We start from the raw sequence: 54,813 nt of genomic DNA on the forward strand, positions 1-54,813 counted from the left end.
ACACCAGCAGGACCAGGATCAGCCCCAGGAAGGGCGTCTTGCGCAAAAGGTAGCCGAACAGGGGCGCAAGCAGCATCAGGACCAGCAAATCGCGCAGGAAGTTCAAAGGGTAATTGATTGGCGGGCCTGCGAGACCGAAGGCGACGTTCAGCCACCCTGCCAGACCTGTGTGGGATACAGCCGGCGTCGTCACGCCGAGCATTTCCCTGACCAGCAGGAAGCCCGCCAGTACGCCGAGATTGAACACCAGGTAAGGCAGCAGCAGCGACCGGGATTTTTTGCGTAACAGTTCGACAGGACGGAGGTCGAGCCCGGCGCGAAACAGCAGGTATGCGGAAATGAAAGTGAGAACCGGGACGCTGGTGCGGAAGATCGCATGCTGGCACAAGGCCACCACGAAATCGAATGGACCCGTGCCGACATCCTCGAGCCGGACGTAAGGTGGCGTATGCAACAACACCACCCCGAAAATCATGAGAAAACGAAGCAGCGAAATGCGTTGTTGTAAGAGCGGCGACAAATGCATATTGGACATGATGCTGACAATTTTGCAATCTTACATTGCTAATTAATCAATTGTCTATCTACAATTTGTTGTGCATACGAAAACTTTATCGGCGCGCCGACTCAGGCCTGCATGGGTTCATCGTCACTGTCCGCAGGCGCGGAAGTCGCGTGCCCCGCGGCGAGTACGGCCGATCTGGCGCGTCGCAGGTAGGCCAAGGCCTCCTTGAGGGCGGCATCGAACCTGTCGCCCAGATGCAGGAATTCCATTCCGATCGGGAACAGGACGAATTCGATCCACACCAGCGGCCCCAGGGCAAACCAGTAGTAGCTCACGCCCACCAGCGCCAGGATGACCACCGCATAGATCGTCGCCAGAAGCAGGTGCGGCGCCAGGCGTTCGATGCCAAGCTTGAAGGCGAGCGCCAGTTGCCCCATTCCGGCCTGCCACGCGTTGTCGTAGCGGGAGCATCCCGGTTGCCAACCGGCCAGGCGTCTTGCGACCCGCTTGCGGACTCGCTCCGGCAGGTCGAACGCCAGCTTGGCGGCGATCACCGCCGAAATCACCAGTACCGCCAGCACGGTGAACAGGCTTGCAAGCCCCCACCATGGCTGGCCGAAATCACCGCCGGTCTTCGGCGCGCCGTCGAAGGACAGCAGGTTGTCCAGCGCCATGGCATGCAGGAAGGGGCCGGGGATCCTGCCGTGGTAGGGAGAGAGGATCACGTCGGCATTGCTTTGCAAATGGGTGCCGTAGATCACGTACTTGCCACGGATGGCATCAGCCAGCCCATCCTCGTCGAGCCCGTGCACGCGCTTGAGCGTGCGCACCGGCAGCTGCTGCTGGTAGGGGCAGAGTGGATCGCTCGGTTTGCCGATCGGCGACAGGCGCGTCCAGTGCCATGAGGCGGAGCATGGGGCGCCGGGACCGCCCGGCCGCACGTCGCTGTTGAGCCATTCGAGGTTGCGCGGATCGCTGGCGGTTCCCCACACCAGCGCCATCGGCTCGGCCGCTACTGCCGGCGCCAGCACGTGGTCCAACTGGTAAAGGCGCGCGGCCGGCGACGGGAATGGGCGCGCGCCGGCGCCGCCCGTGGCAGGAACGTCGAGATCGTACTCCCACACCGACTGGTCGTAGCCGTCGATCCGCAGGTTCAGGTAGGCCGCCTCGATGCAGGGGAGCTGGCGGCCCGCCACCTCGACCCGGCGATCCAGCATCGCCCGCTCGGTTCGGGATGCCGTCAATCCGGCGCTGCCGAAGGAGCCGATGAAGACTGGGACACCGGCCACGCGCGCTGCGCAGGCCGCGTCGATGAATCCGGCCAGGTCGGGATCCTTGCGGTCGTCGAGGAAGATGATGTCGAAGAAGACCGCCCGCGGCTGGTAGTTGAGCAGCTCGCGCAGGCGCCTCTCGTGGAAGCCGAGCGGCACCGGCCAGACCTCACCGTAGGCAGCGAGGTCCTGGTCATCGATCACCATCACCGTGATCCGGTCGCGCCCGGTGGTGGGGTAGCTGTCCGTCAGGATCGGTCCCCAGATCCGGGTCATCACCCGCTTGGCGCCTTCCGCCGCCGGCATCCATTGCGACAGGTAGGCGCAGGCCAGGCCAAGGACCACGTAGATCGCCAGCAGGCGCCAGAAACCGCTGCGGTCTTCCTCCGTCGATGCGGTCTTCACCAGCGACAGTCCGCTCATTTGACGACGCTCGCCTTATTGCATTCGTCACGCATATCGATATAGGTGGTATGGCAGTACGTCACCAGTTCGCTTGCCCGCTTGGACTCGTTGGCCCGGGCGTACAGGCCGATGGTTTTCGGCAGGGTGCTGCGCGCCAGTTCAAATTTCTTGTCGGTCGTTGCCAGCAGCTGCAGGGCGCGGTCGCGCTTGCCGGTTTCGAGGGCGAGCTTGATGCTGTCCTCGTAAGGCTTGAAGCTCATGGCTGCCTCGCTCGCGATCAGGGCCTGTTCGAGCTCGTCGGCGCGCAGCGCGAGTTGCGCCGACGGGTCGCTCGGTACCGGAGGAGCGGCCTTGGCCTTCCTGCCCTTTCTGGCGGGCGCGGGAGGCAGCATGGCGCTCGCGACCTCGGGAGCGAGTGCGCTGGAATAGCGCACCGCCCGGGCATACCCGTAAAACAGGAGCCAGTTGTTGCGGTTCACGTGCGCGAGGCCGATCTTGCGCGTGATTTTGTCGCCGAGCGTGATGGCCGCCCTCATGTCGTCCGGCTTCATGCTGGAGTACAGGTTCTCCAGCTGGAAGGCGTTGTTGTACATCTCGAAGAGCTCGACATTGCGCTTGTCGAGCGCCACCTTGCGGTAGTCGGTCGACACCGGCGCCTGGGCGTCCTCGTACCAGTCGGCGGGATAGTGCTTGGCCACGTAGCTCGACACCTTGGCGAGGCGCGCCGCCGGGTCGGGATGGGTCGCGGTCAGCATGCCCTGCAACTGTTCGCCGAGCTGGCCGGCGATGCCGTTGATGGCGGCGTCGATCTTGCCTTCCTTGAGCGAGGACTCGACGTCGTCGCGCATGGTCTTGAGGCGGGCGTCGTCGCGTTCTTTCTGCACCAGTTCGGCGCTGCTGTTCAGTTCGAGGAAGCGCTTGACGCCTTCCTGATAGGAATAGCCGGCCGCCCGTGTCAGGTCCACGGCGAAGGCGTCGGCCTCTTCTTCCTGGCCGCGCTTCCAGGCGGGATGCAGCATGCCGTCCATGATCTCGACCATGTACTGCATCTTCCTGAGGTTGTTGGTCGCGCGCTCGGGCAGGGCAATCGTGCCCTGGAGCTTCTGGTCGAGCGCGGTCTTGATCGCCATCCCCTGGGCATAGTAGCGCTGCAGCCACTTGCCGGCGTTCGCCAGGAAATCGCTGTTGTGGTGACCGAGGGCGATGTGAGCCAGTTCATGCGCCAGCAGGGCCGCCAGGGTGTCTTCCTGTCCGTACTTGAAGCTCGCCGCATTCAGGTTCTCGAACCAGCGATAGCCGATGTAGATGTTGCCGTCGGCCGTCGTGACGGCAGCCAGGTCGTCGGTGGCCGACAGGTAGACCTTGCCGGGCAGTCCAGGGATGCCCGCCTGCGCCTTGAGTTTCTCCAGCACGCCGTTGGCGTAGGCCTCGAGACTGTCCGAAGCGATCAGGCCATAGCCGCTGGCGCGCTGGTTGAGCAGGTCGCGGTCGGCGCCGATGGCCTGGCTCGACGGCTTGAAGGGCTGCCCAGTCAACTTGGCGAGCACCGGTTTGTCGTTCGATGCGAACAGGCGGGTGAAGAAGTTGCCGGCAGCGGGTTCCGCGTTTTCCTGCGCATGGGCGGTAGCCGCAAGCATCGTCGCGGTTACCAGCAGCACTGCCCGCAGGCCCGGCCGCATCATTTGCCGCAACCGCGGTTGCCTCCGCGGATGCCCCCGCCGAGCACCGGCGCTGCCGTCTGCGCCAGGCAGCCGGCACTGATGGCGCGCAGGACGCTGACTTGCGACTTCTTGACCCAGACGCTGTCGCCATCGATTTTCACTTTCAGGAAGCGATCCTCGTCGGCCGTATCGAAGACGTCGAGCGGCAGTTTCACGCCTTCCTTGTCGAGATCCTTCAGCTTGCTGTCGTTGCTGGCGCGCTCATACAGGGCGAGGCGCGGACTGGTGACACCCGTGACGCGGACGATGGCGCCGACATCATCGGCTGCGGCGGATGCCGCCGGCCAAGCCAATGCCGCCCAGGCCAAGGAAAGGATTGCACCGGCTTTGCATGCTGTTGCCACGAGCGATCTCCCAACTATTTACGCTATAAGAAATGGAACAGCATTATTTATTGGAAATTATTTTAATAGCAAGGAGAATGGTATGTATGTGGCAGGAAATACGCGAACTCATTCATGTTGGGTAGCACGGGCAAGGCGCTCACTGTGAACGGCGCCTGGGAAACGCTACTGTGTAAGCCCCGTGTAAGTAATCCGTAAGGAAACAAGCCCATCCTGCGTGACGGCGTGTCAATACTCGTAAAAAGGAGATCCCTCAAAGTCCGCAGTTGTACGTGTTCCGGTTCATCCTCGTAAAAAACCACAATGGAGACAGACGATGAAGCAGCGTAACGACGATTCAAAGAAGCCAGCATCCAACCGCCGTAAATTCCTCGGCACCGCAGCCGCCGGCACCGCCGGGGCCACCCTCGCGGTCCCGATGATCGCCACCGCGCAGACACCGAAGCAGATGCGCTTCCAGAGCACCTGGCCCAGCAAGGACATCTTCCACGAATACGCCCTCGACTTCGCCAAGAAGGTCAACGACATGACCGGCGGCGAACTGAAGATCGAGGTGCTGCCCGCCGGCGCCGTCGTTCCCGCCTTCGGCCTGCTCGACGCGGTCTCCAAGGGCACGCTCGACGGCGGCCACGGCGTCATGGGCTACAACTACGGCAAGCAGAGCGCGATCGCGCTGTGGACCTCGGGTCCGGCCTACGGCATGGACGCCAACATGGTGCTGGCCTGGCACAAGTACGGCGGCGGCAAGCAGCTGCTGGCCGAGCTGTACAAGTCCATCGGCGCCAACGTCGTGTCCTTCCTCACCGGCCCGATGCCGACCCAGCCGCTGGGCTGGTTCAAGAAGCCGATCAGCAAGGTCGACGACCTGAAGGGCCTGAAGTTCCGCACCAATGGCCTCGCGATCGACATGTTCACGGCGATGGGTGCGGCGGTGAATGCGCTGCCGGCCGGCGAGATCGTCCCGGCCATGGACCGCGGCCTGCTGGACGGCGCCGAATTCAACAACGCCAGCTCCGACCGCGTGCTGGGCTTCCCGGACGTCTCCAAGATCTGCATGCTGCAAAGCTTCCACCAAAGCTCCGAGCAGTTCGAGATCACCTTCAACAAGACCAAGTACGACGCGCTGCCGGCCAAGATGAAGGCGATCATCGAGAATGCCGTCGAGGCGGCGTCCGCCGACATGTCGTGGAAGGCGGTCGACCGCTATTCCAAGGACTACGCCGGCATGCAGGTCCAGAACGGCGTCAAGTTCTACAAGACGCCGGACTCGGTGCTGCAGGCGCAGCTCGCGGTGTGGGACCAGGTGGTGGCCAAGAAGGGCGCCGACAATCCGCTATTCAAGAAAGTCGAGGCCTCGATGCGTGCCTTTGCCGAGCGCGCGATGAAGTGGGACATGGACACCAACAATCCGCGCCGGATGGCCTACAACCACTACTTCGGTCGCAAGGGGGCTCCGCCGAAAAAGGCGTAAGTGCTTTTGTAGGGTGGGCGGCTTGCCGCCCACGCGGTGATACGCAAGGCTCCGCTCTCGTGCGCGACGATCTTGCCGCCACCAATGACCGCGTGGGCGGGAGACCCGCCCACCCTACGTCGTCGTAGCAACTTTCGTCGTCGTGACCGGAGCAGCTCCATGCAAAACGTTCTGTTTTTTGTCGACCGGGTCAGCAGCTGGGTCGGCCAGGCCTTCTCCTGGCTGATCGTCGCGCTCACCTTCCTCATCAGCTGGGAAGTCTTTGCGCGCTACGCCCTGAACACGCCCAATCCCTGGGCCTTCGACCTGATGATCATGATGTACGGCGCCGCCTTCATGATGGCGGGGGCCTACACGCTGGCCAAGAACGGCCACGTGCGCGGCGACGTGCTGTACAGCTTCTTCCCGCCACGCCTGCAGGCCGGCCTGGACCTGATCCTGTACTTCGTCTTCTTCATTCCTGGCGTGGTGGCGCTGGTCTGGGCTGGCTATACCTATGCCGCCGAGTCCTTCGCCATCCGCGAGCATTCGACGCTCACCGCCAACGGCCCGCCGCTGTATCCCTTCAAGATGGTGATTCCCTTCGCCGGCGTGCTGCTCCTGCTGCAGGGCTTCGTCGAGATCGTGCGCTGCGTGGTCTGCCTGAAGAATGGCGCATGGCCGGCGCGCGAGCCGGACGTCGAGGAAGTCGACGTCGACCAGCTCAAGGCGCAGGTCAAGGGTGCAACCGGGGAGGGCAGGGCATGAGGAAGGAAATCTGGTTCGGCCTGTCGATACTGGTGGCGATCGTGGTCGCCCTGTTCGCCCTGATGCCGGCCCCCGCCGACATGAGCAACGGCCACTTGGGGCTCTTGATGCTGGCGTTGGTGGTGGTCGCCATCATGCTCGGCTTCCCCACCGCCTTTACACTGATGGGCATGGGGGTGCTGTTTGCCTGGTTCGCCTTCCACAGCCAGGACCCCGGCCAGGCGGTGCAGCTCACGCTCGATCTGATGGTGCAGCGGGCGTATTCCGTGATGGCCAACGACGTCCTGATCTCGATCCCGCTGTTCATCTTCATGGGCTACCTGGTGGAGCGGGCCAACCTGATCGAGCGCCTGTTCAAAAGCCTGCACCTGGCGATGGCGCGCGTGCCCGGCTCGCTGGCGGTGGCCACCATCGTCACCTGCGCCATCTTCGCCACCGCCACCGGCATCGTCGGCGCGGTCGTGACCCTGATGGGACTACTGGCGCTGCCGGCCATGCTCAAGGCTGGCTACAGCACGCAGCTGTCGGCCGGCTGCATCACGGCCGGCGGCTGCCTGGGGATCCTGATTCCACCCTCGGTGCTGCTGATCGTGTACGGGGCGACGGCCGGGGTTTCGGTGGTCAAGCTGTATGCGGGCGCCTTCTTCCCCGGGATCATGCTGGCGGCGCTGTACGTCGGCTACGTGCTGCTGATCGCCAAGCTGAAGCCCAGCATGGCGCCGCCGCTGCCGGCGCACGAGCGCGTGGTGGCGCTGCCGGCCTACCTTGATGCGATCCCCGGCGCCTACCACCGGATGGCGGTGCCCGGCCTGCTGCGCTCCTTCAAGGGCGCGAACGGGACCCAGCGCACGCTCGCCACCAACCTGTTCGTCGCGCTGCTGCCGGCGCTGGCTTTCGTTGCCATCATGGGCATCAGCTACCGGATCGCGACGGCGCCGGAAGCGCCCGCCACGCAGCTGGTCGAGATGGGCGCCCAGCAGGACTTCGATTCCGCATCAGGCGTTGATGCCGGTGGGCTGGAAGAGCCGCCGGTCGAAGGCGGACTGGCCGAACCGCCGACCGACGCCCCCGCCGCAGCCGCCGCGGCGCCGGCGCCGCAAGCTACGGCCGCGATCCCGACGCCCGCATCCGCCGACCCGGTCGCCAAGCCGGCGTCCACTGGCTTCTGGATCACGCTGGCGGTGCTGGCGGCCGCGATGGCGGTGTTCTACCTGCTGTTCACCTTTGCCCGGCTCGAGATCTTCAAGATGCTGCTCGGCTCCCTGTTTCCGCTCGCGATCCTGATCCTGGCGGTCCTGGGCAGCATTGTGTTCGGGCTGGCTACGCCGACCGAGGCGGCGGCGATGGGCGCCTTCGGCGGCCTGATCCTGGCGATCGCCTACCGCAGGTTCAACTTCAGGCTGCTGCGCGAGTCGGCCCACCTGGCCACCAAGACCACGGCCATGGTGTGCTGGCTGTTCGTCGGTTCCAGCATTTTCTCGGCCGCGTTCGCGCTGCTCGGGGGGCAGGAGATCATCAATAACTGGGTGCTGGGCATGAACCTGACCCCGATCCAGTTCATGATCCTGGCCCAGGTCGTGATCTTCCTGCTCGGCTGGCCCCTCGAGTGGACCGAGATCATCGTGATCTTCATGCCGATCTTCGTGCCGCTGCTGGCGCATTTCAACATCGACCCGCTGTTCTTCGGCCTGCTGGTGGCGATGAACCTGCAGACGGCTTTCCTGTCGCCCCCGGTGGCCATGTCGGCCTTCTACCTGAAGGGCGTGTCGCCGCCGCACGTCACGCTGAACCAGATTTTCCTGGGCATGCTGCCTTTCATGGGCCTGCAGGTGCTCGGCGTGATCCTGTTGTACACCTTCCCGGCCATCGGCATGTGGCTGCCTGGCGTGCTCTATAAATAAGCAGCAAAGGGAAGCGGCCTGGTGCGGCCGCTTCCCATTCTCTCCGCGACGCCCCTCTCCAGCCTGATATTCGCAGCGCGAATGACCGACATGTGAATTTACGCACTTACATTGCGTTGCAACATGCGACATAATAAGGGGCTATACACAGCAGTAACGTCCACTTTCCCCGATCTTGCGATCGTTCCAGCCCTGAGAACTGTGAGGAAAATGAAGCTTCGACCCCTGTCCGGCCCGAATACTTCCCAGCGCCCGAGCGCCCTGGGTTCTGTCGCCGTTCGTGCAGCGGTGGTGCGATGATGCAGGGCGCCCTGCAGTCGCAACCGGTACAGGCGAGCCGTCCGACAGTGGTCAAGCCGCATACCTTGTTCGATGACGTCTACGGCATCACCGTGGGCGTGCTGTTCGTCGCCATGGGCGTGCTGCTGCTGCAGGCCGCGGGCCTGATCACGGGCGGCGTGGCGGGCATCTCGCTGCTGGTGTCCTACCTGTCCGGCCATTCGGTCGGCCTGCTCTTCATGCTCATCAACCTGCCGTTCTTCCTGTTCGGCTACCTGTTCATGGGCGCGCGCTTCACCATCAAATCCCTGGTCGGCAGTGTCCTGATCATGGCCATGCTCAAGCTGATGCCCAGCGGCCTGGTGATCGGCCACATCCACCCGATGGTGGCGGCGCTCGGCGGCGGCACCTTCTGCGGCATGGGCATCCTGGCGCTGGCGCGCCATGGCGCCGGCGTGGGCGGTACCGGTATCGTCACCCTGTGGCTGCAGAAGAAGTACGCGATCAATGCCGGCCGCACGCAGGTGCTGATCGACGGCGTGATCCTGCTGGCCGCACTGGCGATCGTCTCCCCGCAACTGGTCGGCTGGTCGTCCCTGAGCGCGATCGCCATGAGCAGCATGGTCATGGCCTGGCATCGCCCGGGACGCTACTTCGGCAACTGATGCTGCCAGGCTTCCCTGGCCCGCCTGAAGGCCGGGGAAGCCTGCGAACACCGACGTCACCCAATCCACGAACACCCGCACCCGGGGCGAGAGCTGGCGGCTTTGCGGATACAGCACCGAGACCGGCAGCGCTGGCGGCGCCAGGGCCGGCAGCAGCGCTTCCAGCTGGCCGCTGCGCAGTTCGTGCTCGATGCGGTAGCGCGGCACCTGCACGATGCCCAGGCCCGCGATTGCGGTCGCGGTGTACATGTCGGCGCCGCTGACGCTCACGGCTGCCGGCGGCAGGACCTGGCGTACTTCGCCGCCCACCGTGAATTCGAGCGGGTAGGGCCGGCCGGTGGCCGACGAAATGTAGTGCACCGCCAGGTGGCGCTCCAGGTCATCGAGCTGCGCGGGACGCCCGTGGCGCGCGAGGTAGGCCGGGCTGGCGCAGGTCAGCTGCGTCAGTTGCGCCACCTGCCGGGCCACCATCGACGAATCCTGCAGGTTCCCCACGCGCAGCACGCAATCGATCCCTTCGCGCACCAGGTCGACCAGGCGGTCGCCTTCGCCGATCTGCAGCACGATGCCCGGGTAGCGCGCCAGGAAGGCGGGCAGGGCGGGCGCCAGCACCAGCCGCGCCAGGGTGGCCTGCAAGTTCACGCGCAGCAGTCCGGCGGGTTCGGCGTGACTGAATACGCTCTCCATCTCCGCCAGGTCGGCCAGCAGGCGCACGCAGCGCTCGTAGTAGGCCTGGCCGTCCAGGGTCGGCGCCACCACGCGGGTGGTGCGCTCCAGCAGGCGCGTGGCCAGGCGCGCTTCCAGCCGCTTGATGGCATTGGTCACCGTCGCGCGCGGCAACTGCAGGTCTTCGGCCGCCAGCGTGAAACTGCGGCGCTCGACGATGCGCGCGAAGATCCGCATTTCCTGGAAGCGGTCCATCTGCGTGCTCATGTGATTATTTTCCTCAATGGAATAATGCGGCCTAGTGTAGCCCAGCTATTCACTTTGACAGCCGATGCTGTGTAATATCTTTATGTAATTTGTTGCGCCGCGACAAAAATAGCAAACTCAGCAACAAATGATGCACTAAGGTATTTCTTCTCTGACAGGAAAGTGGCACAATGCTTGGTTTCCCCACGGCATCGCCATCATTCCTCATGAGCGGCTTCTTCGGTAAATTGCGTTTATCCAGCCTGATGACCCTGGCCGTCTGCGCCACGGTCGCGCTGACGGTCGCGCTGCAATTGGCGCTGGTGAACCATTTCGCCGTGCGCCAGGCCGGCGACGAAGCCCAGTTGCGGCTGCAGCAGCTCTCCTGGCAGATGCGCGACTCGCTCAACCGTGTGATCGAGCAGGCCACCGGCGACACCCGCCTGCTGGCCGAGCTGCCGCAGCTGCGCTACGCCCGCAACCCCGACGAGACGCGCGCGGTGCTGGAAAGCCTGCAGCGCACCTTCCCCGATTACGCCTGGATCGGCATCGCGGACCTGGACGGCAAGGTGACCGCCTCCACCGGCCGCATGCTGGAAGGGGCCAACGTCAGCAAGCGGCCCTGGTTCGCCACCGGCATGCGCGGCGTGCACGCCAGCGACTACCATCCGGCCGTGCTGCTCGAGAAGATGCTGCCGCGCCGGCAGGATCCGTGGCGCTTCGTCGACGCCTCCGGCCCGATCCTCGATGCCGGCGGCAAGCCGGTCGCGGTGCTCGGCCTGCACATGAGCTGGGAGTGGGCGCGCGTCCATGCGCGCAAGCTGCTCACGCCGGCGCTGCGCGAATACGGCGCCGAGATCCTCGTGGTGCGCGACGACGGCACCGTCATCCTCGGTCCCGAGGGCCTGGTCGAGACCAAGGTCGACACCACCAGCCTGCGCCTGGCGCAGAAGGGCCAGACCGGATCCTTGCGCGAAGTGTGGCCGGACGGCCGCGCCTACCTGACCGGCTACAGCCAGACCGGCGACATGCTCGATCCGGCCTCGCTGCGCTGGAGCGTGCTGGTGCGCCAGACCGAGGACCGCGCGATGGAAGGCACCGTCGACCTGAAACAGCGCATGCTGGGCTGGAGCTTCCTGCTGGCGCTGCTGCTGGCCGTGGCCGCCGCCCTCATGGCGCGCCGCCTCACGCGCCCGATGGCGCAGCTGCGCAGGGCGATCCAACTTGTCACCGAAGCCACCGAAGCCGGCCGCGAGCCGCCGCCGATCCCGCAGGTGGACGGTTTCCTGGAAACGCAGATCCTGTCGAGCACCATGCGCGACCTGGTGAAAAGCGAGACGGCGCACCGCCACGCGCTGCTGGCCCTGAACGAGCGGCTGGAGGCGGCGGTGGCCGAGCGCACCGCCGAACTGCAGGCGCTGCTGCTGCGCGATGCGCTGACCGGCTTGCCGAACCGGCGCGCGCTGCTGGAAGCCCTGCCGGAGGCGATGGGCCGGGCGCGCCGCGTGGGACGCCCGTGCGCGCTGCTGTTCCTCGACATGGATGGCTTCAAGGCCGTCAACGACAGCTATGGCCACGAAGAGGGAGACGAGCTGCTGCGCCAGTTCGGCGAGCGCCTGCTGCAGGGCGTGCGCAAGACCGACATCGTGGCGCGCCTGGCAGGCGACGAATTCGTGGTGGTGCTGGAGATGCTGACCGACGCCGCCCACGCCGAAGACACCGCGCGCAAGCTGCTCGAGCGCCTGAAGGCGCCCTTCCTGCTGCGCGGCGCCACCGTCACCGTGGGCGCCAGCATCGGCATCGCGCTGCACCGCCCGGAGGAGCCGGCCGACGTGGACGCCTGGCTGGCGCGCGCCGACCACGCGATGTATGCGGTCAAGCGCACCGGCAAGAACGGCGTGGCGCTGGCGGCCACTGTCTGAATCCTTACTCATTGCACAGCGCATGTCCGAGATCACCCAACTCATCGCCACGCTCAAGCGCGAACTGAAACAGCAGGGCAAGACCTACCGCGACGTCGCCGAGGCGCTCGACTTGTCCGAACCGAGCGTCAAGCGCCTGTTCGCCAGCGAGCAGTTCACCCTCGAGCGCCTGGTCGAGATCTGCTCCCTGGTCGGCCTGACCCTGGCCGAGCTGGCGCAGGAAGCCGGGCAGGGCCACCAGCGCCTGCGCACCCTGAGCCCGGCGCAGGAACGCGAACTGGTGTCGGACACGCGCCTGCTGCTGGTGGCGGTGTGCGCGCTGAACCACTGGACCATGGCGCAGATGCTGCAGGTGTACCGCCTGAGCGAAGCGGAATGCGTGCAGCTGCTGCTGCGCCTGGATCGCCTGGCCTTGATCACGCTCCTGCCGGGCAACCGCATCCGCCTGAACGTGGCGCGCGATTTCGACTGGCTGCCGGGCGGACCGATCCGCCAGTATTTCCGCGAGCAGGGCATGCCGGACTTTATCGACAGCGCCTTTGGGCAGCCAGGGGACACGCTGGATTTCGTGCACGGCATGCTCACGGAAAGCGCGCGCGCCAAGCTGCAGGGAGAACTGCGGCAGCTGCGGGCACGCTTCGCGCAGTTGCACGAGGAAAGCCTGGCGGCGCCGCTACCGCAGCGCTGCGGGACCGGCTTGCTGCTGGCGTTGCGGGAGTGGGAGCCGCTCGCGTTTGCGGAGTTGCGACGCTAGGTCGAGCCAACGCTGCGCAAGGGAATGGGGGATCAGTGCCGGCTGGCACTGATCCCCTGTTTCGTTAACGCAGGACGCCTTTTCTTCACCCCGCCCCTTGCCCATGGGTCCCCCTCGGAAGGCGCTTGGGCAACAAACGACACTGACTCTCCTCTGGTTTTGTGAAAGCCTCTTGTGCCCACTCATTGCACGGTGTAGAACCTTAACTAGGCCGAAAAGTTCGGCCTCGAGGCATGCAGTGCGGACGTTCCACAATTTGTATGCACGGCTGCTGTTTTATGTGCGCTACTAGACAGATGAGCTTGGCAAAGAAGGGAATGATGGCTTCAAAGAGGGAATGACGCCATGAAGATGTCAATCGTCGCATGTGCCGTGCTCGGAGCGAGCGCGGCTTGCGCCTCGGCCGAGAATGCGGCTGCGCCCGATGGGAGCACCGTTGCCGGGGTTGCTAAGGAAACTGTCTGCGCCAAGGGATGCGCGGCACCGTCCGGTGGAGCCGGCGGCAGCGCTGCGTCTGCCCGCACCGGCGATGCACCAGCCATTTTCACGGTGGAAACCGTGCATGAGAAGGAGCAGCGCCGCACTGCCGAGACCCAGGTGCTCACCGAGGGACGCCAGTATGATCTCGAATTCCTGGCCTTGTCCGATGTGGGGGATCCCTTCCACGGCGGCCTGGCCGCCAGCGGCAGCGGCGCCCTGGAGCCGCGCCGCACCACCGACAGCGTCACCTACCAGAGCGAATTCAACGGCTTTACCGCCGGCTCGTCCTGGGGCAAGGGCGACATCGACGGTTCGCCTTCGGGCCGCGCCTGGGGCATGTCGGCCGGCTACAACCTCGGTCCCCTGACCATCCGCGCCGCCTACCAGAACCGCAACGTGGCCAAGGTCACCCGCATCAATCCAGTCGACATCACCATGGCCGCCAGGAATGCCATCGTCGCCGCCAACATGCGCTTCAGCTGGGGCACGGCTTACGCCGCCTACAGCGCCAGCCGCGGCTGGGTCAACTCGCCGCTGTTCAATCCGGACAATCCCTACGGCGCCGGGATCACCTCGGTGCCTTCCACCGACAGCCGTGACGTGCTGGCCGGGGTGGCGGTGCCGGTCAGCCGCGGCACCACGCTGCTGGCTTCCTACATCCGCAAGAACGACCGCGACCCGGCCGACCGCGACGCGCGCCAGGTCGCGATCGGCGCCACCTATGCTGTGTCGCGCAGGCTCGATTTCTACGCCGCCTATTCGCACATCCGGCACCAGAGCGGCATCCCGAATGCCAATACCAGGAACGGCGGCGGCGGAGCGATCAACCTCGGGATGCGCCGCGCTTTCTGAGCATGCGCGCGTCCCTGCACGGCGACGCGATGTTGCAAAAAACGGTAGCCTGTCTCCAAGACTTGATACGTTCAACTACCGTTTTGGAGGCAACATGACAGGCGCAAGCACACTTGATCCGGATAACTTCCCTGAACGTCCAGACCGTAGTCTCGGCAAGGGACACGGCATCGATTCCCTCGGTCCGAGCGACATTTCCGATACCGGCAGCGACGTGGTCGGCGGCCCCGGCTTTGCCGAGGCGCTGGATGCGGACCAGACGCTCGACTTCGACCACGGCACCACCTCCGACATGGAAGAAAGCCATGCGGGCGGCACCGCCGGACCGGACGTCGGCGACGCCGACTTCTCGGGCGACAGCGACATGGGCGGCACCGGCGAGCGTGCCGCCGCGGGGCGCGACAACGTCGCGAAGGACGGCGCCGACATCGACACCGACCAGGTGGTGTCCATCCCCGATCTGCCGCTGACCGAGGAGGACACCGACTTCCTATCGACTAAACCGCCGCGTAACGCTGAAGGCGGCTAACAGTGCGCCGCCGGCCACCAGCGCGGTGGTCAGCGGCGAGGCGCGCAGGCTGGTCTTGGTGTACAGGCTGCGCTCGTGGACGTTCTGCGGCATGCCCTGGCGCTGGCGCAGTTCGGTCGATGGATCGGGCTTGTAGAGTGCATCGCGGCGGTTCGGCGCGGTGGGGCGGTCCGATTTCTGCTGCTTGAACATGCTGGCGTTCATGTACTTGTCGAACAGCGCCGGCATCAGCTTGGAGCCGGCCGCAATCATCTTCGAGGCTCCGCCGGCATAGGCGTCCCGCTTCGGATTTTCCGCGCAGTACAGGATGGCGTCGGCCACCACTTCCGGTGCGTAGATCGGCGGCGGCAGCGCCGGTTCCTTGTCCATGTAATTGCGGGCGTGCACCGCGAACATGGTGTCGATCGCAGCCGGCCGCACCAGGGTGACGGCCAGCGGCGCGCCTTCCTTTTCTAGTTCCATGCGCAGCGCGTCGGTGAAGCCTTTCACCGCGTGCTTCGAGGACGCATACATGCCCTGCATCGGGATCGAACGTTCCGACACCTCGCTGCCGACGTTGATGATGGCGCCGCCGCCACGGTGCTTCATGCGGCGCACCGCTTCCAGCGAACCGTTGACGGTGCCCCAGAAGTTGGTCTGGAACAGGCGGTGGTGGTCTTCCGGCTTGACTTCTTCCAGGCGGCCGAACACGGAGATGCCGGCATTGTTGACCCAGGTGTCGATGCGACCGAAGCGCGAGATCGCCTTGTCGCCGATCTTCTCGACATCGGCGATGTCGCCGACGTCCGCCGCCACGGTTTCGACCATGACGCCGCGGCTGCGCAGCTCGTCGGCCAGTTCGTCGAGCGCATCCTTGCTGCGTGCGGCCAGCACGAGGCGCGCGCCGCGTGCGGCGGCCATGCGGGCGGTGGTCAGGCCGATGCCGCTGGTGGCGCCGGTGATGACCATGACCTGGTCGTGGAGTTTCCGGAGTCTGATTGCCATGACGTGATCCTTTTCAAGGTGGGGTGAAGAGGACTGCCTGCGGCGTCCGGCCGCGAGGACAGGCCAGGTTAATGAACGGCCACTATCCTAGCCCGGCTGGCAAAATCGGCGTTTTCGGTTGCTTGTTGGAAGCAGTTGCTGGAAAGATTTGCTAGCAGATTTCTGACCGCTAACGCATGAGCCGTCATCCCGGCGAAGGCCGGGATCCAGTTTCTTAGGCAGTACCGCAAAGGCTAGAGGGTACGGAACAAACTTGGGTCCCGGCCTGCGCCGGGACGACGGATCAACGGGAGGAGGGGAGAGCGGGCCGTGTCATGTGCGACAATCGGCCCGCGAATTGCGATTATTTGCCCGGCTGGTAGATCTGGTCGAACAAGCCGCCATCCGCAAAGTGCGCCTTCTGCGCCTGCGTCCAGCCACCCAGTTCGCTGATCGGGAACAGCTTCACGTTCGGGAACTGCGAGGCGTACTTCTTCGAGAACTTGTCGACGGCCGGACGGTAGTAGTTCTTGGCGACGATGTCCTGGCCTTCGTCGGTGTACAGGAACTCGAGATAGGCCTGGGCCACCTTGCGGGTGCCCTTCTTGTCGACGTTCTTGTCGACCACGGCGACCGGCGGTTCGGCCAGGATGCTGATCGACGGGGCGACGATCTCGAACTTGTCCGGACCCAGCTCGCGCAGGGCCAGCAGGGCTTCGTTTTCCCAGGCCAGCAGCACGTCGCCGATGCCGCGTTCGACGAAGGTGGTGGTGGCGCCGCGGGCGCCCGAGTCGAGCACCGGCACGTTCTTGTAGAGCTTGGACAGGTAGTCCTTGGCCGTGGCCGGCGAACCGCCTGGCTGGCGCAGCGCGTAGCCATAGGCGGCCAGGTGGTTCCAGCGGGCGCCGCCCGAGGTCTTCGGGTTCGGGGTGATGACGGCCACGCCCGGCTTGACCAGGTCGCCCCAGTCGCGGATCTTCTTCGGATTGCCCTTGCGGACCAGGAACACGATGGTCGAGGTATAGGGCGCGCTGCGGTAGGCCAGGCGCTTCTCCCAGCCGGGCGCAATCAAACCTTTTTCGCTGATAGCATCGATGTCGTAGGCCAGGGCCAGTGTGACCACGTCGGCCTGCAGGCCGTCGATGACGGCGCGCGCCTGCTTGCCCGAACCGCCGTGCGACTGCTTGACGGTCACGGTGTCGCCGGTCTTCGCCTTGTACTGGCGGGCGAACGCGGCGTCGATGTCCTGGTACAGCTCACGGGTCGGGTCGTAGGACACGTTGAGCAGGGTGATGTCCGCGGCGGCGGCAGTCTGGCTGAACAGCGGCGCCAGCAGGGTCAGTGCAGCCAGCGAGCGGAGAAAGGTTTTGCGAAGCATGTCGTTCTTTCAGGGGGCATTTTGGAGCCTCTAGACTACGGCTCAGTTGCCCCTGAAGGAACGAATATATTCGCTTAACAATATGCGCTTTTTTAATGAGCCTTCGACAGGATCAGCAGCCAGCGCTTGAACAGCAGGACCTCGAGGTGGCCCGGCTCGACGCCGGTATCGCATTCGATGATCGGGTTCACTGCATAGAAGCGCTTGCGGAAATCACGGGTGATCAGGACCTCGCGACGACCGATGCGGACCATAAAAGGGACAGGTGCATATTCCAGGCCGAAAGAGCTGTTCAGAGTGGTCATGGTGTTTCCTTTTATTAAAATCGTTGAAGTGGGTAAAGAATATCACAACTACTGTATAAATCTACAGTTACTGTGCGGATGTACAGTAAATTTTTATTTTCGTGGTTTTTTCGCCAATTGGCCTTATATCAAGCCTTGACCCATCAACCCAGGCAACCAGCATGACGAACGAGCGCCTCCCGAGACTCCACCGCTTCGCCGCCGCCCGCTTTTCTCCCGAGGGCGAATACGGATTGCATCTGACCGCCGGCGTCGCCATGCTGCTGCTCGCGATGGCGGTGTTCGCCCACATGGCTGGCGCCGTCGTCGCCGGCGCGCCCATCACCCAGCTCGACGTCGAAGTGGCCAACTGGCTGCACGCCCACGCCCGCACCAACGAGGGCCTGCGCGGCTTCCTGCTGCTGGTGACCCACATGCACAGCACGCCCGGCATTCTGATCATGGCTGCCCTGGCCGGCATCTGGCTCTACCGCAAGGGACACCGCTACTGGCCGATCGCGCTGGTGGCCAGCGTGCCAGGCGGACAGATCCTCAACGTGCTGCTGAAGCACACCTTCGAGCGCGCACGGCCGCACTTCGCCGAACCGCTGCTGGAACTGGGCACCTACAGCTTTCCCAGCGGCCACGCGATGGGGGCGACCGTGCTATATGGCTTCCTCGCCTGTTATGCGGCGTGCCATGCGCGTTCCTGGGCGGGCAGGGTGCTGCCCTTCGTGCTGGCGGCGCTGATGGTGGCGACGGTCGCGTTCTCGAGGATGTATCTTGGAGTCCATTACTTGTCCGACGTATTGGCGGCCTTCGCCGAAGGCTGCGGCTGGCTGGCGATCTGCATCACCGGCGCCGCCACCCTCAACCGGCGCCGCCGCGCACGCGAAGGGCGGGCCGGCGCGCCCGTCGAGCGGCAAGAGATCTGACCAATAGGAAACAAGGATGCGCACACTCGTACACCTCTCCGACCTGCACTTCGGCCGCGTCGACCACGCCTTGCTCGCGCCGCTGCGGGCACTGATCGAGCGCATCGACCCAGACGTGCTGGTGGTCTCGGGCGACCTGACCCAACGGGCGAAACCCGAACAGTTCGAAGAGGCGCGCGCTTATCTGGACACGCTGCCTGGCCCGCAGATCATTGTCCCCGGCAACCACGACATCTCGCTGTACAACGTGTTCCGCCGCTTCGTGAAGCCGCTCGACCGCTACAAGCGCTACATCACGGACGACCTCGACCCGTGCTACATCGACGACGAGATCGCCGTGGTGGGCGTGAACACGGCGCGTTCGTTCACGATCAAGGACGGCAAGGTGAGCCGCGACCAGCTCGAGGCGGTGCGCCGGCAGCTGGCCGGGGTGCCGTCCGACGTGACCCGCATCGTGGTGGCCCACCATCCCTTCGATCTGCCGGACCATTTCGAGGAGCGCGACCTGGTCAACCGGGCGCCACGCGCGATGCAGGCGTTTTCGGAATGCGGCGTCGACATCCTGATGGGCGGCCACATGCACGCCAGCCACGCGGGAAGCACGGCGGCGCGCTACCAGATGAGTGAATACGCGGCGCTGGTGGTGCAGGCGGGGACGGCGACTTCCACGCGCGGGCGTGGCGAAGTCAATTCCTTCAATGTGCTGCGGGTGGAGTCGCAGCAGGTCGAGATCGACCGCTACGGCTGGGACGTGGTGCACAAGCACTTTGAGCTGGTCGATACCGACAAGTTCCTGCGCAGCGGGAACGTCTGGACGCCGCACAACGACGGCCTGATGGCTGCGGGCCTCTGAGCTGTCCGCATTACCGTAGGGTGGGCGGGTTCCCCGCCCACGCGTTCAGCCAGCAGAGGAATTGCCGCGCTGGCTGCATCACCGTGACTTGAACGCGTGGGCGGGAGACCCGCCCACCCTACAAATTCGGCTCAGCCGCAACCAATCAAATCCAGTATTCGGCCAGGCGGCCCATGAACTCGCGGATCCGGTCCTTCCACGGACGGTGCCGCCACTGGTCCAGCGTCACTTCCTTGGAGCTGCGCAGGTCTTCGTTGAACGCGGCTTCCATATCCTTCCCAAACGCCGGATCCAGCACGACGACGTTGAGCTCGTAGTTATGGATAAAGCTGCGGCGGTCGATGTTGGCCGAACCGATGGTCGACCAGATGCCGTCGATCACGGCCGTCTTGGCGTGCAGCACCGCCACCTGCAGCTGGTAGATCTTCACCCCACCCGCCAGCAGCTGGTCGTAGAAGGCCTGGCCCGCGTACTTGATCAGGTCATGGTCCGACACCCCAGGCAGCACCAGCTTCACGTCCACGCCCCGGCGCGCGGCCGCGATCAGGGAGTCGACGATCTGCTGGTCCGGCACGAAATAGGCCGAGGTGATGTGAATCGATTTCTTGGCCTCGTTCATGGCCACCATCAGCGACTTGTAGATCTCGGAATCGCGGTCCGGCGTGGTGGCCAGTACGCGCATCACCTTGTCGCCCACCGGCGCCAGGCGCGGGAAGTATTCGGCCTGCGGGAGCTCGCCGGCATCCTGGCGCACCCAGTTGTCGATGAAGGCGTACTGCAGCGCGGCCACCGCCGGCCCCTCGATGCGGATATGGGTGTCGCGCCAGCCCACCTGTTCGCTGTCGACCGTCTCCGGCTTCTTGCGCGAGCGGAATAGCGAGCTGTTGGCATAGGTCTCGCTGATGTTGATGCCGCCGGTAAAGCCGATCTGGCCGTCGACCACCATGATCTTGCGGTGGTCGCGGTTGTTCAGCTGCCAGTTGCCGGGACGCTTGGTCGGGTCGACCGGGTTGAAGATCACCACGTTCACCCCGGCCGTGCGCATGCGGTCGAAGAATTCCTTCGGCGTGGCCAAGGTGCCGACGCCGTCCGCGATGATGTTGACGATCACGCCCTGGCGCCGCTTTTCCATCAGGAGCTCGGCGAACTGCAGGCCGATCGGGTCGCGGTCGAAGATGTAGGTCTCGAGGTTGATCGAAGATTTCGCCTCGCGCACCGCGTTCATCATCTCGCGCATGGTGGCGGGGCCGTCGAACAGCAGCGTCACCTTGTTGCCGGGGATGAGGGGCGCGCCGGTCGCCTGTTCTTCCAGCACCGCCAGCTGCTTCAGGTCGGGCGAGGCATTCGCCCAGCGCTTGGCGAGCAGCTGCGAAGCTTGCTTGGGCTGCAGCATGCCGCGCGGCGTCGCTACCGCCGGCACCGCCTTGGTCGGGCTGTCCGGCAGGGTTTCGGCGTCGGGCAGGCTCTTGCACGAAGCCACCACGCACAGGAAGGCGAGGCATGCCAGGAAGGTGCTCGGGCGCTTGTTGTTCATTTCGTGTCCCTCATGATGATGAGTTCACTGCTTGGGGTGGTGGCCTTGGGGCCAAGGAAGAATTCGACCGGCGCCGTGATGAAGCGCCGGCCCAGGGCTTGCAGCAGCAGGATGCCGCGCTTGAAGCGGATCTTGCGTGCGCGCATCGCCACCCACAGGGCCAGCCCGAAGCTGACGAGCAAGTTGACGGTGCCGATCAGGGCCACTCCGGCCGAGGCAGTGCCGATCTGATGCCAGGTGAGCGCGTAGTCGAGCCCGACCAGGGCGGTGGCGAAGTTGGCGGTCGAGAAGGTGACGTGGCGGATGTCGAGCGGCAGGCCGAGCAGGAAACCGACGAAGCCGGTCATGCCCAGCATGAAGCCGAAGAAGAAGTTGCCCATCAGGCTGCCCAGGTTGTCTTCGATGTAGCGGGCGAAGCGGTCCAGGCGCGCCACGCCCAGCACGCGGCGCAGGCCGCGCAGCTGGCGCACGCGCTGGCCCATGCGGGTGTACAGGGCCTTGTTGTCGTAGTAGCCGGAGATCAGGCCGGCCACGAACAGCCAGACACCGGCCACCGCGGCATAGAACAGCGCCGGGCCGTGGAAGGGATCGATGTCGTGCAGCAGGTGGTGCGCCTTGTCGGGACTTACCATGTGGCGGCCGCTGAGCATCTGGTAGCCCACCGCGATCAGCCAGGCCACCGGAAAGGCCAGCACCACGTTGCCGAGCACGGCCACGATCTGGGTCCGGAACACCTTGGTCACCAGGGTGGCCAGGCTCTCGACGTCGAGCCCGCGGCCGTTGTCGGCCTTTTGCAGCGAGGCGGCAATGTGCTGGGCCGTCATGGCCGGCTGCTTGGTGGCCACCGTGAAGTGCAGCACGTAGATGAGGATGAAGCCCAGCGAATAGTTGAGGCTGAAGAGGAAGGCTTCGACCAGCGGCGCCGTGCCCAGGTAGCCCAGCATGATCTTGAACATCGCCATGAAGCCGACGATGAAGCCGGCGCCGGACGCCGCTACGAACATGTGGCGCAGGTCGCGCCGGGTCTCGGCAATGTAGTGCTCGCCGGTGCGGCTGGCGTTTTCGGTGACATTGCGTGCGAGCAGGTCGACGTTGTCGCGCAGCAGCCCGCGGATGCGGTACTTGGTGTTGTGGCCTTCGATCAGTTCTTCGGCCAGGGCGATCGCGGCCAGGCGGCGGTCGCTAACCACGGTCCCGCTCGGGGTCGCGACCGAGCTGGCGACGGCGTCCAGGTCGACCGTCGGCGCGCTCGGCAAGTCGCCGCTGAGGTCGACCAGGTAGAGCAGCTTGTGCAGGCGGTCGATGCTCTGCTGCAGGGCCACCAGCAGGTAGGTGAGGGCGACACTGGTGCCGCTCGACTGGGCGCTGCGCCGGATCTTGGCCACCACTTCGCCGCACTGGTCGAGCATTACCAGGAGATGGCGGGCGTCTTCTGGCTGCGCGATCTTGCCGTCGAGGTAGCGTCCGTACTCGTCCAGGTAGCGGTTGACCTCGATGTTCTGCATCAGGAAGGGCGAGTCGAAATCCTCGATCTCGCTGTAGCTGTGCACCAGGCGCGGCTCCAGGCCCAAGGCGCAGATGCGGCAGGACAGGGTGCGGATCGCGTCCAGCAGGCCCAGCAGGGTGACGTAGCGCGCGCGGTCGGGCGTGGCGTCCAGGGGCGGCGGGGCATCGGCGACGACGTCGAACAGCGCCATCCAGTCGGCGTTGGGCACCATCCGGATCCAGGCGTAATCCTCCTCGTCGTACAGCACCTGGTCGAGCGCGTCCGACAGATACAGGTCGTTCAGCGCCGGCGGCAGGAAGCGGTAGGTGATGCGGCGCTTGAGCTCGGTAACGAAGCCATCGTTCGACAGGATGCCAATGTCGCTGTACAGGCTGGTGTGGCGGCGGTGCTCGAGCAGGGTCGTGATGTAGCGCCGCAGTGCCCAGGCCTGGGTCGGATTGCCCTTGAGCAGCTGGGTAAGGGTGCGCACAGCCTGCACCGGATCGTCCGCCTGTTGCCAGACCCAGCGGTGACGCGGGCGCAGGCAATCGACCAGGTCGACCAGCAGGTCGATGCGGTCGCTGTTTGGATCGATCCGTTCGAGAATGTGAAGCATGGACGTGTTGACTCTGGAAAGCTACAGTGTACGCGAGGCATCTGAACTCCATGGTTCGCCACCGAACAATGAACCTGCTGAAAGCGGTACACTGAGAGGCTGTATTCATGAAAAGAGGCAAGCATGTACCTGACTTATTTCAACGGCCAGTGGACTGAAGGCAATGTGCCGCTGTACGGCGCGATGGACCACAGCCTGTGGCTGGGTTCCTCGGTCTTCGACGGCGCGCGCGCCATGCGCGGCAAGCTGCCCGACCTGCGCCCGCACCTCGAGCGCGTGATCGCATCCGCCGAGAAGCTGGGCCTGCGCTGCCCGCTGACAGTGAGCGAGATGGAAGCGCTGGTGCGCGAAGGCGTGGCCAAGTTCCCGCCTGATGCCGAGCTGTACATCCGCCCGCTGGTGTTCGGCACCGAGGGCTTCCTGATCCCGGTGGCCGAGGCCAGCCAGTTCGCACTGACGCTGTTCGACGCACCGCTGCCGCCCTTCGCCGGTTTCTCCGCCTGCCTGTCGACCCTGCGCCGCCCGCAGGCCAGCATGGCCCCGACCGACGCCAAGGCCTCGGCCCTGTACGCCAACTCGACCCGCGCCATGCGCGAAGCCAAGGCGCGCGGCTTCGACCAGGCGATCATGCTCGATGCCGAGGGCAACGTGGCTGAGTTCGCGGCCTCGAACCTGTTCATCGTGACGCAGGACGGCGCCGTGGTGACGCCGAAGCTGAACGGCACCTTCCTGGCCGGGATCACCCGCGCGCGCGTGATCGCGCTGCTCGCTTCGGAAGGCGTGCAGGTGGAAGAGCGCAGCGTGGCGCCGGAAGAATTGGTGACGGCGCGCGAGATCTTCAGTACCGGTAATTACGGCAAGGTGACGCCGTGCACGCGCTATGAGGATTGCACGCTGGAGGCGGGCCCGGTGGCGCGCCGTGCGCGCGAGCTGTACCTGGCCTTCACCGAAACTACCTGATCCGTAGGGTGGGCAGATTCTCTGCCCACGCGGTCAGCCTGCGCATGCGTTCACCGCGTGGGCGGGAGACCCGCCCACCCTACGATAATTCGTCTTTCAGGAACTGCAGCAGGATCACCGTCTTGGCATCGACGATCCTGCCTTCCTTCACCTTCCTGAAGGCTTCGTCGACGTCCATTTCCAGGACTTCGATGTCTTCGCCTTCCTCTTCCTTGCCGCCGCCTTCGCCCTTGCGGTCGCGCTCCCCGTATTCGCCCAGGAAGCAGTGCACCGTCTCGGTCAGCGAAGAGGGGTTGGGAAAGAACGCGATCACCTTGCGCAGGCCGTGGCCGCGAAAGCCGGTCTCTTCGCACAGTTCGGCGCGCACGCGCTCGCCCGGGTCGGCATCGTCCAGCATGCCGGCCGGGACTTCGATCATGAAGCCGTCGTGGCCGGCCATGCGGGCGCCGATACGGAACTGGCGCGTCAACAGCACCTTGCGTGTCGACGGGTTGTAGAGCAGCACCGCGGCGCCGCCGGCGTTGTGATAGACCTCGCGTGTTTCTTCCTGTTCGCTGCCGTCCTGGCGGCGCTGCGAGAAGGTGACCTTCTTCAGTTCGAAGTAATTGGTGGACAGGGTTTCCTGCCTGAGGATGCGGATCGGGTCGTCGTCGTGCATGGCAAGCCTTGGGTGCGTGTTGACGACGACTATAGCCTTGGGGCGTAAAAAAAGCCGCCCGGTTCGCACCGGGCGGCTTTGCTCAAACCAGTCGTTCGATCAGAACTTGTAGTTTGCGCTCACGCGGAAGTAACGGCCCATTGCGTTGTGCAGCTGGGTGTTGAAGCCTTCGTTCGGGTAACGCGGATCGTACGGGGCTGCGGTGTCGAACAGGTTCTTGATGTTCGCCGACAGGGTCCAGTTCTTGAAGCCGGTGTAGCTGTACGCGACGTTGAAGGTGGTCCATTCCGGCACCGAGCAATCGCTCACCCAGTTGCTGAACTTCTCCAGACCGCCCAGGCTGTAGGCGCCGGCCGGCTGGCCCTTGCCGTAGTGGCAGTACGGCACCGGGTAGGTGACGTCGTTGTCGGTACGGCGCAGCAGCGAGACCGGCGAGACGAAGTCCACCGAACCGGTGAGCGAGTGCACGCCACGGGTCCAGTTGCTCGACAGGCTGGCGCGGTGACGCGGGATGTCGCCAACGGTGATCGCCCAGTCCGAATAGCCGCCGGCGGTGCCGACGACGTTCGCTTCACGCTCGCCCGGACGCTCCGAACGCTTGAAGGTCAGCGCGTAGGACCAGTCGAACTTGGTGGTCAGGCGGCCGTTGTCGCCCAGGTTCAGGCGGTGCGCCACTTCGAAGTCCAGGCCCGAGGTCTCGGTTGCGCCCTGGTTCACGTAGTAGCGGTTGACCGCGGTCAGCGGGCCCGAGTTCGGGATCGGCTGGCCGTTGGCACCGATCAGCTGGTTGACCGGGTTGGTGTCACGGATGGCCAGGCCCGGGTACAGGTCCGGGTGATCGATCACGTAGCCGGCCGACAGCAGGGCGGTTTCGTCTTCCTTGCGGATACGGTAGTAGTCGATCAGGATGTCGAGGTTCTTGGTCGGAGCGATGATCGCACCGAACGAGAAGCTCTTCGAGGTTTCAGGCTTCAGGTCCGGGTTGGCCTTCGAGCGCGACGAGATGCGGCGCGAGCAGTCCGACGAGTCGCCGCCTGGCAGCGGGTTCTTGCCGTCCGGGCAACGCACGCTGTCGACGACGGTCGAGAACGACTGGACGCCGCCTTCGGCGATCTGCGACAGGGCCGGGGCGCGGAAGCCTTCGGCGTAGGACGAGCGGAAGGTCAGCTTGTCGTTGACGATGTACTTGGCGCCGACTTTCGGCACGAAGCTGTTCTCGGTCGGGTACTTGTCATAGCGACCGGCGAAGTCCATCTCGAAGTTCTTGGTGAACGGGGTGCGCAGCTCGACGAAGGCCGACTTGACCATGCGCTTGCCGTTGACCAGCGAGTTGGCCAGGCCGATGATGTTGCCGACCTGGGTCTCGTAGTCCGGGGTCAGCGCCAGCTTTTCCTGGCGGATTTCGCCGCCGAAGGCCAGGCCGATGTCGCCGCCGGCCAGGGTGCCGATGGTGGTCGATGCCTTGGCGTCGAACTGGCTCACCTGGGCGTAGCCTTCGTTCACGACGTTACGGTAGGCCGACGGATCAGCGGCGGTCTGGGCCAGGGTACGGTTCTCGCTGCGGATACGCTCGATGGTCGGGCGGTACAGCATGCCGTTCATGGTCTCGGTACGCTCGCTGCGGTTCAGCAGCAGGGCGGTTTCCCAGTCAAACTGGCCGGTGGTGCCCTTCAGGCCCGCCAGCAGGCGGCCCGACTGGTTGACGTTCTTCGAACCGCCGTCGACGCCGCTGAAGCGGTAGCCGACAGCTGCGCGCGAGGTCGACCATGGGTTGTCCGGATGGCCGGCCGGCAGGATCAGCTGGTAGTCGCTGGCGGTGCCGTCGGCGCGGAACACGGTGGTCGGCGAGGTCGACAGGATGGTCGACGAGTTGCCGACGTATTCGCGCTCGGTGCGGGTGTAGCCGGCTTCGACGAAGGCGGTGATGTCCGGGGTCACCTGGAAGGTCAGCTTGCCCAGCAGGTTGGCGTCGTTGCCCTTGCTTTGCGCTTCGTAGTTGTTCCAGATGTCGTAGTTGCAGAACGTGCGGCCGTTCAGCATCGAGGTGGCCGACAGGTTGTGCTTGTCGCGGTTGCCGGTGATCTGCTGCGATGCGTCGCAGCCGGTGCGGTTGATGATGTCCGCGCCGTTGGCCAGGGTGGTGGCGAAGTTGCGTGCGCCGGCGGTGCGTTCACGGAAGAAGAACGGCTGGTCCGACAGATAGCTGCCGTATTCGTTCAGGCGCGCGTTGATGTCGGCGTACATGTGCTGCTTGACGTCGCGGGCATCGCGGATGCGGGTTTGGTCGCGCGAGGACAGGTCGAAGGTCAGGAATGCGTTGTAGCGATCCGATTCCAGGTCGCCGAAGCCGAACACGCCCGACACGTTGCGGCGTGCGAACTCGAGGTTGTCGTTGGCACTGGTCGAGGCGGTGATTTCCGCGCCCTGGTAGTTGGTCTTGGTGATGAAGTTGATCACGCCGGCGATCGCGTCCGAGCCGTACACGGCCGAAGCGCCATCCTTGAAGATCTCGACGCGCTCGATGGCCGAGACCGGGATCGTGTTCAGGTCATACACGGCCGACTTGCCCTGGTTCGGGTCGGCGTAGGCCGAGGCGGTGATGCGGCGGCCGTTGAGCAGGATCAGGGTCGACGACGAACCGAGGCCGCGCAGCGAGGCGGTGGAGGCGCCTTTCGAGAAGCTGCCGTCGGTGATGTCGTTCGAGGTGCCCGAGCCGAAGGCCGGGATCGAATGCAGCAGTTCCGACACGGTGTTGGCACCGGTGGCGGCGATCTGCTTGGCATTGATGGTGGCGACCGGCGAGGAACCTTCCTTGTCGGCGCGCTTGATGTTCGAACCGGTCACGAACACTTTCTGGACCGGTGCTTCAGCGGCTTGCTGGGCAAACGCGGCACCAGAAGCCAGGGCTACGGCGACAGCGATCACGCTGCGCTTTACTACGAGTTGCTGCTGCTTAGACAAAATATCTCCGAAACTTCTGAAACACAACCGCCTGCGGGAGCGGAGCGGCGTCTTACCTTTGTTAATCGAATGTGCTTGGCAAAGTGAATATTCACCAAGCTCAGCATCAAAGCATCTCGGACAGACAAAAGTCAAATCTGTTTGGTAATTTGTTTGTTAATTGCGACACCCATGAGCTGTACTCATGTATTGGCTTCGCGTTTGTTATGGATTGCGCGTAAATGCATTAGTAAAACTTATGCATAGCTCAAGAAAAAGGGCCGGCAATGCCGGCCCTTGTCTAGATAAGAGCGTGATTATTCACGCCATGCTTCAGCCCTGGGCGCGCTCCGCAACGTAGATCTCGACGCGGCGGTTGCGCGCGCGGCTGGCGGCGTCCGCGTTGGAAGCGATCGGTTCGCGCTCGCCGCGGCCCTCGATCGTGATGCGGCCCGGGCTCACGCCGCGGCCGGCCAGGTAGTCGCGGGTGCGCGCCGCGCGGTCGACCGACAGCGGCTGGTTGATGTCCGGGGTGCCGGTGCTGTCGGTGTGGCCGATGATGGTGACCAGGGTGGCCGGGTTTTCCTGCAGGGTGGTGGCGAAGCGGTCGAGCACCGGCTGGAAGTTCGACTTGATGTCGGAGCGGCCGGTGTCGAACGAGACGTCGCTCGGGATTTCCAGTTTCAGGCGGTTGTCCGAGGTCTGGCTGACCTGGACGCCGGTACCGCGCGTGGCTTGCTCCATCGCCTGTTTCTGCGCTTCCATGCGCTTGGACCAGATGTTGCCGGCGACGGCGCCAAGGGCCCCGCCGATCACCGCGCCGCGGGTGGCGCGGCCGCTGCCGCCGCCGCTGGTGGTGGCGCCGATGATGGCGCCCAGGCCGGCGCCGATGCCGGCGCCCTGGGCGGTGCCGCGCTGGGTCTGGCTCATGTCGGCGCAGCCGGTCGCGGTGAGTGCCACCAGGGAGGCGGCGAGGACGGATTTGGTCAGTTTGGTGTGCATCGTGATCTCCTTGAACAAAAAATCCGCTTCGCGGTCATGCCCACCGGGCACGACTGCGAAACGGATTGGGTCTTGCAAACTCTGCGTCAGTCGACTTCAACAACGCTATATGCCTCGTCCGCTGATCAGGCGTACCAGGATCATGATCACGGCAACGACCAGCAGGATATGGATGAAGCCGCCGATGGTGTACGAAGTCACCAGGCCCAGCAGCCACAGCACGATCAGGATAACGGCAATTGTGTATAGCATAATGATGCTCCTTTACTGGAATACGCGCTTTCGGCGTCGTGATTCCAGTATGCCGATCCTTACTGCTGGCCTCTGTACGATGGCGTACTTATTGACAAAAAATCAGGCCGCGCCCTTGTCGCGCAGGCCGGGGATCCAGCCCATGAAGCCGAGCAGGCCGGTGACGCCGATCAGGCAGGTGACGAGGCCGCCCGCCACGAGGAACACCACGTCTTGCGGCTGCAGGCCGCCGGCAGACGTTTCGCCGGGCGGATGGGCCGACAGGAGACCGAAGCCCGCCACGATCACACCCCAGATGATGATGCCGATCCACGCCATGCTGTTCATGATGTTTCCCCTTAAGTGTGTTGTAGCTGTATTGTCGGGTTAGCTCATCCATTGGTCCGTGCGCTGCCGCACATTGCTTCACAGAAAATTACCCAGACGAAATAAAAGCCGGGTCGCTTGCGCGATCCCGGCTTTCGGCAGGAAAAAAGGAAACTCAGGCGACCGAGCGCAGGCGTCCCTTGACGATGCGCACACGGTCGCCGCTGCGCCATGCCGGCTGGCTGCTCTGGCGGAAGGTGCGCAGGGTGCCGTCGTCGAGGCGCACGCGGATTTCGTAGCTGGTGGTGGCCTTCATATTGCCCTCGACCTGATTGCCGACCACGGCGCCGCCGATCGCGCCGGCCGCAGTGGCGATGGTGCGGCCGGTGCCGCCGCCGATCTGGTTGCCCAGCAGGCCACCGATGACGGCGCCGCCGGCTGCGCCCAGGCCGCTGCCCTGGGCACGCTGCTTGATGGTGCGCACCGATTCCACATTGCCGCAGTTCGAGCACCAGTTGCGGCCGGTGTCGGCGGCGGCCACCTGGACCGCCTTCTTCGCCGGCTTGCTCACCGGTTCCTCGTAGACGACGGGCGCGGCTGCGGCTGCCGTCGCGGCCGCGGCTGCCGCTGCCGGAGCAGGGGCGTAGGCGGCCGCCGGCGCAGGCGCGTAGGCAGCTGCCGGCGCGTAGTTCTGGACCGGCGCGGTGCTGACGGCGCCGCCAGGGGCCTGGACATAACCGGCGGTCGCTTGCTGGCCCGGCGCGGCCGCAAGCATGCCCGGCTGTGCGCCCTGCGGCAGGCTGGCAGCCAGCGCCATGCGCTCGGATTCGCTCAGCTGGCGTTCGCTGTTGCCGCCCACGGAAGATGGGATCCAGCCCAGGATGGCCGCGGTGCCCACCAGGCAGAACAGCAGGACCGCCAGCGCGGCCAGGATCATCAGGGGGTGCATGCGTCCACGTACGGACGGGTTGGGGGAAGTGTTCATGGTGCGTCCTTTCGGAGTGTCCTTGTCGAGCCCGATGGAGAAAACACGGGCGGCCTGTTCATTGAATGATTGTCCTCAGGAACAACAAGCGCTTCCGTGCGTCACCGTACATACCACCCCCGGCGGGCGCGGTTACGCTGGCTGAAATTGTTTGCAAATGTATCTGACCGACGGCCTGGCTCATGCATCCCCCACGCGAGACACTGATGAATTTTGCCGCACCGCCGCCGATTGCCGAACACAATAGCAACCTGCTGCTGGCCGCGCTGCCCGCGCAGGAACTGGGCCGTATCCTGCCGCTGCTCGATCCGGTCACCGTCGAGGTCGGCGACGTGCTGTGCGAGGCGGGAGACCCACTGCGCCACATCTACTTCCCGCACGACTGCCTGATCTCGCTGATGGGCGTGGCCGAAGGGCGCATGACGCTCGAGGTCGGCCTGGTAGGACGCGAAGGCATGGTCGGCGCCACCGTGGCCCTGGGCCATGACACCACCCAGGTGCGCGCCATCGTCCAGCGCGCGGGCAGCGCCAGCCGCATGGACAGCAGCACGTTTCGCGACGAGGTGAGGCGCAACCCCTCGCTGCAGCGGGTGCTGTACCGCTACACCGACACGCTGCTGGCCCAGGCCATCCAGATCGCCGTCTGCAGCCGCTTCCACGTGCTGGAAGCGCGCCTGGCGCGTTCGCTCCTGATCACGCGCGATCGCCTGCAGTCGGACAAGTTTCACCTCACCCACGAATTCCTCGCCCATGCGCTCGGCGTGCGCCGGGTCGGCGTGACCAAGGCCGCTAGCGCGCTGCAGCAGCAGGGGCTCATCATCTACAGCCGCGGCAATATCGAGATCCTCGATCCGGAAGGCCTGGCCGCGGCTTCCTGCACCTGCTACGAGATCGTCCGGGAAGCCGGCGCCCACGCGCTGCATGACGCCATGTAGCAGGCAACAAAAAAGCCTGGCATCGCCAGGCTTTCTTGTGTCGCTCCGTGGTACTGCTTAGTTGGTCTTGCCGACCTGGTTGCCGATGACGCCGCCCACGGCTGCGCCACCCACGGTGCCCACTGCGCTGCCACCGGTCAGCACGCCGCCGACCACTGCGCCGGCGCCGGCGCCGATCGCGGTGTTCTTGTCTTGCTGCGACATGCCGGCGCAGCCGGTCAGGCCCAGGGCGACGGTTGCCAGCGATGCGGTCACTACCAGTTGTTTGATGGTTTTCATGTTGATCTCCTTTACGGTGGGGTTATTTCAGACGCAGGTCATTCCTGACCGATTTCACGCCTCTTACGGTCCGGGCAACCGATGCCGCGGCCGCCACGCTATCCGCCGAGCTGACGAATCCGCTCAGCTGTACTACGCCTTGCTCGGTCTCGACGGCGATGTCGGCCACCTTCAGCATCGGGTCGTCCACGATGGCGGCCCGGACACCGGCGGTGATGGTGGCGTCGTCGACGACCGCTGCAACCGGTCCGCCGCCACCCGACATCGCACATCCAGTCAACTGGCCCAGGGCCAGCAGCATCACCAGCGCGGCGCCGATGCAGGCTTGCTTCCTTCTTCCTTTCATGCCGCCGCGCTGTTTGTCGAGTCCATGTGTGCAGGATAGTGTCGTCATCCAATCTGGTCTGTTCGACAACACACGTTTCGCACAATTTCCTGTATCACTTGCGCGCGGTCTTGCCCGGCGGCGGCGCCTGCGGCTTCTCGCGGGCGTCGGCCAGCAGGCGTGCGCAGTCGCTGTCCTCGCCCGGTCCAGTGTTGATGAGCGGAATCAGCGCGGCCAGCGGCGTGGCCGCCGCCAGGGCGATGGCGCTGCCGGCCTTCATGGCCAGCACGCCCTTGTCGACCGAGATGTCCGGCTTGCTGAAAGGGCCGCGCACGTAGAAGGGCGAACGCAGCGAGATCAGGCGCAGGCCCTTGGTTTTCGGATCGATGCGCAGGTCCATCTGCTCGTCGGCCAGGTTGATGGCGCCGGCGACATTGACCAGCGCTTCCTTGGTGTCGATGACGAAGTAGCGGGTGCGTGCGATGCCATTGGTGACGGCGAAGTCGGAGGCCATGCAGTTGAGCTGCACCTGCTTGTCGCCGAACAGCTTGGTGATGACGATATTGGCCACGTTCAGGCCCATCATTTCCAGCATCATCTTGCTGACCTGGCCCTGGCTGATCAGGGTCTTCAGTTCGCCGTTCGAGCCGGCCAGCAGGCTGGCCACCGAGTTGCCCTGGGCGGTCAGGTTGGCGTCGACGCTGATGCTGCCGACCGAGGCCTGCAGCTGTTCGATCTTCGGGAACAGCTTCTTGATTTCGATTTTGCGCGCCGTGACCTTGGCCTGGGCCTTGATCGCCTTCGATCCTTCGCGGCCGCGGCCGTCGAGGCGGATGTTCGAGCGCACCGTGCCGCCGGCCATGCCGAACTCGAGCGGCTCCAGGTTCAGCACCGCATTGTCCATCTTGAGATGGGTCGACAGCTTGTTGATCGGGAAGGCGGTATCGCGGACGATGCGATCGGCCGAAAAGCGCACGTCGGCATCGAGCTTGTTCCAGCGCGCGGTCTTGAATTCCTCGACCGGCAGCACTTTTCCGCTCGGCTGCACGACGTCGGCATTGCGTTCCTTTTTGGCCGCGTTCGAGTCTGCGCCGATCAGCGGGGCCAGGTCGGCAAACACCAGCTGTTGCGAGCGGACGTTGCCGGACAGCTTGGGCCGCGGCTGGCCGGTGGCGTACTCGAGGCGGCCGCCGATGTCGGAGGAGCCGACTTTGCCCTTGAAGCCGTCGTAGACCCAGCGCGAGGCGCGCTTGCCGTTCTCTTCATCGCCCAGGGTCCCGGTCAGGCGACCCGAGGTCGTGAACGGACCGGTCGTCGGCAGCACCACGCCGGTGAAGGCGTACAGCTGGTCCATGCTGGGCCCCGCCAGCTCGAGTTTCAGGTCGATCGCGGCCAGCTTCGAAGGCCGCGTCACGGTGCCCTCGACGGCGATCCGCGTCTTGCCGGAGCGCATATCGGCCTGCACCGGATACGGTGTGCTTTGTTGCTTCAGCGAGAGCACGGCGCCGGCCTTGCCGCCACCTTCCACCCTGGCGCCGTTGTAGGTGCCGTCGAGCGTCCAGGCAACGCCGTAACGCGGGTCCCGGTCCAGGGTGCGCACGTGCGCCGTCACGTCGGCCTTGGTCACCGCGTCCTTGATGTGGACCACCCCATCGGTCAACACCACGCGTTCCAGGTCCAGTGTCCAGCGCGACTTTTCTTCCTTGCGCTTGAAGGTCCAGTTGTTGTGCGTTTCGTCCGTGCGCAGCAGGTCGACGCGCGGGCCGTCGAAGCGCAGCAGCGGGATATTGATGGTGCGCGAGAGCAGGGCGAAGGGGTTCACGGAGAACGAGAACTGGCGCGCGCTGCCCGTGTCCTGCGCCGGCATGCCGGCCGGGTTGCCGATGTGGGTATCGTTGGCGATCAGGTGCGGCCAGGGAATGTGGTCGCGCCACGTACGTTCGGACGGGCGCATGGTCTCGGCCGGCCGTTCCCATTCGACTTTGAGGTTGCCGCGGATCGCGAAGGGACGGTCGATGGCGTCGCTGACCTTGGCGTTGATCCAGGGGCGGGCGCGGTTCCAGTCGAAGGTGAGGATGAAGACGACCAGGATCACCGGAATGGCGACCAGGACGCCCAGGATGCTCAGGATGATCTTCTTGCTGCTCTTGCTGCTCGTGCGGCGCGCCGGATGACGGCCCTGCGCCGCCGGCTTGTCGGTATCTGCCATGGCGGACTTTCGCTGGTGAAGTTTGAATCAGATTAGCGCAAAGGCCTGCGCCGCCATTGTGCGCTGCCTAACGCTCTGCCGTAGAGCAGGGCGCCACCCGAGGAGCAATGTGCGGCAGCGAACCGAAGCGGGGAGATAACAGGTTTATAACGTTACCAAGGACATTTCCTCATCAACAGGAGAAAAAGCGATGGACCAACAACATCCAATGACCCGCCTGCTGAAATCGGCCGCCCTGGCTGCCGGCGCCGCCGGCGTGCTGGTATTGACCGGCTGCGCCAGCCCGCAGAAGGCGCCTGCCACTGCCGACGTGGCGGTGTCGCGCAACGCTGTCGAGAACGCCGTTTCCGCCGGCGCCGCCGAGCTGGCCCCGGCCGAGATCACTGCCGCGCGCGACAAGATGGTACGCGCCAACCAGGCGCTGGCCGCCAAGGACTACAAATTGGCGCGCGAACTGGCGATCCAGGCCCAGGCCGACGCCAAGCTGGCGCAGAGCAAGGCCAATTCGGCCAAGGCCACTTCGGCCGCGAATGCGCTCGACGAAGACCTGCGCGTGCTGCGCCAGGAAGTCGATCGCCTCAACTCGTCGTCGACGACCTCGACGCAGTAAGCACTGCCAACGCACCAAGAAGAAGTTCCCTTCATTGACCGCCGCAGCGGAGGCTGGCGGCGCCCAGGAAAAAAGGACTGCAAGATGAAAAACCGTTCGATGATGTCGCTGCTGGCCGCCGCCGTGCTGGCCACGGCCTGCGCCACCACCCCGATGACCACCCCGACGCTGGACGAGGCGCGCGCCGACTTCGTTGCCGCCAACAACAACCCGCAGGTGTCGCAATACGCGCCGCTGGAATTCAAGCAGGCCAGCGATGCGCTCGACCAGGCCAATGCCGCGGCCGCCCGCCGCGAAGCGGTGGCCGACGTCGACCGCCTGGCTTATGTGGCCAAGCAACGTGTCGCCACCGCAGTCGAAGTGGCGAAGGCAAAAGCGGCGGAAGCCGACATCGCGAACGCATCGCGCGAGCGTGACCAGGTCCGCCTGGCCGCCCGCACCGCGGAGGCCGACCGCGCCAAGCGCGAGGCCGAAGCCGCCCAGGCGCAGGCCGCCCAGGCCCAGATGCAGGCCCAGGCTGCCCAGCAGCAAGCGGCTGCCGCCCAGCAACAGAATGCCGCGCTGGCCCAGCGCGCCGCCGTGCTGGAAGCGCTGCTGGTCGAGCTGCAGGCCGTCAAGACCGAGCGCGGCTACATCGTGACCATCGGCGACGTGCTGTTTGCCACCAACCAGGCGACGCTGACACCGAACGGCATGTCGACCTTGCGCAAACTGGCCGACGTGATGTCGCAGAACCCGAACCGTACCGTGCTGGTCGAAGGGTTTACGGATAGTACCGGCAGCTCGTCTTACAACCAGGAACTGTCGCAGCGCCGTGCCGAAGCCGTGGCATCGGCACTGTCTTCGATGGGGGTGGCGCGCGACCGCGTCGCCATGAAGGCCTATGGCGAAGCCTTCCCGGTTGCACCCAACGATACGGCGTCCAACCGCCAGCTCAACCGCCGTGTCGAGATCGTGCTGTCGAACGAAAACGCGCAGATTCCGCCGCGCACGGCGGGGCGCTGAGCCGGCTTTTTTGAACTGAGGAAGCATGATGGAAGAAACAAGCAACCTGGCGCATGGCTTCGACGTCGCGGCGATCCGCCGCGCGGCGGCCAACCTCGATGACGGCGCCGTCACCGAGGGCTACCGGGCCGACCGCGAAGCGGTCATCGCGATGCTCAACGATGCGCTTGCCACCGAGCTGCTGTGCGTACTGCGCTACAAGCGTCACTACTACACGGTGAGCGGTCCCAACACCGGCCACATCAAGGCCGAATTCCTCGAGCACGCGCAGCAGGAGCAGGACCACGCCGACCGCATCGCCGAGCGCATCGTCCAGCTCAACGGATCACCCAACTTCAATCCGGCCACGCTCACCGCGCGCAGCCATGCCGAGTACGACGATTCCGACGACGTGCAAGCCATGGTGCGCGCCGACCTGATCGCCGAGCGCGTGGCGATCGAGTCCTACCGCCAGATGATCGAAGCGATCGGCGACAAGGACCCGACCACCCGCGCACTGCTGGTCGACATCATGGCCGTCGAAGAAGAGCACGCCGACGATATGCGCGACCTGCTGGCCTGAATCCAGCGAACATTCAACAACCACAACACTACCGGAGTAGACCATGCTAGACACCACCCGCAGCAACTTCAAATCCCAGGCCCACGGCTACCAGTTCGACAGCAACGCATCGGACGCATCGTCGGACATGAAGGCCCTGGTGCGCGACGCCCAGTCGATGCTGAGCGCCGCCACTGCGCTGACGGGCGACAAGGCCGACGAGCTGCGCAGCCGCGGCATGGAGCTGCTCGACCGCGCGCTGGGCCGTGCCAGCCAGTATCAAGGCCAGGCGATGGAAAAGGGCCGTGAACTGGCGCACGAGGCCGATATTTACGTCAAGGACAACCCCTACCGTACGCTGGCGGTCGCAGCCGGCCTGGGCCTGCTGCTCGGCGTCCTCCTGAGCCGTAAGCAATAAGCGCCGCCGGGGACTGACATGCAAAAAGACGATACCGTCGTGCATACCCCCGGCCTCATGGGCGGGATCTCCAGCCTGATGAAGAGCCTGTTCGGCCTGGTCGTGTCGCGCGTGGAACTGGCCGCGCTCGAGCTGTCCGAGGTGCGCAACCACCTGATCGAGCTCGTCGCCCTGTTCGGTGCAGCCATCCTGGCCATCTGGTTCGCCATCGCCTACGGCACCGCGACCATCGTCGCGCTGGCCTGGGACGAGATGGGCTGGAAGATCCTGCTGATCCTGTTCGTCGTGTTCCTGATCATCACCGGCGTCCTGGTGGCGAAGGGCCTGGCCCTGCTCAAGCAGAACAAGCTCTCCTTCCCGGCGACCATGAAGGAACTGAAGAACGACCGCGACATGCTGCTCTAAGCGGCGACACGAAGGAGGGGAAACATGCACAATCATGACGGAACGACCGGATTGGCCGGCCACAAGCACAGCCTGGATCCGGTGGCACGCAAGCAGGAGCTGCTGCGCGAAGGCGAATTCTTCCGCAGCGGCGTGGCGCATGCGAGGGCGCAGATCCGCCACGGGGCGCGCCCCGAGGTCATGCTGCACGGTGTGATCGACCACGCCACCTGGGCCCTGCGCGCGCGCGCCGATGCCTTGCTGAAACCGACCGGCACCAGCGTCTCGGTGCTGATGCCTTACGGACTGGCGCTGTTCAATTTTATTCGCCAGCGCAATCTCGGTAAGCCGGCCGGCGCAGCCGCTATCCTGCTGGGCGTGGCAGGCTGGTACATGAACAAGCGCCGTGTGCAGCAGAACGGTCTGAGCTGACACGGCAAGAGCAGAACAATTCGACCCAATATGGTGGGGCTTGAGCGGCGTCGCAATCATTGATTGCACGCCGTTTTTTTTTGCAGTAAGGGATGAGTAGTCGTTTCGCTGTCGTAGGGTGGGTGGCTTGGCCGCCCACGCGGTCAACGGACGCCTACGTGGGCGCGAAGCGTGATCTCGACAATGGTCACGAACAGGGAATAGTTGGAGGGTAGGTGAGTCTTCCGCTCACGCGGTGAGCCGGCGTGGATGCCTTCGCGAAACTTGAACGTAAGGATGCGTGAAGCGGGACCTGCGCGCGCCGCGCGGCGAAAGTTCGGCAACCGACCGCGTGGGCGGTCAAGCCGCCCACCCTACGAAGACGCTACGATCAACGGATGTCTGGACTGGCGGTTCAGGGTGTCGTCTGCGCCAGCCCATCTACCTGCGTCTTGGCCTGTGCCATGTCGCGCTGGTAGGTAGCGCGCGCTTCCTGCAGGCAGGCGTTGCGCTCGGTCGCAGGCACTTTCTTGCAGGCGTTCTTGGCTTCCTGCAGGGCGGCGCCGATTTCCTTGTGCAGGGTGCGCAGCTGGGCCTGGCGGGTGGCGTCCTCGCGGTACCAGCGCGCCGGGTCGCCCTGGGCGATCTCGCGCGCCTGCTGTCTGGCGGCCGTGGGATCGACGACGGCGTCGGTGTTGGTGGTCTGGGCGTGGGCCAGGGAGAAGGTGCCGAGCAGGCAGGCGAGGGCGCCGCGCAGCACGATGGATGAGTGTCGCATGCTGTCCTCCAGCGAGTGGTGGTGCAGGGCCGCGGCGCGAGCCTGCGGCGGTGAACATGCCGGCGCAAGGCCAGCGCGGTGACGCTCGGTCACCGGGGCGGGCGGGGCCCGCATTCAGTTGGCCGGGACGGCGCGCAGCCGGTCCCGGCCTGCCGGATCAATAGCGGTAGACGCGGCCGTCGACGATGCGGACGCGGTTGCCCACGCGCAGGTCGTAGACGCTGTCCTGGGTCACGGTGCGGTATTCGCCGTTATCCATGCGCACGTTGATCTGGTACAGCTCGGCGCCACCGGCCTGGCGGTTGCGCTCGACGTTGTTGCCGATCGCTGCGCCTGCGACACCGCCTGCCACGGTGGCCGCGGTACGGCCGCTGCCGCTGCCGACCTGGTTGCCGGCCAGGGCGCCGACCACGCCGCCCAGGATCGCGCCGGCGCCGCTCGTGCGGTTGGCGCCCTGGGTCACCTGGATCGATTCGATGGTGCCGTAGCCCATCGAGACGTTGTTGTAGCCGGTGTTGTAGCCGTTGTTATACGGCTGCGACGAGGTGCTGGCGCAGCCGGTGAGGAGGGCGGTGGTTGCCAGCACAGCAGCAGCAAGGGTACGGGTTGCTTTCATGTTGTTCTCCTGACAAAAGTGTAGGTTCAGCTTAGTCACTGTTGTGCAGAGGGTCTGTGCGTTGCCTAACCGTCCTTGCCCGGCGTTTCGGCCGACCTATTTGAGCAAAATATGGATGAGCTGTTGCGGGAACGTTGCTGTGTTCGGCACCGAACAGAAACGCGACCGTTCGACGTGTAAAACGTCATTAGCGTGTTGACAAATGGAGAATAAAAAATGAAAACATCCCATGCTTTCCTGCTCGTCGGCGCCGCGCTCGCCTGGGCAGGTTCGGCGCGAGCCCAGGCCGTGCCGGACGCCAAAGCGGTCTATGAAGGGGCAAAGGCCACGGCCGAAGCGAACTTCAAGGCGGCCAGGGCGCGCTGCGACCAGATCGCCGGCAACCCACACGACCTGTGCATGGCCGAAGCCCGCGCAGCCCGCGTGCGGGTCGAGGAAGAAGCCGAGGCGGCCTACAAGAACACCCTGTCGGCCTACACCCAGGCGCGCATGCGCATCGCTTCGGCCAACTACGACCGCGACAAGGTGCGCTGCGCCGCGGTTACCGGGAACGACCGCGACGTCTGCCTGGAACAGGCCAAGGCCACCCTGATCGCAGCCCAGGCCGATGCCAAGGCCGACCGCAAGACCATCGAGGCGCGCCAGGATGCGCGCCAGGACAAGCTTGCTGCCGAATACCGCGTCGCCATCGAAAAATGCGACGCCTATGCCGGCGCCGTCAAGGACCAGTGCGTCAATGCTGCCAAGACCGCGTTCGGTAAATGAATTGCGGGCCGGCGCGCCGGTACCGCCCACTCGCCCGCATTGGGCTTCGTTTGTAGTTTGACCATCCGCAGTTTTTTTAAGGAGCTAACCATGAAAATCGCACAACGCCTCATCACCGCCACCTTCGCCGCTGCTGTCGCCATCACCACCGTCGGCTGCGCATCGTCGCCGACCCAGTCGAGCGCCGGCGAATATGTCGATGACGCTGTGATCACCACCAAGGTCAAGGCTGCCTTCGCTGCCGACCCGACCGTGAAAGCCACCGAAATCAACGTCGAAACCTTCAAGGGCGACGTCCAGCTGTCGGGCTTCGTGGCCCAGCCGGGTGACGCACAGCGCGCCGTGGAAATCGCCCGCGGCGTGAAAGGTGTAACCTCGGTGAAGAACGACATCCGCGTCAAGTAATCCCATGCGCCGGGGCGGCCCGGCTCCATTGTCAAGGCACGATCCATGCAGCTCGCACCACCTGAACCAGTCCAGCCTGCTGCTGCACCTGTGACGCCATCCGACAATGCCGCCCCGGCGGCGCCGACCCAGTCAGGCGCCGAGCCCGGCCCTGCAGGCGACGAGCTCACGATGCACGTGGGCGGCCTGCGGCTGCCGATCCATGTCAATGCGCGCGGGCTCTCGCTCGGCATCCTTGCCACCATTGCCTGCGTGTTCGCCCTCCAGTGGGCGCAGAAATTCTTCGTGCCGCTCCTGCTCGGCATCTTCATCGCCTATACCCTCAACCCGGTCGTGCGCTGGCTCGAACGCTGGCACGTCAAGCGCGTCATCGGCGCAACCCTGGTCACGGCCCTGATCATGGGCGCCCTGGGCGGCACCCTGTACCGGCTGCAGGACGAATTCTTCAATATCATCGACGAACTGCCGACCCTGACCCACAAGGTCACCCGCATCCTCACCAACAACACCGGCCAGCGCTCGACCATCCAGCAGGTACAGGCCGCGGCCGCCGAGATCGAGCGCGCCGCCTCCAGCGCGACCGGCGGCGACCAGCGCCGCGCGATCCAGAAGCGCACCCAGTCGGTGCCGCCGGTGCCCGGCACGGGCGGCTCGAGCATCCGCGTGATGGACTGGGTGCTGGCCGGATCGGTCAGCCTGGCGACCTTCCTGTCGCAGGCCACGATGGTGGTGTTCCTGGTGTTCTTCCTGCTGCTCTCGGGCGACACCTTCAAGCGCAAGCTGGTCAAGCTGACCGGCCCCTCGCTGACCCGCAAGAAGGTCACCGTGCACATCCTGGACGACATGAACAATGCGATCCAGAGCTACATGTTCATGCTGCTCGTGACCAACGTCCTGCTGGCGCTCCTGACCTGGGCCGCGCTGCGCGCGATCGGCCTGGAGAACGCGGGCGCCTGGGCCGCCTTTGCCGGCGTGGCCCACATCGTGCCTTACTTCGGGCCGCTCCTGATCACGATCGCGACCGGCGCCGTGGCCTTCTTCCAGTACGAATCGCTGCGCATGGTGATCCTGGTCGCCGGTTCCTCGCTCGGCATCGCCACCCTGGTCGGCATGGTGGTCGCCACCTGGATGACCGGCAGGATCGCCAGGATGAACCCGGCGGCGGTGTTCGTCAGCTTGCTGTTCTGGGGCTGGCTGTGGGGCATGTGGGGACTGCTGCTCGGGGTGCCGGTGGTGATGGTGCTGAAGGTGGTGGCTGAGCGGGTAGAGGGGATGGAAGTCGTCGCGGAGCTGCTGGGTGAGTAGACGGCCTCAGTGGGGCCGTCTACAGTGGTCGGCTGTGCCGACCGCCCGTTCAGCCGCCCGATAATCTGATGCGCATCGCCCGTTCACGCACTGTTTGAACGCGTGCTCGGCGAGCCGAGCACGCTACGATGTTGCGCGTACCTTATACCGGGCGGCCGTTCTTCCAGGTGGCCGTCGGTTCCGGCGGAACCTCTTTCTTCTTGTCTCCGGTTTCCTCGGCCGGCTTGTGCTTCAGGCTGCCCAGCTTGAGGGCATACTGGCGCGCGAATTCGGCGCCGAGGAAAAAGATCTGTGCCGAGTAATACACCCACAGCAGCAGCGCGATCAGCGAACCGGCCGCGCCAAAACTGTCGGCGGCGCCGCTGTTGCCGATGTAGAGGCCGATGCCGAATTTACCGAGCGTGAACATTGCCGCCGTGCCGAGCGCGCCGATGGTCACGTCATGCCAAGACAGTTTGACGCGCGGCAGCAGCTTGTAGATGACGCCGAACAGGGTGGCAATGACCAGGAAACTAACGGCCCAGGCAACCCAGCCCATGATCACGGCTGCCTCTTTCCACATTCCACCGATATATGCTTCGACCACGGCCAGCGCGGCGCTGACGACCAGCGACACCATCAGCAGGAAACCGAGCACCAGGATCAGGCCGAAGGAGAGCAGGCGGGTCCGCACCACGTTCCAGAAGCCGGCGTCCTTGGGCGGCGGCACGTCCCAGATCTCGTCCAGGCTGTCCTTCAGCTCGGCGAACACGCTGGTCGCGCCGACCAGCAGCAGGACAAAGGCGACGATGGTGGCGAACAGGCCGTCTTCCTTGTTCTGCGCTCCAGCCAGGATGGCCTGGATCGTTTCCGCACCCTGCGCCCCGACCAGGCCGCGCAGCTGGGTCAGCAACTGGCCCTGGGCTGCTTCCGCGCCATAGAAAAAGCCAGCGACGGCGATCACCAGCACCAGCACAGGTGCCAGCGAGAACAGGGTGTAGAAGGCGAGCGCCGCCCCCTTGCTCGAGGCGCGGTGGTCCAGCCATTCCATCACCGCGCAGCGCATCACCTTGAGCAGCTCGCGTGAATAGGGAACCCATTTGTTGACAGCCATGTCCTATCCTCCAAATAAAAAAGGGGCCGAAGCCCCCTTGCACACCTGCATACCCGGCCGTTTCCATCCGGGGACGGAAACGGTCCGGCATGCCGGCAGGCGATTACTGAACGCGCTTTTCGACGGTGATCTGCTCGACCTCGACGCGGCGGTTCGGTTCCAGGCAGTCGATCAGGGCCTTGCGCTGCTTCTGGTTGCACTGGACCAGCGGGTTGGCTTCGCCTTTGCCGTAGGCTTTCAGGCGGTTGCCATCGATGCCCTTGCTGACCAGGTAGTCGCGCACGGCGTTGGCGCGGCGCTCCGACAGCTTCAGGTTGTACTGTTCCGAACCCAGGCGGTCGGTGTAGCCGGTGACGTCGACGTCGGTGACGCTCGTATCGGCCTGCAGTGCGGCGGCGATTTCGTCCAGCTTCGGCGACGGCATGATGATGTCGGCCTTGTCGAACTCGAACAGCTTGGTCGCTTCCAGGGTGACTTTCTCGAAGCGTGCCGGCGGAGCGACCGGAGCCGGTGCCGGGGCTGGTGCCGGTGCCGGTTCAGCAACCGGAGCCGGTGCCGGAGCGGCCACGACCGGTGCCGGCGGCGGGTTGAACGCGTAGTTCAGGCCGATGGTCAGGTATTTGTTGTTGCTACGGCGGAAGCCGAACTGCTCGTGGTCACGCAGGAAGCCACGCACAGCGCGCAGGTCGGCCTGCAGCGACCACTGGTCGCTCAGCGATGCCTGGAAGCCCAGGCCGGCGGTGGCGTACGGCGAATTCTTGCCGACGTTGCGCAGTGGGTTCTGCACCTTGTCGCGTTCGACGCCCAGGCCCAGCAGCACGAACGGACGGAAGCGATCGCGCGAGAACATCAGCAGGGCATCAGCGCCCAGCAGGGTCTGGCGGTAACGGGCAGGGCCGTCTTCGAAACGGACCTGGCTGCCACCAAACTGGATGTCCCACATCGGCGACACGGCCTTGCCGAACTTCAGGCCGCCGCCCCAGTCACGGTCGCTCGTGCCAAAACGGCCGTCCGGCTTGGCATGAATGACGCTCGGCTGGATATACCACGATGGATTGATTGGCGTCGTTTCTTGGGCCATGGTGGTGCCAGCCGCGCACAGGATGGCGGCGGCCAGGGCGATCTTCTTCGTATTATTCACAGGTTACTCCCATAAGGTGAAGGGTTGTTGACATCGCATGCCTTGACACAGATGTTGGATAAAGAATAACAGTGCAAGTTCCATGCTCTCGGTGCGGTACCGCACCCAGCGAGGATGTCCTGTGCAATTTTACAACAGTGGCAGATTTACCACAGGACTCAAGCGTGCGCCCCATCCTGGCTCATTATGCAGATTGCATTGCGCATGTATTGACGCGTTCGGCAAGCGCGATTGTCAAAAATGCTTGCAGGAACGTACTTGAATGTTGGATGGCGCACAGACCGGGGTGTCTGACGCAGGCAATCTTGAGGCTAGTTAAGCGGAACCCGAGGTGTTGTCAGGGTGTCAAACGGCACACAGCGACCCGGACCACACAGTCTCACTCTATAACGGAGCTCACCAATATGCATGCAACGACCCATCACAACGCGGTGCAAGGCGACATCGGCGCGGTGCACACTTCCAGCAACTCTGCGCTGATCGAACGCGTTCCCCCGCAACCGACCGAACGCGCGCCGATTTCGCTGGCGCCGATCGAACGCGTCCGTTCGACTTCGGCCACCCAGCGCCGGATCGAAAACATGCAAAAGCTGATCAACGAACTGTCGACCCACGAAATGCTGGCCGACGAAATCGCATGGTTCCTGAAATTCTCGCCGTCGGGCGCACGCAAGTACATCCGTGACCTGCGCGAAGCCGGCGTCATCGAACTGGCACGCTACATCGAAGGCACCGCCACCTACCTGGGCAAGGCCGTGTACCAGATCTGCCCGGACCAGGACCGCGTCAAGGCCTTCCTGGCCGCGATCTGCCAGCCGAAGCGCGAAGGCGCCGCCCCGCGCAAGGAGCGTCCGGGCCTGCGCGAGCAGAACATGGCCGGCAGCGGCCGCCATTTCCACATCCTGGCGGACGACACCCATTATGCGATTCGCGTGAACCGCAGCCCGGTCACCCGCGATCCGCTGGTCGCCGCACTGTTCGGCCCGGCCCCGAGCCAGACCGCCAAGGAACGCGCCTGAAGGTGCGTCCCGGCCAGCCGCGGTAGAGACCCGCGGCCCGGCCGGTCCAGACGATCGCTGTCGTCATTTCAGCCGCGCCCCGTGCGCGGCTTTGTTTTTTCAGCTGAACAATTATTTGTCATGGACGCGTTGAAATACGGTCAATAGTCCCTACCTCCCTCCCAATGCGGCCGAGGCTGCCGCCACTACAGGAAAGGAAGACCGATGCCAACCAGCGCCACATTACCAACCGCCGAGGCCCTGCAGGGCAGGCCGGTCCCCCAGGTGACCTTCAAGGCCCGCTTGAACGACCAGTGGCGGGACCTCAGCACGGACGAGCTGTTCAAGGGCAAGACCGTGGTCGTGTTCTCGCTGCCGGGCGCGTTTACCCCGACCTGCTCCTCGACCCACCTGCCGCGCTACAACGAGCTGGCGCCGGTGCTGCGCCAGAACGGCGTCGACGACATCCTGTGCATTTCGGTGAACGACGCCTTTGTCATGAACCAGTGGCAGGCGGGGCAGGATGCCGCCAACATCACGGTTGTCCCGGACGGGAACGGCGACTTCACCGAAGGCATGGGGATGCTGGTCGACAAGCGCGAGCTCGGCTTCGGCAAGCGTTCCTGGCGCTACTCGATGCTGGTCAAGGACGGCGTGATCGACAAAATCTTCATCGAGCCTGATCGCGAAGGCGACCCGTTCGAGGTTTCCGACGCCGATACGATGCTGAGCCATATCAACCCGAACGCGAAGATTCCCGAGCCTGTCGTCATGTTCTCGCGTCCCGGTTGCCCGCATTGTGCGCGCGCCAAGGCCGCTTTGCGCGAGAATGACATCGTCTTCACAGACATTTCGGAAGACCAGAAAATCACGACCAGCGTCCTGCGCGGCGTGACGGGGCGCCTCACCTGGCCGCAGGTATTCATTGGCGGCAGGCTGATCGGCGGCGCCGACGAGGTGCAGGCCTGGGTCGCCTCGATCCGGGAAGCCTGATATGGAAGGGTTTGTTGCCGGCCTGCTCGGGGCCGGATTGCTGGTGGCCTGGCTGCTGCCCAAGTGGCGCCTGCGCCGGGCCCTGGCACGTCCGCTTGCCCCGGATCTGGTCGCCATCCTCGAACGCAACCTGGCCCAGTACGCCGGCATGGAGCCGGCCGAGCGGCAGCGCCTGCAGCGCCTGGTCCAGCAGTTCCTGCACGAAAAATCCTTTGTCGGCTGCGCTGGTCTCGAGATCACCGACGAGATGCGCGTGATCATCGCAGGCCAGGCCTGCATGCTGGTACTGGGACGGGCCGGCGACGAGGTCCCGGCGCTCGTCTACCCCTCGCTGCACGCGGTGCTGCTCTATCCTGGCGCCTTCCTGGTGCCGCGCCGCGAAGTGGACGTCGCCGGCGTCGTCACCGAGCAGCGCCAGGACTTGCTGGGCGAATCCTGGGGTGACGGCCGCGTGATCCTGTCCTGGGACCACGTGCGCCGGGCCGGCATGGAAGACAGCTCCCACAATGTCGTGCTGCACGAGTTCGCCCACCAGCTCGACAGCGAATCGGGCAGCACCAACGGCGCCCCCTACCTGGGGAGCACGGCGCACTACCGCAGCTGGTCCGAAGTCCTGTCGCGCAACTTTGCCGAGCTGCGGCGTGACGCGATGTGGGGACAGCGGGGCGTGCTCGACCACTACGGCGCCAGCAGCCCGGCCGAGTTCTTTGCGGTGGCCACCGAAAGCTTCTTCGAGCAGCCCTGGGAGCTGGCCGCGCGCCACCCCGACCTGTACGAGGAATTTCTGAAGTATTTCCGGGTCGACCCGCGCAACTGGATGGCCGAACCCCAGCCGGTGTTCGACGAGCCCTTCGGGGGCCAGGTGGTCTACGGACAATGGCGTTGAGCCGCCCAGGGCCTGCGGCAGGCTGCGTGCGCCTCCGTACAGAGCAATACACGGGTGGCGGGCATAGTTGAGCAAACAACAACCCAGGAGAGATCCTATGTCCACAATCATTGCAGGGCGTTTCCAGCTTCAGGATGAAGTCGATCGCGCGCGCCGCGCGCTGCTCGACGCGGGCTTCGATGAGGGTCGGATCAGCGGCTTCTACCTGACCCAGCCCGGCCAGCATGACCAGACCCCGATCGGCGGCGACCATCTGCAGTCGCCCGGCGCCAAGGAAACGCCGCAGGGCGTGGTGCAGGGTGTGGCCACCGGCGGCGCGGTGGGCGCGGCCATCGGCGCCGCCACCTCACCGGTCACCGGTCCGCTGGGTCCGGTCGTCGGCGGCCTGGTGGGCGGCCACGTCGGCTCGCTGTTCAGCTTTTCCAAGATGAAGGAACGGGGCGAATCGGAGGCGGGCAGCAGCGAGAACCGCGTGCCGCCGCGCGAAGCGGGCATGCTGGTGGCGGTGGCTTTCGATGACGCCGGCATGGCCGACCGGGCCGTCGACGTACTGCGCCAGCTCGGCGCCCACCATATCGAACGCGCCGAAGGCAATATCGTCGATGGCGACTGGGCAGATTTTGACCCTGCCAGCCGCCCCGAGCTGATCAACTGATTCGCTTTAGGCCGGCTTGGCCGGGGGCTTGGGCTTGAGCGCGTCCAGCGCCTTGCCGTGCTTGTCGATCTTCTCGATCGCCGCCAGGATGGTCACCGGCTGGCCAGTTGCGGCGGCGCCGGCCAGGGCCAGCAGGCTGCCGACCAGGCCGGTCACTTCGCCGATGACGCCGATTTTCCGGATCTTCTCGGCCGCATCGGCGGTGAGCTTGACCAGGTTGGCCTGCGGCTTGCCCAATCCCTTGACGATGAAGGCGGCGGCATCCGCGTACAGGCTGTTGGCCCGCTGGCGCAGCAGGACCTCGTCGTCGAACAGGGCGCGCGCGCTGTCCTGCACCTTTTCGGGCACCGGCCCGCCCCCATAGCTGCGGATTTCCTTCATCACCCGCTCGTGGATCTCGTCGGCGCACTTCGAGAGCTGGTCGGCCAGTTCCGCAATCTTGTCGGGGCTGGACAGGGCGGCGCCGGGCGGCGGCGGGGTATCCGCGGCGGCGCTGCTGGCGGGGTTCTGGGTAGTAGTCATGTGTTCTCCTGGGGTCGCCTCAGTCACCGGACAGGCCGTCGCGGATGGTGCGCAGGTCGCGTCCGTAGGTGGCCAGCAGGCGGCGCACTTCCGCTTCCGACAGCTTGCCGAGGTTCTCGCGCATCTTCTGGTGCCCCAGCGCCACTTTGGTCAGGCCCTGCAGGGCCAGTTCGTAGCGGCGGTCGACAAGCTTGTATTCGGTGGCCTTGTTCAGGTAATGCACCTTGGCCAGGGTTACCAGCATGCGGTCGGAGTTGCGCGTCGAAAAGGGGATCTCGACGTCGAAGATGCCGAGGATCGTCTTCTTTTCATTCTCGTTGGTCTTGTAGTAGAGGCGGGTGAGCGAGATCATGGCATCCAGCAGCGCCTGCACGTCCGCATCGCCGTCGCGCACCATGGTTTCCACGCTGCGGTTCTGGTAGCCGGAGGCGATCACGCGCGTCAGCAGCCGGCTCATGCCGGTATAGGCGGTGATGTGGCGCTGGGTCAGGCCCGATTCGGTATTCGCTTTCAAACCGTTGCCGAGGTCGTCGATGCGCTCGGACAGGTCGTACCTGGCGTCGCCGGCCAGCAGGCTCAGGGTCTGCATGTACAGCACCAGCGTCTTCTGGATCGCCATGAAGTCTTCGAAGACAGCACGGCGTTTGGCGTCGTTCTCGCGCGCGAGCTTGTCGGCGGCCGGGGACAGGTAGGGCTGCTCGCGCTCGTAGGTGTCGCGGTAGCGCCGCGCCAGTTCGGCATAACCGCCCAGGCGCGCCGAGGCGTCGGCGAATTCGCGCACCTCCTGCAGGCTGACCGGCCCGCCCCCGGTGGTGCCGCAGCCGCCCAGCAGCAGGGCGAAGGAAAGAAACAGGCGGATCGAAAGATGTCGCAGCATGTCGGGACCTCCCTGGCCACGGCGCGGCCGGAAAGATCCCATTGTTTCAAACTCCGTTTCGTGAAGTCTTGCTGGCGCTCAAGTTCTCGCAGGAATCGAGCTGATGGCGGCTCAGGCGACTTTCGTGCGATCGAAGTGCGGGTTCTGGATCACACCGAACAGGTTGCCGTAGGGATCGCGCACGGTGGCGACGCGGATGCCGCCGCCTACGTCTTCCACCGGCGCATGCACTTTGGCGCCCAGGCTGCTCAGGCGCGCCACTTCGGCGTCGATGTCTTCCGTGCCCCAGTAGGCGGTGGCGCCAGTGCTGCCGGGCTGGCCGTCCGGGATCAGGCCCAGCTCGAAACCGCCGACTTCGAAGCCGACGTAGAAGGCTTCGTTGAAATAGGGCGCGCGGCCGAGGACCTGTTCATACCAGGCCTTCGCTTCGGCCAGGTTGGTGACGGGGTAGATAACTGTGCGCAATCCCTGGATCATCATGGTTCCTCGGCTGGATGGAGCGCTGATGTTGCACGAACGATCAGACCTTGTCCAGCCAAGCCGCATAGGCCTTGCGTTCTTCCTCCAGCCAGGCCAGCGAGGCGCCGGTGTCGCCCAGCGGCGCATATTCGCAGCCGACCCAGCCCTCGTAACCGAGCTCGTCCAGCAGCCGGAACAGGTAGGGGAAACGGATCTCGCCGGTGCCCGGCTGGTGGCGGCCCGGCACGTCGGCCAGCTGGATGTGGCGGATCAGGGGCAGCTGGTGGCGGATGGTCTCGGCTAGTTCGCCCTCCATGCGCTGCATGTGGTAGATGTCGTACTGCAGGAACAGGTTGGGCGCGCCGACTTCCGCGATGACGGCGGCGGCCTGGCGCGTGCCGGTGAGGAAGTAGCCGGGCATGTCGCGGTCGTTGATCGGCTCGATCAGGAGATTGACGCCGTGTTCGGCGCAGCGCGCCGCGGCATGGCGCAGGTTGGCGACATAGGTCGCGTGGGCGCGCTCGTGGGGGAGGTTCGGCGGCAGCTTGCCGGCCAGGCAGTGCAGGCGGCGCACGCCGAGCTCTAGCGCATAGTCGAGGGCAAGGCCGACGCCGTCCTCGAACTCGGCAGTGCGGCGCGGATCGCAAGCCAGGCCGCGCTCGCCCGCGGCCCAGTCGCCGGCCGGCAGGTTATGCAGTACCAGTTCGAGGTCGTAGCGCCGCAGGCGGGCCGCGATCTGTTCCGGCTCGAAGGCATAGGGAAAGAGGAACTCGACCGCATCGAAGCCGGCGGCGCGTGCGCAGGCGAAGCGGTCGAGGAAGGGCACTTCATTGAACATCAGGCTCAGGTTGGCGGCGAACTTCGGCATTCCGGATCGATGAAAGAGAACGATCCGGCCATCTTAGCCGATCCTGGCATCAATCCCCGGGACTGGCCCCGACCTGGGCGTCGACGAGAGTGGACATCGGCGTGAACAGCCAGGCCAGCAGGGCCGCGACCAGCAGGAACAGGCCGGCGCCCGCGAACAGCACGCCCAGGCTGACCAGGCTGGCGAGCCAGCCGGCGCCGGCCGCGCCCAGCGGCGCCAGGCCCATGAACACGAACATGAAGATGCCCATCATGCGGCCCAGCATGGCTTGCGGCACGCATTGCTGGATCCAGGTGAACACGGCCACCTGCACGAAGCCGCCCAGCACCCCGATCGCCAGGAGCAGCAGCATGCCCTGCCAGCCCTGGGTGACCAGGCCCATCGGCAGCAGCAGCAGGCCGACCAGGCCGTCCACCAGCAGCAGGGTGATGCCGAGGTTGACCACGCGGCGCTTGCCCAGCATGCCAGACGCCGCCATGCCGGCCAGCGAGCCGGCGCCGTGCGCGCCCATCAGCAGGGCCAGGGCGGAGGCGCCATGCAGGCGTTCGCTGGCCAGCAGCGGCAGGGCAACCTGCATCACGCTGCCGACCACGCAGGCGCACAGGCCCCAGTAGAGAAAGGCCGCGCGCAGGTTTGGGCTGCGCCATACGGTCGCCAGGCCCGCGCCGACGGCGCGCAGCACCGGCTCTTGCACCTTGTCCGACCGCGCCGCCATCAAGGGCTTGACCCTGGACAGGGTCCAGGCCGAGATCGCATAAGTGGCGCAATCGACCGCGAAGGCCAGGCCCAGGCCGCGCGCATCCTGCATCCCGGCGCTGCCGTCGCCGCCCAGGGCGAACAGCAGGCCGGCCAGCAGCGGCCCGGCCAGCATGGTGAGCTGGCGCATCGCCATCATGGCGCCGTTGGCAGCGGCCAGGTGCTGGGGCGCGACCGCGTGCGGCAGCATCGAGGTGCCGGCCGGGATGCTGAAGGCCGAGGCCAGGCTCAGGCCGACCGCCAGCAGCGCCACCGGCAACAGGGTCGCGCTGCCGCTCAGCACCAGCGCGGCGAGGATGGCCAGCAGCGCCGTGTTCACGTGCTTGGTGAGCATCAGCACGCTCTTGGGCGAATAGCGGTCGACCACGGCGCCGCCGAACAGGATCAGGACCGCGCGTGGGACGCCCATGATGGCGACCATCATGCCGAGCGCCAGCGGATCCCCGGTCAGCTGCAGCACCAGCCAGGGCAGGGCAATCAGGGTGAACTGGTCGCCGAGGGCGGAAATGACGCCGCCGCTCATCAGCCAGGTGAAATTCGGGTCGCGCCGCAGCGCGCTGGTGTTGTTCATGTTCTTGTCGTCTCCATGTCGCTTGCCGGCGGCAGGCGCGAGCGCGCCCCTTGCCAACGGCAATCAATGCAGCCGTGGCTGCCGGGGTCTTACTTGTCGCCGCTGAGCTGGGCGAACAGGCTGGATGTGTCCTCGATCCGGGCGCGCGCGGGTGCGCCCAGCAGCATGCGGCTGACGTTGTCCACCACCACGCTTGCGTTCGTCACCAGCTCGCTGCCGGTGGGCGTGATGATGGCGTAGCCGACGCGGGCGTCGCGCGGATCGCTCTGGCGGCCGACCAGGCCGATTTTTTCCAGCGGCAGCAGCGAACGGGTGACGCCGGAGGCGGTGAGTCCCAGCTTTTCCGCCAGGTCGACCCGGCGCAGGCGCCCGCCCGGCGCCCGCTGCAGGCTGAGCAGCAACTGATAGTCGGCAAAACTGATCCCGTGGTGGGCGCCAAGGGCGCTGTCAAGACGCCGCGACACGGTCGCCCATGCGCGCGCCATGCGCAGGCAGAACTCGCTGGTCGGACTGTCGAGCACTCCGCCGCTGTCGCCAGTGCCATCGTTCATGTCGGTCATGCTCACTCCTTGAGAGATAGTTGATCACTCAAATATATACCGAATATCGACACTTGGCAAGTCTTTGAGTAATCAAGTATCGAGATAAAAAAAGGGCCAGGGTGCAACCACAGGAAATCTAACAAGCTTTCCCGTACATTGCACGCTGACCCTTGGGGCGGGCAGGTATCTGCCCGGAGCTGTCGCTTAGCGGTCGCGGCCGCCCTGGCGTGGGGCGGAGCCGGAGCGCGGGCCGCGGTTGGCGCTGTTGCCGTTGCGGTTGCCGCCGTTGCCAGCCGCCGGACGGCCGCCGTTGCCGTTGCCGGCGCCGGCAGCGCGCGGCTGGCCGTTGCCGCCACGGCTGCCGCCCGGACGGCCGCGGTTCGGGTGGCCCGGGGCGCCGCTGCGCAGCTGGATCGGTTGCGCCTTCGCGGTCGGGTCCGGCTCGAAGCCCGGGATCACCTGGCGCGGCAGGGTCTGCTTGATCAGTTTTTCGATGTCCTTCAGCATCTGGTGCTCGTCCACGCACACCAGCGACACGGCTTCACCGGTCGCGCCGGCGCGGCCGGTACGGCCGATGCGGTGCACGTAGTCTTCCGGCACATTCGGCAGGTCGTAGTTCACCACGTGCGGCAGCTGGTCGATGTCGATGCCGCGCGCCGCGATGTCGGTCGCCACCAGCACCTGCAGGCTGCCGTCCTTGAACTCGGCCAGCGCCTTGGTGCGTGCCGACTGGCTCTTGTTGCCGTGGATCGCCATCGCGCCAATACCGTCGCGGCCCAGCTGTTCGACCAGCTTGTTGGCGCCGTGCTTGGTGCGGGTGAACACCAGCACCTGGTGCCAGTTGTTTTCCTTGATCAGGTGCGACAGCATCGGGTGCTTCTTGTCGCGGTCGACCGGGTGGATCTTTTGCGCGATCACTTCCACGGTCGAGTTGCGGCGCGCCACTTCGATCGATTGCGGGTTGTTCAGCAGCTTGTCCGCCAAGGCCTTGATGTCGTCCGAGAAGGTGGCCGAGAACAGCAGGTTCTGGCGTTTCGGCGGCAGCAGGGCCAGCACCTTCTTGATGTCGTGGATGAAGCCCATGTCCAGCATGCGGTCGGCTTCGTCCAGGATCAGGATGTCGATCTGCGACAGGTCGACCGTGCGCTGGCCGGCATGGTCGAGCAGGCGGCCCGGGGTCGCGACCAGGATGTCGACGCCCTGCTTGAGCAGCTTGATCTGCGGGTTGATGCCGACACCGCCGAAGATCACGGCCGAATTCAGGTTGGTGTACTTGCCGTACAGGCGCACGCTTTCCTCGACCTGGGCCGCGAGCTCGCGGGTCGGGGTCAGCACCAGGGCGCGGATGGCGCGCGGGGCGGTCTTGTTCTTCAGCGTCGAACCGATCTTGTCGGTCGAGAGCAGCTGCAGGATCGGCAGGGTGAAGCCGGCGGTCTTGCCGGTACCGGTCTGGGCGCCGGCCAGCAGGTCGCCGCCATTCAGGACCATCGGAATCGCCTGGGCCTGGATCGGAGTCGGATTGGTGTAGCCTTGTTCAGTTACCGCGCGTACGATCGCGTCGGACAAACCGAGAGTAGAAAAGGACATAAATTCTCAATAAAGGTCGGCCCGTCGCCAAAAAGTGGCGCCAGTCCAGGAACATCGGATTAGTCATGCAGGCTCGGCTCCGATGAGGGAGCCGCTACCCGGGCGCTGTCGCCCACAAGGCGCACAGCCGGGATTATAGAGGAGTTTGTTTCTCTATGGAAAGTTTATGACCGGGACCTTCCAGCTGGTGACGCGGGCAAGGGTCTCTAAAACGCCTCGCCCGGAAGCACGGGGTGTATTTTACGCGAAATCGCGCAGTCCAGCCTTAGAGCGCCTGACAAAACCCCCAGGGCAAGGCGCATCGTCGAAGACAGTACGCTAGTACGGCGAGACGATGCAACGCAGCCATGGGGGGAATTGTTAGGTGCTCTTAAGCGAAAGCGGCGAGCAGCGGCACCATGGCGCCGAACACCTTCGGGCCGGCGGCGATGATGTCGCCCTTGTGCAGGTATTCCGATTCGCCGTTGAACTCGCCGACGATGCCGCCCGCTTCGGTCACCAGCAGGGCGCCCGCCGCGATGTCCCACACCTTCAGGCCCTTCTCGTAGTAGCCGTCGATGCGGCCGGCAGCCACGTTGGCCAGTTCCAGCGCGGCCGAGCCGCCGCTGCGCACGCCGTGGCAGCGCGAGGCGACGACTTCGTACATGCGCAGGTATTCGGCGAGCGCGCGCGGATCGGCGCCGTGGCCCGAGGACAGCAGGGCCTTGCCGATGCGATCCTTGCTGCTCACGCGGATGCGCTTGTCGTTCAGGTAGGCGCCGGCGCCCTTGGTGGCGGTAAACAGGTCGTTACGCACCGGGTCGTAGACCAGGGCATTGGTGATCACGCCTTTCTGTTGCAGGGCGATCGAGATGCAGTAGTTGGGGTAGCCGTGCAGGAAGTTGGTGGTGCCGTCGATCGGGTCGATGATCCACACGTTTTCGCTCTCGTCATTCAGGTTCTTCGAGGCGCCGCTTTCCTCCGCCAGGATGGCGTGGTCAGGGTAGGCCTTCAGCAGCGTTTCCACGATCGCCTGTTCCGACGCCTGGTCGATGTCGGTAACGAAATCGTTGTGATTTTTTTCAGAAATGGTGATGCGATCGAGATCGAAGGACGCGCGGTTGATGACGGTGGCGGCGCGGCGAGCGGCCTTGACGGCCGTGTTAAGCATTGGGTGCATAAGGCTTTCCGTGGAAAAAACGCGAACGCCCACCACGCATCGAAGCGCCGTGAACGGTCTGCTGAATAGAGAATGACAAAGAGCAAAGCGGTGCCGAACCCGTTACAATCCGGGACTTTCCAGCCCTGAATCACAACAGCCCGCACCGCGCGTTGCCGCTATTTTAAATGAACCCGACCGAAATCAACACATCTCTCTTCAAACGGCTTCGATTTGTGCTCGTCGAAACCAGCCGGGCCGGCAATGTGGGCTCGGTGGCGCGCGCCATGAAGACGATGGGATTTTCCGATCTGGTGCTGGTCGCGCCGCGCTGTGCCGACCCCTTGACGGACGCGGAAGCGGTGGCCTTTGCCAGCGGAGCCGGCGACGTACTGGCCGGGGCGCGCATCGTGGGCAGCGTCCAGGAAGCGCTCGAGGGCTGCAATTTCGCCGCCGCCGTGTCGGCGCGCCTGCGCGAGTTTTCGCCGCCGGTGTGGACGCCGCGCGCCTTCGCCAGCCACGCGGCGGGGCAGGCCGAGCTGCGTCCGGCGCTAGTTCTCGGCAACGAACGGGTCGGACTGCCGAACGAGATCGTGGAGGGCTGCAACGTCCTGATCAACATCCCGTCGAATCCCGACTACTCCTCGCTCAACCTGTCGCAGGCGGCCCAAGTGCTGGCTTACGAGGCGCGGTTGGCCGCCACAGGCGACACGGTCGAAGACCGCGGCGTCGGTTTCCACGGCGACGCCGCCAGCGTGACCCAGATCGACGGCATGTACGCACACCTGGAAGAAGCCCTGGTGGCGGTCGGTTTCCTGAATGCGAACAATC

General features: G+C 65.1%; 56 protein-coding genes and 1 pseudogene (2 of these 57 running past the window's edge). 26 read left to right on the forward strand and 31 right to left on the reverse strand.

Going from position 1 to position 54,813, the window contains the following annotated elements; genetic code table 11:
* The 4 genes from LK539_RS09700 to LK539_RS09715 all read right to left on the reverse strand — a co-directional run.
* Positions 1–535 carry the start of an acyltransferase gene (locus LK539_RS09700; protein WP_227800712.1) on the reverse strand. Its footprint begins 557 nt before the window's first position, so 535 of the gene's 1,092 nt are visible here — the first part of the coding sequence; its start codon is at positions 533–535; its stop codon lies beyond the left edge, outside the window.
* 92 nt (positions 536–627) lie between these two features.
* The gene (locus tag LK539_RS09705) at positions 628–2,199 is read right to left on the reverse strand and encodes a CHASE2 domain-containing protein (RefSeq protein ID WP_227800713.1); all 1,572 of its coding nucleotides are present in this window, start codon (positions 2,197–2,199) and stop codon (positions 628–630) included.
* Positions 2,196–3,863, reverse strand: a complete 1,668-nt coding sequence (locus tag LK539_RS09710) for a M48 family metalloprotease (protein ID WP_227800714.1) — start codon at positions 3,861–3,863, stop codon at positions 2,196–2,198. The genes LK539_RS09705 and LK539_RS09710 overlap by 4 nt, the downstream gene beginning before the upstream one ends.
* Entirely contained in the window at positions 3,860–4,246 is a 387-nt protein-coding gene (locus LK539_RS09715) for a hypothetical protein (RefSeq protein WP_227800715.1), read from the reverse strand. The genes LK539_RS09710 and LK539_RS09715 overlap by 4 nt, the downstream gene beginning before the upstream one ends.
* 316 nt (positions 4,247–4,562) lie before the next feature.
* Here LK539_RS09715 and LK539_RS09720 point away from each other — a divergent pair, with 316 nt between their 5' ends.
* The 4 genes from LK539_RS09720 (at position 4,563) to LK539_RS09735 (ending at position 9,309) form a co-directional block, all read left to right on the forward strand.
* Positions 4,563–5,717: a TRAP transporter substrate-binding protein gene (locus tag LK539_RS09720; protein WP_227800716.1), complete on the forward strand. Its 1,155-nt coding sequence runs from the start codon at positions 4,563–4,565 to the stop codon at positions 5,715–5,717.
* A 159-nt stretch (positions 5,718–5,876) separates the two neighbouring features.
* Positions 5,877–6,464 (forward strand): TRAP transporter small permease subunit, encoded by a 588-nt coding sequence (locus LK539_RS09725; RefSeq protein ID WP_227800717.1) that lies wholly within the window; start codon positions 5,877–5,879, stop codon positions 6,462–6,464.
* Positions 6,461–8,365, forward strand: coding sequence for a TRAP transporter large permease subunit (locus LK539_RS09730; RefSeq protein WP_227800718.1), 1,905 nt, complete (start codon positions 6,461–6,463; stop codon positions 8,363–8,365). Before LK539_RS09725 ends, LK539_RS09730 begins: the two co-directional genes overlap by 4 nt.
* 296 nt (positions 8,366–8,661) lie before the next feature.
* Complete coding sequence (locus tag LK539_RS09735; RefSeq protein ID WP_227800719.1) at positions 8,662–9,309, forward strand: YitT family protein; 648 nt, start codon at positions 8,662–8,664, stop codon at positions 9,307–9,309.
* Between the two features lie 12 nt (positions 9,310–9,321).
* On the opposite strand, the pseudogene LK539_RS09740 reads toward LK539_RS09735, so the two are convergent.
* Positions 9,322–10,230: pseudogene (locus LK539_RS09740) on the reverse strand (LysR family transcriptional regulator); the annotation flags it as partial.
* Between the two features lie 218 nt (positions 10,231–10,448).
* Between LK539_RS09740 and LK539_RS09745 the strand changes: the two are divergent.
* The 4 genes from LK539_RS09745 to LK539_RS09760 all read left to right on the forward strand — a co-directional run bounded on the left by LK539_RS09745 (position 10,449) and on the right by LK539_RS09760 (position 14,758).
* Positions 10,449–12,143: a sensor domain-containing diguanylate cyclase gene (locus LK539_RS09745; RefSeq protein ID WP_227800720.1), complete on the forward strand. Its 1,695-nt coding sequence runs from the start codon at positions 10,449–10,451 to the stop codon at positions 12,141–12,143.
* Positions 12,144–12,165: 22 nt separating this feature from the next.
* Positions 12,166–12,897: a helix-turn-helix transcriptional regulator gene (locus LK539_RS09750; RefSeq protein WP_227800721.1), complete on the forward strand. Its 732-nt coding sequence runs from the start codon at positions 12,166–12,168 to the stop codon at positions 12,895–12,897.
* A 345-nt stretch (positions 12,898–13,242) separates the two neighbouring features.
* On the forward strand, positions 13,243–14,229 hold the full coding sequence (locus LK539_RS09755; RefSeq protein WP_227800722.1) for a porin: 987 nt from the start codon (positions 13,243–13,245) through the stop codon (positions 14,227–14,229).
* Positions 14,230–14,323: 94 nt separating this feature from the next.
* On the forward strand, positions 14,324–14,758 hold the full coding sequence (locus LK539_RS09760; RefSeq protein ID WP_227800723.1) for a hypothetical protein: 435 nt from the start codon (positions 14,324–14,326) through the stop codon (positions 14,756–14,758).
* Here the strand turns inward: LK539_RS09760 and LK539_RS09765 are convergent.
* From LK539_RS09765 to LK539_RS09775, 3 genes are all read right to left on the reverse strand, one after another.
* Positions 14,720–15,742, reverse strand: a complete 1,023-nt coding sequence (locus tag LK539_RS09765; protein ID WP_227800724.1) for an SDR family oxidoreductase — start codon at positions 15,740–15,742, stop codon at positions 14,720–14,722. The genes LK539_RS09760 and LK539_RS09765 overlap by 39 nt on opposite strands.
* 343 nt (positions 15,743–16,085) lie before the next feature.
* On the reverse strand, positions 16,086–17,099 hold the full coding sequence (locus LK539_RS09770; RefSeq protein ID WP_227800725.1) for a sulfate ABC transporter substrate-binding protein: 1,014 nt from the start codon (positions 17,097–17,099) through the stop codon (positions 16,086–16,088).
* Positions 17,100–17,191: 92 nt separating this feature from the next.
* A complete protein-coding gene (locus LK539_RS09775) occupies positions 17,192–17,404 on the reverse strand; it encodes a hypothetical protein (RefSeq protein ID WP_227800726.1) in 213 nt (70 codons plus the stop codon).
* Between the two features lie 161 nt (positions 17,405–17,565).
* Between LK539_RS09775 and LK539_RS09780 the strand changes: the two genes are divergently transcribed.
* On the forward strand, positions 17,566–18,318 hold the full coding sequence (locus LK539_RS09780; protein WP_227800727.1) for a phosphatase PAP2 family protein: 753 nt from the start codon (positions 17,566–17,568) through the stop codon (positions 18,316–18,318).
* A 16-nt stretch (positions 18,319–18,334) separates the two neighbouring features.
* On the forward strand, positions 18,335–19,171 hold the full coding sequence (locus tag LK539_RS09785) for a metallophosphoesterase (protein WP_227800728.1): 837 nt from the start codon (positions 18,335–18,337) through the stop codon (positions 19,169–19,171).
* A 145-nt stretch (positions 19,172–19,316) separates the two neighbouring features.
* Here the strand turns inward: LK539_RS09785 and cls are convergent, their stop codons facing one another.
* Positions 19,317–20,705, reverse strand: a complete 1,389-nt coding sequence (gene cls, locus LK539_RS09790; protein ID WP_227800729.1) for a cardiolipin synthase — start codon at positions 20,703–20,705, stop codon at positions 19,317–19,319.
* Positions 20,702–22,807, reverse strand: a complete 2,106-nt coding sequence (locus tag LK539_RS09795) for a site-specific recombinase (protein WP_227800730.1) — start codon at positions 22,805–22,807, stop codon at positions 20,702–20,704. Before LK539_RS09795 ends, cls begins: the two co-directional genes overlap by 4 nt.
* 123 nt (positions 22,808–22,930) lie before the next feature.
* Here LK539_RS09795 and LK539_RS09800 point away from each other — a divergent pair, with 123 nt between their 5' ends.
* Entirely contained in the window at positions 22,931–23,767 is an 837-nt protein-coding gene (locus LK539_RS09800) for a branched-chain amino acid aminotransferase (protein WP_227800731.1), read from the forward strand.
* Between the two features lie 79 nt (positions 23,768–23,846).
* Here the strand turns inward: LK539_RS09800 and LK539_RS09805 are convergent, their stop codons facing one another.
* The 6 genes from LK539_RS09805 to LK539_RS09830 form a co-directional block, all read right to left on the reverse strand.
* The gene (locus LK539_RS09805) at positions 23,847–24,425 is read right to left on the reverse strand and encodes an NUDIX domain-containing protein (protein WP_227800732.1); all 579 of its coding nucleotides are present in this window, start codon (positions 24,423–24,425) and stop codon (positions 23,847–23,849) included.
* A 99-nt stretch (positions 24,426–24,524) separates the two neighbouring features.
* Positions 24,525–27,386, reverse strand: coding sequence for a TonB-dependent receptor (locus LK539_RS09810; protein ID WP_227800733.1), 2,862 nt, complete (start codon positions 27,384–27,386; stop codon positions 24,525–24,527).
* A 312-nt stretch (positions 27,387–27,698) separates the two neighbouring features.
* On the reverse strand, positions 27,699–28,367 hold the full coding sequence (locus LK539_RS09815; RefSeq protein ID WP_227800734.1) for an OmpA family protein: 669 nt from the start codon (positions 28,365–28,367) through the stop codon (positions 27,699–27,701).
* Between the two features lie 105 nt (positions 28,368–28,472).
* Positions 28,473–28,619 carry a lmo0937 family membrane protein gene (locus LK539_RS09820; RefSeq protein WP_020652694.1) on the reverse strand — a complete coding sequence of 49 codons (147 nt, stop codon included), beginning with the start codon at positions 28,617–28,619 and terminating at the stop codon, positions 28,473–28,475.
* Positions 28,620–28,721: 102 nt separating this feature from the next.
* A complete protein-coding gene (locus LK539_RS09825) occupies positions 28,722–28,946 on the reverse strand; it encodes a hypothetical protein (RefSeq protein WP_227800735.1) in 225 nt (74 codons plus the stop codon).
* 154 nt (positions 28,947–29,100) lie between these two features.
* Positions 29,101–29,910, reverse strand: coding sequence for a glycine zipper 2TM domain-containing protein (locus LK539_RS09830; protein WP_227800736.1), 810 nt, complete (start codon positions 29,908–29,910; stop codon positions 29,101–29,103).
* A gap of 206 nt (positions 29,911–30,116) precedes the next feature.
* Between LK539_RS09830 and LK539_RS09835 the strand changes: the two genes are divergently transcribed.
* Positions 30,117–30,845, forward strand: coding sequence for a Crp/Fnr family transcriptional regulator (locus LK539_RS09835; RefSeq protein WP_227800737.1), 729 nt, complete (start codon positions 30,117–30,119; stop codon positions 30,843–30,845).
* Between the two features lie 57 nt (positions 30,846–30,902).
* Here LK539_RS09835 and LK539_RS09840 read toward each other — a convergent pair whose 3' ends face one another.
* The 3 genes from LK539_RS09840 to LK539_RS09850 are packed head-to-tail and all read right to left on the reverse strand — an operon-like array spanning position 30,903 to position 33,658.
* Positions 30,903–31,124, reverse strand: a complete 222-nt coding sequence (locus LK539_RS09840) for a glycine zipper 2TM domain-containing protein (RefSeq protein WP_227800738.1) — start codon at positions 31,122–31,124, stop codon at positions 30,903–30,905.
* A 22-nt stretch (positions 31,125–31,146) separates the two neighbouring features.
* Positions 31,147–31,518: a BON domain-containing protein gene (locus LK539_RS09845; protein WP_227800739.1), complete on the reverse strand. Its 372-nt coding sequence runs from the start codon at positions 31,516–31,518 to the stop codon at positions 31,147–31,149.
* A gap of 46 nt (positions 31,519–31,564) precedes the next feature.
* Entirely contained in the window at positions 31,565–33,658 is a 2,094-nt protein-coding gene (locus LK539_RS09850; protein WP_227800740.1) for an AsmA family protein, read from the reverse strand.
* A gap of 190 nt (positions 33,659–33,848) precedes the next feature.
* On the opposite strand from LK539_RS09850, the gene LK539_RS09855 reads away from it, so the two are divergent.
* The 6 genes from LK539_RS09855 (at position 33,849) to LK539_RS09880 (ending at position 37,048) form a co-directional block, all read left to right on the forward strand.
* Entirely contained in the window at positions 33,849–34,268 is a 420-nt protein-coding gene (locus LK539_RS09855; protein ID WP_227800741.1) for a DUF4398 domain-containing protein, read from the forward strand.
* Positions 34,269–34,352: 84 nt separating this feature from the next.
* Complete coding sequence (locus LK539_RS09860; RefSeq protein WP_227800742.1) at positions 34,353–35,273, forward strand: OmpA family protein; 921 nt, start codon at positions 34,353–34,355, stop codon at positions 35,271–35,273.
* A gap of 28 nt (positions 35,274–35,301) precedes the next feature.
* Positions 35,302–35,835 carry a bacterioferritin gene (locus LK539_RS09865; protein ID WP_227801132.1) on the forward strand — a complete coding sequence of 178 codons (534 nt, stop codon included), beginning with the start codon at positions 35,302–35,304 and terminating at the stop codon, positions 35,833–35,835.
* Between the two features lie 43 nt (positions 35,836–35,878).
* A complete protein-coding gene (locus LK539_RS09870) occupies positions 35,879–36,232 on the forward strand; it encodes a YqjD family protein (protein ID WP_267877544.1) in 354 nt (117 codons plus the stop codon).
* An 18-nt stretch (positions 36,233–36,250) separates the two neighbouring features.
* Positions 36,251–36,637: a phage holin family protein gene (locus LK539_RS09875; RefSeq protein ID WP_227800743.1), complete on the forward strand. Its 387-nt coding sequence runs from the start codon at positions 36,251–36,253 to the stop codon at positions 36,635–36,637.
* Between the two features lie 24 nt (positions 36,638–36,661).
* Positions 36,662–37,048 carry a hypothetical protein gene (locus tag LK539_RS09880; RefSeq protein ID WP_227800744.1) on the forward strand — a complete coding sequence of 129 codons (387 nt, stop codon included), beginning with the start codon at positions 36,662–36,664 and terminating at the stop codon, positions 37,046–37,048.
* A gap of 394 nt (positions 37,049–37,442) precedes the next feature.
* Here LK539_RS09880 and LK539_RS09885 read toward each other — a convergent pair whose 3' ends face one another.
* Both LK539_RS09885 and LK539_RS09890 read right to left on the reverse strand, forming a co-directional pair.
* Complete coding sequence (locus LK539_RS09885) at positions 37,443–37,805, reverse strand: hypothetical protein (RefSeq protein ID WP_227800745.1); 363 nt, start codon at positions 37,803–37,805, stop codon at positions 37,443–37,445.
* Between the two features lie 157 nt (positions 37,806–37,962).
* Positions 37,963–38,421, reverse strand: a complete 459-nt coding sequence (locus LK539_RS09890) for a glycine zipper 2TM domain-containing protein (RefSeq protein WP_227800746.1) — start codon at positions 38,419–38,421, stop codon at positions 37,963–37,965.
* A 216-nt stretch (positions 38,422–38,637) separates the two neighbouring features.
* Between LK539_RS09890 and LK539_RS09895 the strand changes: the two genes are divergently transcribed.
* The 3 genes from LK539_RS09895 (at position 38,638) to LK539_RS09905 (ending at position 40,896) form a co-directional block, all read left to right on the forward strand.
* Complete coding sequence (locus tag LK539_RS09895; RefSeq protein ID WP_227800747.1) at positions 38,638–39,186, forward strand: hypothetical protein; 549 nt, start codon at positions 38,638–38,640, stop codon at positions 39,184–39,186.
* Positions 39,187–39,276: 90 nt separating this feature from the next.
* The gene (locus tag LK539_RS09900; protein ID WP_227800748.1) at positions 39,277–39,591 is read left to right on the forward strand and encodes a BON domain-containing protein; all 315 of its coding nucleotides are present in this window, start codon (positions 39,277–39,279) and stop codon (positions 39,589–39,591) included.
* A 45-nt stretch (positions 39,592–39,636) separates the two neighbouring features.
* Positions 39,637–40,896, forward strand: coding sequence for an AI-2E family transporter (locus tag LK539_RS09905; protein WP_227800749.1), 1,260 nt, complete (start codon positions 39,637–39,639; stop codon positions 40,894–40,896).
* Positions 40,897–41,038: 142 nt separating this feature from the next.
* Here LK539_RS09905 and LK539_RS09910 read toward each other — a convergent pair whose 3' ends face one another.
* Both LK539_RS09910 and LK539_RS09915 read right to left on the reverse strand, forming a co-directional pair.
* On the reverse strand, positions 41,039–41,989 hold the full coding sequence (locus LK539_RS09910) for a YihY/virulence factor BrkB family protein (protein ID WP_227800750.1): 951 nt from the start codon (positions 41,987–41,989) through the stop codon (positions 41,039–41,041).
* Positions 41,990–42,092: 103 nt separating this feature from the next.
* Positions 42,093–43,130, reverse strand: a complete 1,038-nt coding sequence (locus tag LK539_RS09915; RefSeq protein WP_227800751.1) for an OmpA family protein — start codon at positions 43,128–43,130, stop codon at positions 42,093–42,095.
* Positions 43,131–43,534: 404 nt separating this feature from the next.
* On the opposite strand from LK539_RS09915, the gene LK539_RS09920 reads away from it, so the two are divergent.
* From LK539_RS09920 to LK539_RS09935, 4 genes are all read left to right on the forward strand, one after another.
* A complete protein-coding gene (locus LK539_RS09920; protein ID WP_227800752.1) occupies positions 43,535–44,149 on the forward strand; it encodes a winged helix-turn-helix domain-containing protein in 615 nt (204 codons plus the stop codon).
* A gap of 204 nt (positions 44,150–44,353) precedes the next feature.
* A complete protein-coding gene (locus tag LK539_RS09925) occupies positions 44,354–45,121 on the forward strand; it encodes a glutathione peroxidase (protein WP_227800753.1) in 768 nt (255 codons plus the stop codon).
* Position 45,122: 1 nt separating this feature from the next.
* Positions 45,123–46,007, forward strand: a complete 885-nt coding sequence (locus tag LK539_RS09930; RefSeq protein WP_227800754.1) for a zinc-dependent peptidase — start codon at positions 45,123–45,125, stop codon at positions 46,005–46,007.
* 97 nt (positions 46,008–46,104) lie between these two features.
* Positions 46,105–46,662 (forward strand): glycine zipper domain-containing protein, encoded by a 558-nt coding sequence (locus tag LK539_RS09935; RefSeq protein WP_227800755.1) that lies wholly within the window; start codon positions 46,105–46,107, stop codon positions 46,660–46,662.
* A gap of 6 nt (positions 46,663–46,668) precedes the next feature.
* Here the strand turns inward: LK539_RS09935 and LK539_RS09940 are convergent, their stop codons facing one another.
* From LK539_RS09940 to LK539_RS09975, 8 genes are all read right to left on the reverse strand, one after another.
* Positions 46,669–47,184, reverse strand: a complete 516-nt coding sequence (locus LK539_RS09940; RefSeq protein ID WP_227800756.1) for a hypothetical protein — start codon at positions 47,182–47,184, stop codon at positions 46,669–46,671.
* A 19-nt stretch (positions 47,185–47,203) separates the two neighbouring features.
* Entirely contained in the window at positions 47,204–48,061 is an 858-nt protein-coding gene (locus LK539_RS09945) for a hypothetical protein (RefSeq protein WP_227800757.1), read from the reverse strand.
* A gap of 111 nt (positions 48,062–48,172) precedes the next feature.
* Positions 48,173–48,541 carry a VOC family protein gene (locus LK539_RS09950; protein ID WP_227800758.1) on the reverse strand — a complete coding sequence of 123 codons (369 nt, stop codon included), beginning with the start codon at positions 48,539–48,541 and terminating at the stop codon, positions 48,173–48,175.
* Between the two features lie 40 nt (positions 48,542–48,581).
* Positions 48,582–49,388, reverse strand: coding sequence for a hydroxypyruvate isomerase (gene hyi / locus LK539_RS09955; protein WP_227800759.1), 807 nt, complete (start codon positions 49,386–49,388; stop codon positions 48,582–48,584).
* 49 nt (positions 49,389–49,437) lie between these two features.
* A complete protein-coding gene (locus LK539_RS09960) occupies positions 49,438–50,715 on the reverse strand; it encodes an MFS transporter (protein WP_227800760.1) in 1,278 nt (425 codons plus the stop codon).
* Between the two features lie 89 nt (positions 50,716–50,804).
* Positions 50,805–51,275 (reverse strand): MarR family winged helix-turn-helix transcriptional regulator, encoded by a 471-nt coding sequence (locus tag LK539_RS09965; protein ID WP_307728964.1) that lies wholly within the window; start codon positions 51,273–51,275, stop codon positions 50,805–50,807.
* Between the two features lie 186 nt (positions 51,276–51,461).
* On the reverse strand, positions 51,462–52,844 hold the full coding sequence (locus LK539_RS09970) for a DEAD/DEAH box helicase (protein WP_227800761.1): 1,383 nt from the start codon (positions 52,842–52,844) through the stop codon (positions 51,462–51,464).
* Positions 52,845–53,214: 370 nt separating this feature from the next.
* Positions 53,215–53,994, reverse strand: coding sequence for an inositol monophosphatase family protein (locus tag LK539_RS09975; protein ID WP_227801135.1), 780 nt, complete (start codon positions 53,992–53,994; stop codon positions 53,215–53,217).
* Positions 53,995–54,170: 176 nt separating this feature from the next.
* On the opposite strand from LK539_RS09975, the gene LK539_RS09980 reads away from it, so the two are divergent.
* Positions 54,171–54,813, forward strand: the 5' portion of a protein-coding gene (locus LK539_RS09980; RefSeq protein WP_227800762.1) for an RNA methyltransferase. 119 nt of this gene lie beyond the right edge of the window; 643 of the gene's 762 nt are visible here — the first part of the coding sequence; it begins with the start codon at positions 54,171–54,173; the stop codon falls past the right edge of the window.

The organism is Massilia sp. IC2-476 (assembly GCF_020707295.1).
Lineage (GTDB): Bacteria > Pseudomonadota > Gammaproteobacteria > Burkholderiales > Burkholderiaceae_D > Telluria.

Bases quoted from the DNA above. Each gene is read 5' to 3' on its own strand.
- LK539_RS09945 (WP_227800757.1), bottom strand. From the start codon at position 48,061: ATGCTGCGACATCTTTCGATCCGCCTGTTTCTTTCCTTCGCCCTGCTG.
- hyi (WP_227800759.1), bottom strand. From the start codon at position 49,388: ATGCCGAAGTTCGCCGCCAACCTGAGCCTGATGTTCAATGAAGTGCCC.
- LK539_RS09770 (WP_227800725.1), bottom strand. From the start codon at position 17,099: ATGCTTCGCAAAACCTTTCTCCGCTCGCTGGCTGCACTGACCCTGCTG.
- LK539_RS09855 (WP_227800741.1), top strand. From the start codon at position 33,849: ATGGACCAACAACATCCAATGACCCGCCTGCTGAAATCGGCCGCCCTG.
- LK539_RS09775 (WP_227800726.1), bottom strand. From the start codon at position 17,404: ATGACCACTCTGAACAGCTCTTTCGGCCTGGAATATGCACCTGTCCCT.
- LK539_RS09820 (WP_020652694.1), bottom strand. From the start codon at position 28,619: ATGCTATACACAATTGCCGTTATCCTGATCGTGCTGTGGCTGCTGGGC.
- LK539_RS09970 (WP_227800761.1), bottom strand. From the start codon at position 52,844: ATGTCCTTTTCTACTCTCGGTTTGTCCGACGCGATCGTACGCGCGGTA.
- LK539_RS09885 (WP_227800745.1), bottom strand. From the start codon at position 37,805: ATGCGACACTCATCCATCGTGCTGCGCGGCGCCCTCGCCTGCCTGCTC.
- LK539_RS09965 (WP_307728964.1), bottom strand. From the start codon at position 51,275: ATGACCGACATGAACGATGGCACTGGCGACAGCGGCGGAGTGCTCGAC.
- LK539_RS09805 (WP_227800732.1), bottom strand. From the start codon at position 24,425: ATGCACGACGACGACCCGATCCGCATCCTCAGGCAGGAAACCCTGTCC.
- LK539_RS09710 (WP_227800714.1), bottom strand. From the start codon at position 3,863: ATGATGCGGCCGGGCCTGCGGGCAGTGCTGCTGGTAACCGCGACGATG.
- LK539_RS09935 (WP_227800755.1), top strand. From the start codon at position 46,105: ATGTCCACAATCATTGCAGGGCGTTTCCAGCTTCAGGATGAAGTCGAT.
- LK539_RS09900 (WP_227800748.1), top strand. From the start codon at position 39,277: ATGAAAATCGCACAACGCCTCATCACCGCCACCTTCGCCGCTGCTGTC.
- LK539_RS09840 (WP_227800738.1), bottom strand. From the start codon at position 31,124: ATGAAAACCATCAAACAACTGGTAGTGACCGCATCGCTGGCAACCGTC.
- LK539_RS09725 (WP_227800717.1), top strand. From the start codon at position 5,877: ATGCAAAACGTTCTGTTTTTTGTCGACCGGGTCAGCAGCTGGGTCGGC.
- LK539_RS09730 (WP_227800718.1), top strand. From the start codon at position 6,461: ATGAGGAAGGAAATCTGGTTCGGCCTGTCGATACTGGTGGCGATCGTG.
- LK539_RS09870 (WP_267877544.1), top strand. From the start codon at position 35,879: ATGCTAGACACCACCCGCAGCAACTTCAAATCCCAGGCCCACGGCTAC.
- LK539_RS09910 (WP_227800750.1), bottom strand. From the start codon at position 41,989: ATGGCTGTCAACAAATGGGTTCCCTATTCACGCGAGCTGCTCAAGGTG.
- LK539_RS09960 (WP_227800760.1), bottom strand. From the start codon at position 50,715: ATGAACAACACCAGCGCGCTGCGGCGCGACCCGAATTTCACCTGGCTG.
- LK539_RS09755 (WP_227800722.1), top strand. From the start codon at position 13,243: ATGAAGATGTCAATCGTCGCATGTGCCGTGCTCGGAGCGAGCGCGGCT.
- cls (WP_227800729.1), bottom strand. From the start codon at position 20,705: ATGAACAACAAGCGCCCGAGCACCTTCCTGGCATGCCTCGCCTTCCTG.
- LK539_RS09880 (WP_227800744.1), top strand. From the start codon at position 36,662: ATGCACAATCATGACGGAACGACCGGATTGGCCGGCCACAAGCACAGC.
- LK539_RS09800 (WP_227800731.1), top strand. From the start codon at position 22,931: ATGTACCTGACTTATTTCAACGGCCAGTGGACTGAAGGCAATGTGCCG.
- LK539_RS09780 (WP_227800727.1), top strand. From the start codon at position 17,566: ATGACGAACGAGCGCCTCCCGAGACTCCACCGCTTCGCCGCCGCCCGC.
- LK539_RS09785 (WP_227800728.1), top strand. From the start codon at position 18,335: ATGCGCACACTCGTACACCTCTCCGACCTGCACTTCGGCCGCGTCGAC.
- LK539_RS09975 (WP_227801135.1), bottom strand. From the start codon at position 53,994: ATGCTTAACACGGCCGTCAAGGCCGCTCGCCGCGCCGCCACCGTCATC.
- LK539_RS09705 (WP_227800713.1), bottom strand. From the start codon at position 2,199: ATGAGCGGACTGTCGCTGGTGAAGACCGCATCGACGGAGGAAGACCGC.
- LK539_RS09735 (WP_227800719.1), top strand. From the start codon at position 8,662: ATGATGCAGGGCGCCCTGCAGTCGCAACCGGTACAGGCGAGCCGTCCG.
- LK539_RS09950 (WP_227800758.1), bottom strand. From the start codon at position 48,541: ATGATGATCCAGGGATTGCGCACAGTTATCTACCCCGTCACCAACCTG.
- LK539_RS09860 (WP_227800742.1), top strand. From the start codon at position 34,353: ATGAAAAACCGTTCGATGATGTCGCTGCTGGCCGCCGCCGTGCTGGCC.
- LK539_RS09890 (WP_227800746.1), bottom strand. From the start codon at position 38,421: ATGAAAGCAACCCGTACCCTTGCTGCTGCTGTGCTGGCAACCACCGCC.
- LK539_RS09795 (WP_227800730.1), bottom strand. From the start codon at position 22,807: ATGCTTCACATTCTCGAACGGATCGATCCAAACAGCGACCGCATCGAC.
- LK539_RS09835 (WP_227800737.1), top strand. From the start codon at position 30,117: ATGAATTTTGCCGCACCGCCGCCGATTGCCGAACACAATAGCAACCTG.
- LK539_RS09930 (WP_227800754.1), top strand. From the start codon at position 45,123: ATGGAAGGGTTTGTTGCCGGCCTGCTCGGGGCCGGATTGCTGGTGGCC.
- LK539_RS09720 (WP_227800716.1), top strand. From the start codon at position 4,563: ATGAAGCAGCGTAACGACGATTCAAAGAAGCCAGCATCCAACCGCCGT.
- LK539_RS09920 (WP_227800752.1), top strand. From the start codon at position 43,535: ATGCATGCAACGACCCATCACAACGCGGTGCAAGGCGACATCGGCGCG.
- LK539_RS09940 (WP_227800756.1), bottom strand. From the start codon at position 47,184: ATGACTACTACCCAGAACCCCGCCAGCAGCGCCGCCGCGGATACCCCG.
- LK539_RS09765 (WP_227800724.1), bottom strand. From the start codon at position 15,742: ATGGCAATCAGACTCCGGAAACTCCACGACCAGGTCATGGTCATCACC.
- LK539_RS09750 (WP_227800721.1), top strand. From the start codon at position 12,166: ATGTCCGAGATCACCCAACTCATCGCCACGCTCAAGCGCGAACTGAAA.
- LK539_RS09830 (WP_227800736.1), bottom strand. From the start codon at position 29,910: ATGAACACTTCCCCCAACCCGTCCGTACGTGGACGCATGCACCCCCTG.
- LK539_RS09850 (WP_227800740.1), bottom strand. From the start codon at position 33,658: ATGGCAGATACCGACAAGCCGGCGGCGCAGGGCCGTCATCCGGCGCGC.
- LK539_RS09815 (WP_227800734.1), bottom strand. From the start codon at position 28,367: ATGCACACCAAACTGACCAAATCCGTCCTCGCCGCCTCCCTGGTGGCA.
- LK539_RS09865 (WP_227801132.1), top strand. From the start codon at position 35,302: ATGGAAGAAACAAGCAACCTGGCGCATGGCTTCGACGTCGCGGCGATC.
- LK539_RS09845 (WP_227800739.1), bottom strand. From the start codon at position 31,518: ATGACGACACTATCCTGCACACATGGACTCGACAAACAGCGCGGCGGC.
- LK539_RS09925 (WP_227800753.1), top strand. From the start codon at position 44,354: ATGCCAACCAGCGCCACATTACCAACCGCCGAGGCCCTGCAGGGCAGG.
- LK539_RS09895 (WP_227800747.1), top strand. From the start codon at position 38,638: ATGAAAACATCCCATGCTTTCCTGCTCGTCGGCGCCGCGCTCGCCTGG.
- LK539_RS09745 (WP_227800720.1), top strand. From the start codon at position 10,449: ATGAGCGGCTTCTTCGGTAAATTGCGTTTATCCAGCCTGATGACCCTG.
- LK539_RS09825 (WP_227800735.1), bottom strand. From the start codon at position 28,946: ATGAACAGCATGGCGTGGATCGGCATCATCATCTGGGGTGTGATCGTG.
- LK539_RS09875 (WP_227800743.1), top strand. From the start codon at position 36,251: ATGCAAAAAGACGATACCGTCGTGCATACCCCCGGCCTCATGGGCGGG.
- LK539_RS09760 (WP_227800723.1), top strand. From the start codon at position 14,324: ATGACAGGCGCAAGCACACTTGATCCGGATAACTTCCCTGAACGTCCA.
- LK539_RS09905 (WP_227800749.1), top strand. From the start codon at position 39,637: ATGCAGCTCGCACCACCTGAACCAGTCCAGCCTGCTGCTGCACCTGTG.